General features: G+C 66.7%; 48 protein-coding genes and 1 pseudogene (1 of these 49 cut by a window edge). 33 read left to right on the top strand and 16 right to left on the bottom strand.

The window, feature by feature from the left end; all coding sequences use genetic code 11:
* From AC5JDC_RS03270 to AC5JDC_RS03255, 4 genes are all read right to left on the bottom strand, one after another.
* On the bottom strand, positions 1-2,042 hold the 5' portion of the coding sequence (locus AC5JDC_RS03270; RefSeq protein WP_495839074.1) for an indolepyruvate ferredoxin oxidoreductase family protein. The gene continues 1,429 nt to the left of window position 1, outside the view; the window shows 2,042 of its 3,471 coding nt (coding positions 1-2,042); the start codon lies at positions 2,040-2,042; the stop codon falls past the left edge of the window.
* A gap of 127 nt (positions 2,043-2,169) precedes the next feature.
* Positions 2,170-2,931 carry a class I SAM-dependent methyltransferase gene (locus tag AC5JDC_RS03265; protein ID WP_495839072.1) on the bottom strand — a complete coding sequence of 254 codons (762 nt, stop codon included), beginning with the start codon at positions 2,929-2,931 and terminating at the stop codon, positions 2,170-2,172.
* Positions 2,932-2,990: 59 nt separating this feature from the next.
* Positions 2,991-3,536, bottom strand: a complete 546-nt coding sequence (locus AC5JDC_RS03260) for a hypothetical protein (RefSeq protein ID WP_495839070.1) — start codon at positions 3,534-3,536, stop codon at positions 2,991-2,993.
* Positions 3,529-4,134, bottom strand: a complete 606-nt coding sequence (locus tag AC5JDC_RS03255) for a CGNR zinc finger domain-containing protein (RefSeq protein WP_495839068.1) — start codon at positions 4,132-4,134, stop codon at positions 3,529-3,531. Before AC5JDC_RS03255 ends, AC5JDC_RS03260 begins: the two co-directional genes overlap by 8 nt.
* 89 nt (positions 4,135-4,223) lie before the next feature.
* Here AC5JDC_RS03255 and AC5JDC_RS03250 point away from each other — a divergent pair, with 89 nt between their 5' ends.
* The 4 genes from AC5JDC_RS03250 (at position 4,224) to AC5JDC_RS03235 (ending at position 8,896) form a co-directional block, all read left to right on the top strand.
* A complete protein-coding gene (locus AC5JDC_RS03250) occupies positions 4,224-5,126 on the top strand; it encodes a branched-chain amino acid ABC transporter permease (RefSeq protein WP_495839066.1) in 903 nt (300 codons plus the stop codon).
* A gap of 218 nt (positions 5,127-5,344) precedes the next feature.
* Positions 5,345-5,929, top strand: coding sequence for a TRAP transporter small permease subunit (locus tag AC5JDC_RS03245; protein WP_495839064.1), 585 nt, complete (start codon positions 5,345-5,347; stop codon positions 5,927-5,929).
* Positions 5,926-7,734 carry a TRAP transporter large permease gene (locus tag AC5JDC_RS03240; RefSeq protein ID WP_495839062.1) on the top strand — a complete coding sequence of 603 codons (1,809 nt, stop codon included), beginning with the start codon at positions 5,926-5,928 and terminating at the stop codon, positions 7,732-7,734. The genes AC5JDC_RS03245 and AC5JDC_RS03240 overlap by 4 nt, the downstream gene beginning before the upstream one ends.
* A gap of 130 nt (positions 7,735-7,864) precedes the next feature.
* Positions 7,865-8,896 carry a zinc-dependent alcohol dehydrogenase family protein gene (locus AC5JDC_RS03235; RefSeq protein WP_495839060.1) on the top strand — a complete coding sequence of 344 codons (1,032 nt, stop codon included), beginning with the start codon at positions 7,865-7,867 and terminating at the stop codon, positions 8,894-8,896.
* An 88-nt stretch (positions 8,897-8,984) separates the two neighbouring features.
* Here the strand turns inward: AC5JDC_RS03235 and AC5JDC_RS03230 are convergent, their stop codons facing one another.
* Together AC5JDC_RS03230 and AC5JDC_RS03225 are read right to left on the bottom strand one after the other, a co-directional pair.
* Positions 8,985-10,094, bottom strand: a complete 1,110-nt coding sequence (locus AC5JDC_RS03230) for a TRAP transporter substrate-binding protein (protein WP_495839058.1) — start codon at positions 10,092-10,094, stop codon at positions 8,985-8,987.
* A 199-nt stretch (positions 10,095-10,293) separates the two neighbouring features.
* Positions 10,294-11,400, bottom strand: coding sequence for a TRAP transporter substrate-binding protein (locus AC5JDC_RS03225; RefSeq protein ID WP_495839056.1), 1,107 nt, complete (start codon positions 11,398-11,400; stop codon positions 10,294-10,296).
* 286 nt (positions 11,401-11,686) lie between these two features.
* Between AC5JDC_RS03225 and AC5JDC_RS03220 the strand changes: the two genes are divergently transcribed.
* The 5 genes from AC5JDC_RS03220 (at position 11,687) to AC5JDC_RS03200 (ending at position 16,372) form a co-directional block, all read left to right on the top strand.
* Positions 11,687-12,358, top strand: a complete 672-nt coding sequence (locus tag AC5JDC_RS03220; RefSeq protein ID WP_495839054.1) for a response regulator transcription factor — start codon at positions 11,687-11,689, stop codon at positions 12,356-12,358.
* Positions 12,355-13,686: a sensor histidine kinase gene (locus AC5JDC_RS03215; RefSeq protein WP_495839052.1), complete on the top strand. Its 1,332-nt coding sequence runs from the start codon at positions 12,355-12,357 to the stop codon at positions 13,684-13,686. The genes AC5JDC_RS03220 and AC5JDC_RS03215 overlap by 4 nt, the downstream gene beginning before the upstream one ends.
* 185 nt (positions 13,687-13,871) lie before the next feature.
* Entirely contained in the window at positions 13,872-14,717 is an 846-nt protein-coding gene (locus tag AC5JDC_RS03210; RefSeq protein WP_495839050.1) for a DUF3313 domain-containing protein, read from the top strand.
* A 102-nt stretch (positions 14,718-14,819) separates the two neighbouring features.
* Entirely contained in the window at positions 14,820-15,422 is a 603-nt protein-coding gene (locus tag AC5JDC_RS03205) for a methyltransferase family protein (protein WP_495839048.1), read from the top strand.
* A gap of 176 nt (positions 15,423-15,598) precedes the next feature.
* Positions 15,599-16,372, top strand: a complete 774-nt coding sequence (locus AC5JDC_RS03200; protein ID WP_106775114.1) for a gamma-glutamyl-gamma-aminobutyrate hydrolase family protein — start codon at positions 15,599-15,601, stop codon at positions 16,370-16,372.
* 182 nt (positions 16,373-16,554) lie between these two features.
* Here the strand turns inward: AC5JDC_RS03200 and AC5JDC_RS03195 are convergent, their stop codons facing one another.
* The 4 genes from AC5JDC_RS03195 to AC5JDC_RS03180 form a co-directional block, all read right to left on the bottom strand.
* Positions 16,555-17,529, bottom strand: coding sequence for a 2-hydroxyacid dehydrogenase (locus AC5JDC_RS03195; RefSeq protein WP_495839046.1), 975 nt, complete (start codon positions 17,527-17,529; stop codon positions 16,555-16,557).
* Between the two features lie 45 nt (positions 17,530-17,574).
* The gene (locus AC5JDC_RS03190) at positions 17,575-18,594 is read right to left on the bottom strand and encodes a LacI family DNA-binding transcriptional regulator (RefSeq protein ID WP_495839197.1); all 1,020 of its coding nucleotides are present in this window, start codon (positions 18,592-18,594) and stop codon (positions 17,575-17,577) included.
* Between the two features lie 86 nt (positions 18,595-18,680).
* Positions 18,681-19,622: a DMT family transporter gene (locus AC5JDC_RS03185; RefSeq protein WP_495839044.1), complete on the bottom strand. Its 942-nt coding sequence runs from the start codon at positions 19,620-19,622 to the stop codon at positions 18,681-18,683.
* A gap of 128 nt (positions 19,623-19,750) precedes the next feature.
* Complete coding sequence (locus AC5JDC_RS03180; RefSeq protein ID WP_495839042.1) at positions 19,751-20,221, bottom strand: MarR family winged helix-turn-helix transcriptional regulator; 471 nt, start codon at positions 20,219-20,221, stop codon at positions 19,751-19,753.
* Positions 20,222-20,477: 256 nt separating this feature from the next.
* Between AC5JDC_RS03180 and AC5JDC_RS03175 the strand changes: the two genes are divergently transcribed.
* The 3 genes and pseudogenes from AC5JDC_RS03175 (at position 20,478) to AC5JDC_RS03165 (ending at position 23,809) form a co-directional block, all read left to right on the top strand.
* Positions 20,478-21,539: a CobW family GTP-binding protein gene (locus AC5JDC_RS03175; protein ID WP_495839040.1), complete on the top strand. Its 1,062-nt coding sequence runs from the start codon at positions 20,478-20,480 to the stop codon at positions 21,537-21,539.
* Positions 21,540-21,856: 317 nt separating this feature from the next.
* Entirely contained in the window at positions 21,857-22,831 is a 975-nt protein-coding gene (locus tag AC5JDC_RS03170) for a WD40 repeat domain-containing protein (protein ID WP_495839038.1), read from the top strand.
* Between the two features lie 137 nt (positions 22,832-22,968).
* Positions 22,969-23,809: pseudogene (locus AC5JDC_RS03165) on the top strand (alkaline phosphatase family protein).
* On the opposite strand, the gene AC5JDC_RS03160 reads toward AC5JDC_RS03165, so the two are convergent.
* Both AC5JDC_RS03160 and AC5JDC_RS03155 read right to left on the bottom strand, forming a co-directional pair.
* Positions 23,810-24,754 carry a cation diffusion facilitator family transporter gene (locus AC5JDC_RS03160; RefSeq protein WP_495839036.1) on the bottom strand — a complete coding sequence of 315 codons (945 nt, stop codon included), beginning with the start codon at positions 24,752-24,754 and terminating at the stop codon, positions 23,810-23,812.
* An 87-nt stretch (positions 24,755-24,841) separates the two neighbouring features.
* A complete protein-coding gene (locus tag AC5JDC_RS03155; RefSeq protein WP_495839034.1) occupies positions 24,842-26,008 on the bottom strand; it encodes a diphosphate--fructose-6-phosphate 1-phosphotransferase in 1,167 nt (388 codons plus the stop codon).
* Between the two features lie 228 nt (positions 26,009-26,236).
* Here AC5JDC_RS03155 and gabT point away from each other — a divergent pair, with 228 nt between their 5' ends.
* Positions 26,237-27,523: a 4-aminobutyrate--2-oxoglutarate transaminase gene (gene gabT, locus AC5JDC_RS03150; protein WP_495839032.1), complete on the top strand. Its 1,287-nt coding sequence runs from the start codon at positions 26,237-26,239 to the stop codon at positions 27,521-27,523.
* A 543-nt stretch (positions 27,524-28,066) separates the two neighbouring features.
* Here gabT and AC5JDC_RS03145 read toward each other — a convergent pair.
* The gene (locus AC5JDC_RS03145; RefSeq protein ID WP_495839195.1) at positions 28,067-28,786 is read right to left on the bottom strand and encodes a L,D-transpeptidase; all 720 of its coding nucleotides are present in this window, start codon (positions 28,784-28,786) and stop codon (positions 28,067-28,069) included.
* 305 nt (positions 28,787-29,091) lie between these two features.
* Here AC5JDC_RS03145 and AC5JDC_RS03140 point away from each other — a divergent pair, with 305 nt between their 5' ends.
* A complete protein-coding gene (locus tag AC5JDC_RS03140; RefSeq protein ID WP_495839030.1) occupies positions 29,092-29,214 on the top strand; it encodes a hypothetical protein in 123 nt (40 codons plus the stop codon).
* A 459-nt stretch (positions 29,215-29,673) separates the two neighbouring features.
* On the opposite strand, the gene AC5JDC_RS03135 is transcribed toward AC5JDC_RS03140, so the two are convergent.
* Positions 29,674-30,030, bottom strand: coding sequence for a hypothetical protein (locus AC5JDC_RS03135; protein ID WP_106775124.1), 357 nt, complete (start codon positions 30,028-30,030; stop codon positions 29,674-29,676).
* Between the two features lie 79 nt (positions 30,031-30,109).
* Here AC5JDC_RS03135 and AC5JDC_RS03130 point away from each other — a divergent pair, with 79 nt between their 5' ends.
* Positions 30,110-31,432 carry a tetratricopeptide repeat protein gene (locus tag AC5JDC_RS03130; RefSeq protein WP_495839028.1) on the top strand — a complete coding sequence of 441 codons (1,323 nt, stop codon included), beginning with the start codon at positions 30,110-30,112 and terminating at the stop codon, positions 31,430-31,432.
* 177 nt (positions 31,433-31,609) lie between these two features.
* Here AC5JDC_RS03130 and AC5JDC_RS03125 read toward each other — a convergent pair whose 3' ends face one another.
* Entirely contained in the window at positions 31,610-31,786 is a 177-nt protein-coding gene (locus tag AC5JDC_RS03125; RefSeq protein WP_495839026.1) for a hypothetical protein, read from the bottom strand.
* 272 nt (positions 31,787-32,058) lie between these two features.
* Here AC5JDC_RS03125 and xylB point away from each other — a divergent pair, with 272 nt between their 5' ends.
* From xylB to AC5JDC_RS03105, 4 genes are all read left to right on the top strand, one after another.
* Positions 32,059-33,510: a xylulokinase gene (gene xylB / locus AC5JDC_RS03120; protein ID WP_495839024.1), complete on the top strand. Its 1,452-nt coding sequence runs from the start codon at positions 32,059-32,061 to the stop codon at positions 33,508-33,510.
* Positions 33,511-34,821: a xylose isomerase gene (xylA, locus tag AC5JDC_RS03115; protein ID WP_495839022.1), complete on the top strand. Its 1,311-nt coding sequence runs from the start codon at positions 33,511-33,513 to the stop codon at positions 34,819-34,821.
* Positions 34,822-35,034: 213 nt separating this feature from the next.
* Positions 35,035-35,514 carry a GNAT family N-acetyltransferase gene (locus AC5JDC_RS03110; RefSeq protein ID WP_495839020.1) on the top strand — a complete coding sequence of 160 codons (480 nt, stop codon included), beginning with the start codon at positions 35,035-35,037 and terminating at the stop codon, positions 35,512-35,514.
* 133 nt (positions 35,515-35,647) lie between these two features.
* Positions 35,648-35,875, top strand: coding sequence for a hypothetical protein (locus AC5JDC_RS03105; RefSeq protein ID WP_106775130.1), 228 nt, complete (start codon positions 35,648-35,650; stop codon positions 35,873-35,875).
* Positions 35,876-35,950: 75 nt separating this feature from the next.
* Here the strand turns inward: AC5JDC_RS03105 and AC5JDC_RS03100 are convergent, their stop codons facing one another.
* A complete protein-coding gene (locus AC5JDC_RS03100) occupies positions 35,951-36,931 on the bottom strand; it encodes a GlxA family transcriptional regulator (protein ID WP_495839017.1) in 981 nt (326 codons plus the stop codon).
* 78 nt (positions 36,932-37,009) lie between these two features.
* On the opposite strand from AC5JDC_RS03100, the gene bcoG reads away from it, so the two are divergent.
* The 14 genes from bcoG to AC5JDC_RS03030 all read left to right on the top strand — a co-directional run bounded on the left by bcoG (position 37,010) and on the right by AC5JDC_RS03030 (position 56,183).
* On the top strand, positions 37,010-37,927 hold the full coding sequence (gene bcoG / locus AC5JDC_RS03095; RefSeq protein ID WP_106775131.1) for a 3-dehydrocarnitine:acetyl-CoA trimethylamine transferase BcoG: 918 nt from the start codon (positions 37,010-37,012) through the stop codon (positions 37,925-37,927).
* 224 nt (positions 37,928-38,151) lie between these two features.
* Positions 38,152-39,228: a carnitine 3-dehydrogenase gene (locus tag AC5JDC_RS03090; protein ID WP_495839015.1), complete on the top strand. Its 1,077-nt coding sequence runs from the start codon at positions 38,152-38,154 to the stop codon at positions 39,226-39,228.
* 155 nt (positions 39,229-39,383) lie between these two features.
* Positions 39,384-40,547: an acyl-CoA dehydrogenase family protein gene (locus tag AC5JDC_RS03085; protein ID WP_495839013.1), complete on the top strand. Its 1,164-nt coding sequence runs from the start codon at positions 39,384-39,386 to the stop codon at positions 40,545-40,547.
* Between the two features lie 184 nt (positions 40,548-40,731).
* On the top strand, positions 40,732-43,038 hold the full coding sequence (locus AC5JDC_RS03080; RefSeq protein WP_495839193.1) for an acetate--CoA ligase family protein: 2,307 nt from the start codon (positions 40,732-40,734) through the stop codon (positions 43,036-43,038).
* Between the two features lie 85 nt (positions 43,039-43,123).
* Positions 43,124-43,906 (top strand): carnitinyl-CoA dehydratase, encoded by a 783-nt coding sequence (locus AC5JDC_RS03075; protein WP_495839011.1) that lies wholly within the window; start codon positions 43,124-43,126, stop codon positions 43,904-43,906.
* Positions 43,907-44,081: 175 nt separating this feature from the next.
* Complete coding sequence (locus AC5JDC_RS03070; RefSeq protein WP_495839009.1) at positions 44,082-45,035, top strand: alpha/beta hydrolase; 954 nt, start codon at positions 44,082-44,084, stop codon at positions 45,033-45,035.
* Positions 45,032-47,038, top strand: a complete 2,007-nt coding sequence (locus tag AC5JDC_RS03065; protein ID WP_495839007.1) for a CocE/NonD family hydrolase — start codon at positions 45,032-45,034, stop codon at positions 47,036-47,038. Before AC5JDC_RS03070 ends, AC5JDC_RS03065 begins: the two co-directional genes overlap by 4 nt.
* A 149-nt stretch (positions 47,039-47,187) precedes the next feature.
* On the top strand, positions 47,188-48,771 hold the full coding sequence (locus AC5JDC_RS03060; protein WP_106773062.1) for an ABC transporter substrate-binding protein: 1,584 nt from the start codon (positions 47,188-47,190) through the stop codon (positions 48,769-48,771).
* A 16-nt stretch (positions 48,772-48,787) separates the two neighbouring features.
* Positions 48,788-49,744 (top strand): ABC transporter permease, encoded by a 957-nt coding sequence (locus tag AC5JDC_RS03055; RefSeq protein WP_495839004.1) that lies wholly within the window; start codon positions 48,788-48,790, stop codon positions 49,742-49,744.
* A gap of 9 nt (positions 49,745-49,753) precedes the next feature.
* On the top strand, positions 49,754-50,578 hold the full coding sequence (locus tag AC5JDC_RS03050) for an ABC transporter permease (RefSeq protein WP_495839002.1): 825 nt from the start codon (positions 49,754-49,756) through the stop codon (positions 50,576-50,578).
* A complete protein-coding gene (locus tag AC5JDC_RS03045; RefSeq protein ID WP_495839000.1) occupies positions 50,578-52,248 on the top strand; it encodes an ABC transporter ATP-binding protein in 1,671 nt (556 codons plus the stop codon). The genes AC5JDC_RS03050 and AC5JDC_RS03045 overlap by 1 nt, the downstream gene beginning before the upstream one ends.
* 314 nt (positions 52,249-52,562) lie before the next feature.
* Positions 52,563-53,939, top strand: a complete 1,377-nt coding sequence (locus AC5JDC_RS03040; RefSeq protein ID WP_495838998.1) for an aspartate aminotransferase family protein — start codon at positions 52,563-52,565, stop codon at positions 53,937-53,939.
* A 32-nt stretch (positions 53,940-53,971) separates the two neighbouring features.
* Positions 53,972-55,360 (top strand): glutamine synthetase family protein, encoded by a 1,389-nt coding sequence (locus AC5JDC_RS03035; RefSeq protein WP_495838996.1) that lies wholly within the window; start codon positions 53,972-53,974, stop codon positions 55,358-55,360.
* Positions 55,361-55,493: 133 nt separating this feature from the next.
* Entirely contained in the window at positions 55,494-56,183 is a 690-nt protein-coding gene (locus AC5JDC_RS03030) for a UdgX family uracil-DNA binding protein (RefSeq protein ID WP_495838994.1), read from the top strand.
* Positions 56,184-56,794 lie beyond the last annotated feature (611 nt).

Below are 56,794 nucleotides of genomic sequence, written 5' to 3'. Positions count from 1 at the left end.
ACGGTCACGAAGGAGGGGCAAAAACCGTTGACGCAGGAAAAATCCTTGTTGCAGCTCGACTGGTCGATGCGCCGCTTGCGACCGAACTCGGTCTCCAGCGGTTGCACCGAGACGCAGTTCGACTTGACTCCGCAGTCGCCGCAGCCTTCGCAGACCAGCTCGTTGATGATCACCCGCCGATCGGGATCGGGAAAGGTGCCGCGCTTGCGCCGCCGCCGCTTCTCGGCCGCGCAGGTCTGGTCGTAGATCAGCACCGATACGCCTTTGACCTCGCGCAGCTCGCGTTGCACGAGGTCTAGGTCGTCGCGGTGGTGCACCGTGGTGCCGGAAGGGAAACGAGCGGTGTATTTGTCCGGCTCGTCGCTGACGACGGCGATCCGCTCGATGCCTTCCGCCCGCACCTGGTCGGCGATGGCATGGACGGTGATCCCGCCCTCGTGCGGCTGGCCGCCGGTCATGGCGACGGCGTCGTTGTAGAGAATCTTGTAGGTGATGTTGGCGCCGGCGGCCTTGGCGAAGCGCAGCGCCAGGCTACCGGAATGGTTGTAGGTGCCGTCGCCGAGATTCTGGAAGATGTGATCTCTGGTGGTGAACGGCGCCTGGCCGACCCACTGCGCGCCCTCGCCGCCCATCGCGGTGAAGCCGAAGGTCGAGCGGTCCATCCACAGCGCCATGAAATGGCAGCCGATGCCGGCCGAGGCGATCGAACCTTCCGGCACCTTGGTCGAGCTGTTGTGCGGGCAGCCGGAGCAGAAATAGGGCGTGCGCTGGCCGATGTCCTGCGTCTGCGCAAGCATGGCCTGGAACTGCCTGAGCCGCGTGACCCGCGCGGAAATCTCCTCCGACGGGCCGATGCCGCGCAGGATGCGCTCGCCGATGGCGATGGCGATGTCGTTGGGGTCGAGCGCGCCCGTGGCCGGAAACAGGCCGTCGCCGCGCTCGTCGCGCTTGCCGACGATATCGGGCTGGTGGGCGGTGCCGTAGAGTGCTTCCTTGAGCTGCACCTCGATCAGCGCCCGCTTCTCCTCGACCACCACGACGGTTTCCAACCCATCGACGAACTCTGCGACGTGCTGCAGGTCGAGCGGCCATGGGGCGCCGACCTTGAACAGGCGGATGCCGAGCCGGTCGGCCTCGGCTTCGCCGATGCCGAGATCGTCCAGCGCCTGGCGTACGTCGAGATAGCTCTTGCCGACCGTGATGATGCCGAGTTTTGCGCTGCGCCCGCCGGAATAGACGATGCGGTTGATGCCGTTGGCGCGGATGAAGGCGGCGGCGGCGGCGCGCTTGTATTCATGCAGCCGCACCTCCTGGCCGAGCTGGTCGAGCTCGTTGCGGATGTTGAGGCCGCCGAGGGGCATGTCGAACGGCGGCAGCGCGATTTGCAGCCGCTCCAGCGCCGAATCGACGGAGGCCGTCGATTCGATGTTGTCCTTCACGCATTTGATCGCCGTCCAGGTGCCGGCGAAGCGCGACAGCGCATAGCCGTAGAGGCCGTAGTCGATCAGCTCCTGCACGCCGGCCGGGTTTAGGATCGGCATCATCATGTCGACGAACAGGAATTCGGTGGCGTGCGCGTTGGTCGAGGATTCGGCCATGTGGTCGTCGCCCATCAGCGCCAGCACGCCGCCGTGCCGCGAGCTGCCGGCGAGATTGGCGTGGCGGAACACGTCGCCGGAGCGGTCGACGCCCGGTCCCTTGCCGTACCAGAGCCCGAAGACGCCGTCGTGCCGGCCTTCGCCGGTGAGCTCGGCCTGCTGCGAGCCCCAGACAGCGGTAGCGGCGAGCTCCTCGTTGAGGCCGGGCTCGAACACGACGCCGGAGCGGCCGAGCTGCTCGCGCGCCCTCCAGAGCTGCATGTCGAGCCCGCCGAGCGGCGAGCCGCGATAGCCGGAAACGAAGCCGGCGGTGTCCAGTCCGGCCCGCCGGTCGCGCTCGCGCTGCATCAGGAGCATGCGCACGATCGCCTGGGCGCCGGAGAGGAAGACGCGCTCCTTCGACAGATCGAACTTGTCGTCGAGCGCGACGTCGTGGAGGGTCATGCGCAAATGCCTGTTCGGGTCCTGGCCTCGAACAGGCCGGCCCCTTGGGTTCGTCGCGGCGGACTCTTTCGCTCCTTGAACGCCGCGTCAAACAAATTTGCATGTACGGCCGGTAACATAGGGATGACTAGCCCGTCGCAGACCCCGCCGGTGTCTCGGGAAGACGATAGACGGATATGTGGGAGCGCGATTCGGCGGTGAACTCGGATCTGGCCCAGTCCGCGTCCCTGCTTTCCAGCTCAAACCCGGCCAACTGCGCCATGAGGTCGAGCTCCGCCGGCCAGATGTAGCGGTGAGGCGAGCGGAACAACCGGGCCTGCTTGCCCGCGTCGAACCGGAAATGGTGCGACACCACCTGCTGGCGAAGAAGGTCGTAGGTGTCCAGGCCGATGTAGCCGTCTTCCGCCTGCCAGACGACCGCCTGCTGGCCCGGCGGCAGCTTTCGCAGTTCAGGTACCCATAGTTCGATCACGAAGCGGCCGCCGGGCGCGAGATGGCGGGCCGCGTTGCGGAAGCAGGCGACCTGCTCGGCCTGCGTCAGCAGGTTCGATAGGGTGTTGAAGACGAGGTAGACGAGGCTGAAGCTTCCCGGGACGATAGCGGTGGCCATGTCGCCCTGGACGACGGGGATGGTCGCCTCGTCGGCCTTCGCCCGCAGCCGGGCAATCATCGGTCCCGACAGCTCGATGCCGGCAACCGCAATTCCCCGTTCGCTCAGAGGCACGGCCACGCGGCCAGTGCCGATCGCGAATTCGAGCGCCCGACCACCGCCGGCGAGCCGCGCCAGGCGATCCACGGCCGGCTCCAGCACGGCGGGCGCGAACATGCCGGTGCCCGGCGTGTCGTAGTTGTCGGCCGCCTCTTCGTCCCAGATGTCCTGACGATGCATGCCGCGGACTATGTGGCCGGACGGGACCGGCTGTCCAGCGGACCGTCTCGGCGCCATGGTCAATCCGCCTTGCCGCCGGCATTTCCGGGGCATGAGGGCTTCTCGACATCGGGCAGCTTGCCGTCGGCATGGCCGGCGAGTTCGGGATTGGGCGTGTAGAGCGGCCCGACCACCAGCGGCCGGTCCGGCAGCTCCGTCTGGTCCTGCGACGAGGTGATCGACGTCTGGATCGCCTGCACCTGCCGGCCTTGCGCATCCTCGATGCGGATCGTGATCCCGTACGGCCTGCCCTTGACGATGCAGCGCAGGGGCGGCGTGGTGACGGTCGTCTTCACCATTGCCGGCCAGATCTTCTGGCGCACCTCGATCGGCGCGGCGCCGGCCGGATCCTCGAAGGAGGCGATCGCCACCTGACCATCCTCGACCGGCCCGACGGGCTTCAGGTTGACGAGGAAGGTGGCCGTGGCGACACGGTAGTTGAAGACGACGAGCTTGCCGTCGAGCGCGAAGCGGTCGCCATCGCTGCCGGAATCGCGGCAGGCTGCCGCAGCGAGGCTAGCCGCCACCAGCACGGCGATCCGCAGAAGGCTGCCCGGATCAGGCATGACCGTTGTCCTCGACCCTGCGACGGCGATAGTGGCGCTGCGCCTTGCGGCGGTTGCCGCACACCGCCATGTCGCACCACAAGCGGCTGCGGTTGCGGCTCCCGTCGACGAACAGCCAGCGGCAGTTGGCACAGATGCGGATGCGCGACAGCCGCGCAGGCTGCAGCAGCGACAGCGCCGACACCGCCAGCGCAGCCTCGAAGGCGAGCGGCGTCTGCACAGCGCGAAAGGGGCGGTCCGTCACGTCGAACCGTTCCCCTAGGCTGCCGAGGCCGGCGGCGCAGGCGAGCAGCAGAGCCGCAAGCTCGGCCGCAGCAATCGATCCTTCTTGCGCCGCGCTCCGGAACAGCCGGTCCGTCGCCTCGCGGATCGACAGCACTTTCGGCGCGATGTTCCTTGCGTCTTCCACGATCAGCCGACGGCCGTTGAACTCTTCCGACCGGTGGAGCGAAGCGGCCTCGGCGAAGCGTGCGATCTCCGCGACATCGGCGAAGCGGTCGAACGAGCGGACGGGATCGCCGCGCAGCACCACCGTGTTGGCCGCATCGAGGGCCAGCACGCCGCCGGAAAAACGATGCGGTGTCCAGGAAACGGTCATTCCTCGTACTCTAACTGGTAAAAGCCGTTTGACAAGTTAGATCGGTGGCCGCAGGTTTCCGCAATGGCAGGTCACGCCGGGACGGCTCCATGCTCTACTTCCTGCAACAATTGCTCAACGGCCTGCATATCGGCGCCATCTACGCCCTGCTCGCCTTCGGCTATGCGCTGATCAACGGCGTCCTGCACCGCACCAATCTCGCCCATGGCGCCATCTTCGGCTTTGCCGGCCAGGTGACGATCCTGGCGGCGGTGTTCGGCTGGCAGGTGCTGTGGCTGGCGCTGCCGGCGACGCTCGCCTTGGGCGTAGCGGTGGCGCTGGTCTACGGCGCCTTCGTCTCAGCCCTGCTCGGCCGCCATGTGCTGCTGCCGCTGGCACGCCTGGCGCCGAACGCCATCGTCGTCGCCACGCTCGGTGCCGCTCTGGCGCTCATGGAGGCCGGGCGGATCGCCGCGGAGACGCGGGACTTCTGGCTGCCGCCTCTGTTGACCGGAGCCGTCGTCTTCGCCGCCGCCGGCGATTTCCGCGTCACCCTGACAACCATGCAGATCGTCAACTGCGCGGTCGCGGCGGTCACTCTCGTCCTGGCTTCGCGCTGGCTGGCCGTCAGCCGGTACGGCCGGGAGTGGCGTGCCGTCGCCGACGATCCGGCCGCCGCGGCGCTCTGCGCCGTCGACACGGGGCAGGTCTTCATCCGCACGGTCCTCATCGGCGGGCTCGCGGCCAGCCTCGCCGGCATCCTCGCCGTGCTCTACTACGGCAATATCGGCTTCGGTGCCGGTCTCGTCTTCGGCCTCAAGGTGCTGTTCGTCACGGCGATCGGCGGCTTCCTCTCGCCGCTGCGCGCCGCAGCCGGCGCCGCCTGCTTCGGCATCGCCGAGTCGGTGTGGTCGGGCTATTTTCCGATCGAGTGGCGGGACGGCTGGATGCTGGCCCTGCTCTGCACGCTTCTGGTGCTGCGGCCGGAGCGCCCCCGCGACGCGCGCGTCTGATTCGACCGGCGGCACCCGGACAGGGTTTTGCCCGGCATTAGACATTCGTCGAATGCCGGCACACGACGGCGCGGTTCCGCAACGTCACCTGGTACAATCTCCGACCCGGTCTGCACCAGCCGAGTTGACGCACGCCGCGCTCGTGTCCTACCGATGCTGCATCGGTTCGCCGAAAGAAACCGGGTGAACACGGCGGGTCGCTGATCGGGAGGAACGTGATGGGAGGGCTGCTCGCTCTTGCGAGAGGCGTTGATCGCCTCAACGAATTCATCGGGAAATGGGTCGCCTGGCTGATCCTGGTGTCGATCCTGATCAGCGCCGGCAACGCGGTGATCCGCAAGGCGTTCAACATCTCGTCCAACGCCTGGCTCGAATTGCAGTGGTACCTGTTCGGCGCAGCCTTCCTGCTCGCCGCCGCCTATACGCTGAAACAGAACGAGCACATCCGCATCGACATCGTCTACGGCATGTTCTCGCGCCGCGTGCAGCACTGGATCGACCTGTTCGGCCACGTCTTTTTCCTGATGCCGTTCGTCATCCTGATGATCGTCTACTTCATTCCTTACGTTTCGCTGTCCTTCCGCAGCGGCGAGGTCTCGACCAATGCCGGCGGCCTGATCATCTGGCCGGCCAAGGCGATGCTGCTGATCGGTTTCTTCCTGCTCGGCCTTCAGGGCGTGTCGGAGATCATCAAAAAGATCGCGGTGATGCGCGGCGACATGGATGATCCCACTCCTTTCATCTCCGTGCATGAGCAGGCCGAGCTCGAGGCCAAGGCGCTGGCCGAGGAGGTGCGCTCGTGATCGAGTTCATCGCCCAGAACATGGCGCCGATCATGTTCTTCTCGCTGATCGTCTTCCTCCTGCTCGGCTATCCCGTCGCTTTTTCGCTGGCTGCCAACGGCCTGCTGTTCTTCTTCATCGGTGTCGAGCTGGCGCCATACTCGAACAACACCATCAATCTCTCCTGGCCTCTTCTTTATGCGCTGCCCGAGCGCTTCTGGGGGGTGATGTCGAACGAGACGCTCCTGGCCATCCCGTTCTTCACCTTCATGGGCATCGTGCTCGAACGATCGGGCATGGCCGAGGACCTGCTCGACACCATCGGCCAGCTGTTCGGGCCGATCCGCGGCGGCCTTGCCTATGCGGTCATCTTCGTCGGCGCGCTGCTTGCCGCCACCACCGGCGTGGTCGCCGCCTCGGTCATCGCCATGGGGCTGATCTCGCTGCCGATCATGCTGCGCTACGGCTACGACCGCCGGGTCGCCTCCGGCGTGATCGCGGCCTCCGGCACGCTGGCGCAGATCATCCCGCCGTCGCTGGTGCTGATCGTGCTCGCCGACCAGCTCGGCCGCTCGGTCGGCGACATGTATGCCGGCGCGATCATCCCCGGCCTGGTGCTGACCGGCCTCTACATGGGCTACATCTTCATCATGTCGCTGCTGCGGCCGAAGGCGATGCCGGCCCTGCCGCTCGAGGCGCGCACGCTCGGCCACGGCGTCACCTCGCTGGCAGTGGCGCTGGCCGTGGCGGCCGCGATCGCCTATGCCGCGCACGTCTATCTCACGCCGACCCAGGGCAGCAATGCCGACATTCTCGGCGCCACCGTCGGCATCATCGTCATCTACGTCGTGGCGATCGCCGACAGGAGCTTCAACATCAACATGATGTCGAAGCTGGCGCAGCAGGTCATCATCGTGCTGATCCCGCCGCTGGCGCTGATCTTCCTGGTGCTCGGCACCATCTTCCTCGGCATCGCTACCCCGACCGAGGGCGGCGCGATGGGCGCGGTCGGCGCGCTGGTCATGGCCGCCGTGAAAGGCCGGCTGTCGCTCGACGTGATCCGGCAGGCGCTCGCCTCGACGACGCGGCTTTCCAGCTTCGTGCTGTTCATCCTGATCGGTGCGCGGGTCTTCTCGCTCACCTTCTACGGCGTCAACGGCCATCTCTGGGTCGAACACCTGCTGGTGTCGCTGCCGGGCGGTGAAATCGGCTTCCTGATCGCCGTCAACGTGCTGGTCTTCCTGCTGGCGTTCTTCCTCGACTTCTTCGAGCTCGCCTTCATCATTGTGCCGCTGCTGGTGCCCGCAGCCAACGCGCTCGGCATCGACCTGATCTGGTTCGGCGTGCTGCTCGGCGTCAACATGCAGACGAGCTTCATGCATCCGCCCTTCGGCTTCGCGCTGTTCTACCTGCGCTCGGTGGCGGCGCGTGTGCCTTATCTCGACCGTATCACGGGGAAAAGCATCCAGCCGGTGACCACCGGCCAGATCTATTGGGGCGCGGTACCCTTCGTCTGCATCCAGATCATCATGGTGGCGCTGGTGATCGCATTCCCGCAGATGGTCATGCACTACAAGGGCACGGTGGTCGATCCGGCCGATGTCGAGATCGTGCTGCCGCCGATGGGCGGCGGCCAGCCCGGATTGCCGGGACTCGGCCAGCCGGGCCTGGATGGCTCGCCGTCCCTGGGAACGAATCCGGCCGCGCCGGCCCAGCCCGCGCCGCCGCCGACGGACCTGTCGCAGCCGCCGAGCTTCGGCAGCGAGCCGGCCGCCCAGCCGCCGGCGCCAGCCACCGACCTGTCGAAGCCGCCAAGCTTCAACTGATGCCTGATGGCCGCTATGATCGACCCTCCCGCTCGCTTCGGGCCCTCGGGTCTCCCTCCGGGAGGTACCAGGCGAAGCGAGGCGGGTAAGCGACCGAACGGCAAAGGAACGCCGATATGAGGCTGGGGCGATGAAGGCGGTCAGGCTGGAGGCCATCGGCGTGCTCGCCACGCGCGACATTGCCAAGCCGGTTCCCGGCCTGGACGACCTGCTGGTGCGGGTCGAAGCCTGCGGCATATGCGGCACGGACCGCCACCTCTTCCATGGCGAGTTCCCATCGAAGCCGCCGGTGACCCTGGGCCACGAATTCTCCGGCATCGTCGAGGCGGTGGGCAGCGGGGTGAGCGGCTTCGCCGTCGGCGACCGCATCACCGGCGACCCCAACATCGCCTGCGGTAGGTGCCCGCACTGCCAGAACGGACGCGTCAATCTCTGCCGAAGCCTGCAGGCGATCGGCATCCACCGCGACGGCGGCCTCGCAGATTACGTGATCGTGCCGCAGAAGCAGGCGTTCGCGTTGCCCGCCAGCCTCGCGCCGACGCACGGCGCCTTCTGCGAGCCGCTGGCCTGCTGCCTGCACGGCATCGACATCGCGGCCATCAAGGCGGGTTCCTCCGTCGTCGTGCTCGGCGGCGGCGTCATCGGCCTGCTCGTCGTCCAGCTCGCACGCCTGGCTGGCGCCTCGACGGTGATCCTGTCGACCCGCCAGGCGTCCAAGCGCGCGCTTGCCGAGGAGCTCGGCGCCACGGCGACGGTCGACCCGTCCGCCTCCGACGTGATCGGGCAAGTGGCAGGCCCGGACGGTCTGGTGCCGGGCGGGGTCGACGTGGTGATCGAATGCGCCGGCGTGCGCGACACGGTCGAACAGGCGCCGCGGCTTGTCCGCGCCGGCGGCACGGTGGTGATCCTCGGCGTCATGCCGCAGGGCGAAAAGGTCGAGATCGAGCCGTTCGATCTGCTGTTCCGCGAACTGCGGGTGCTCGGCTCCTTCATCAATCCGTTCGTGCACCGGCGCGCCGCCGAGTTGATCGCCTCCGGCACGATCAAGGTCGAGAAGCTTGTTTCGAGGCAGGTGAGCCTCGACGAGGCCCCGCAGGTCATCGCCAACCCGCCGGGGCCGGGCGAAGTCAAGGTGCTGGTGGTGCCATCGGGCACTCGCTGAAGCAGGGTGCTTGCCGGAACCGGCGGTCGATGATGCGTCCGGGACGACGGGGAAGGCGTGTGCACACCCTCCCCATTCGCAGCGATCGCTACAGCTTGCCGGCCCGCTGCTGCAGCATCATGAAGGTGTCGAAGGTGTATTCCGACACCTGCGCCCATACATAGGCGTCGCGGCGGAACGCTGTCTGGCTGTCGTATATCTTCTTGAAGGCGGCGTTGGCGGCCGAGAGTTCGGTATAGGTGGCGTTCGCCGCCTCGAAGCAGGCGGACAGCACCTCCGGGCTGAACGGGCGCAGTTGCGCACCGTTAGCGACCAAGCGCTTGAGCGCCGCCGGATTCTTCTGGTCGTAGCTCGCCATCATGTCGCAATTCGCCGCCTGGCAGGCCGATTTCAGCGCCGCCTGGTAGAACTTCGGCAGCTCGTTCCATTTGGCGAGATTGACCAGCGTGTGCAGCGTCGGACCGCCCTCCCACCAGCCGGGATAGTAGTAGAACGGCGCGACCTTCTGGAAGCCGAGCTTTTCGTCGTCATAGGGTCCGACCCATTCGGCCGCGTCGATCGTGCCCTTCTCCAGAGCCGGATAGATGTCGCCGCCGGCGATCTGCTGCGGCACTAGGCCGAGCCGTTCCAGCACCTTGCCGCCGAAGCCGCCGATCCGCATCTTCAAACCCTTGAGATCGGCGACCGTCTTGATCTCCTTGCGATACCAGCCGCCCATCTGCGCCCCGGTGTTGCCGCTGGCCAGTCCGTAGAGGCCCTGTGTCGCGTAGAACTCGTTGAGGAGATCGCTGCCGCCGCCATAGTAGAGCCAGGCGTTCATCTGCCGGTCGTTGAACATGAACGGCACTGCCGTGGCCAGCGCATAGGTCGGGTCCTTGCCCCAGTAGTAATAGGAAGCGGTGTGGCAGCACTCGACCGTGCCCGCCGCCGCGGCGTCGGCCGCCTGGAGGCCGGGCACCAGCTCGCCCGCCGCGAAGACCTGGATGTCGAAATTGCCATCCGTCGATTCCCGCACGTAGTCGGCCATGGTCTGCGCCGCGCCGAAGATCGTGTCGAGTGCCTTCGGGAACGAGGACGTGCACCGCCACGAAAGCTTCGGCATGGACTGCGCGACGGCCGGTGCGGCCAGCGTCACGGCCGCCGCGGCGGCACCGGCGCCGGACAGGCCGGCCTTGGCAATGAAAGAACGACGATCCATCGGCTTCCTCCCTGATCTGGATCAACGAAGCGCCGGATGGCTTGATTCTCATGTCGCTCAGACGGCGCTGGACCCATGATGCATGACCGCTGGCCCAAGTCCAGATGAAGAGGTCCCGCGGCAGATGAAGCCGAAAAATCGAAGGCCCCGAAGATGGTGTCTCCGGGGCCTCTTCTTCACGCGGAAGATTTTGGCAGCGCTACAACTTCGAATTGCGCTGCTGGATCATCATAAAGGTGTCGTAGTTGTATTCCGCCACCTGCGCCCAGAGGAAATGTTCCTTGCGGAAGCCCTTGATGGATTCCCAGATCTTCTTGAAGGTCGGGTTGGAGGCTTCCATCTCGGCATAGACCTCGTTGGCGGCGTCGAAGCAGGCGGCCAGGATCTCGGGGCTGAACGGCCGCAACTGCGCGCCGTTGGCGACCAGCTGCTTGACCGCCGTCGGGTTCAGGTAGTCGTATTTCTGCAGCATGTTGGCGTCGGTCGCCTGCGCCGCCGTGCGGACCAGCGACTTATAGGCGGCCGGCAGCTCCTCGTATTTTGCCTTGTTAAAGATCAGGTGCACGGTCGGGCCGCCTTCCCACCAGCCGGGATAGTAGTAGAACGGCGCAACCTTCTGGAAGCCGAGCTTCTCGTCGTCGTAGGGACCGACCCATTCGGCGGCGTCGATGGTGCCCTTCTCCAGCGCCGGGTAGATGTCGCCGCCGGCGATCTGCTGCGGCACCACGCCGAGCTTCTCGACCACCTTGCCGGCGAAGCCGCCGATGCGCATCTTCAGGCCCTTGAGATCGGCGACCGTGTTGATCTCCTTGCGGAACCAGCCGCCCATCTGCACCCCGGTGTTGCCGCCGGGCAGGCCGAACAACCCCTGGGTACTAAGGAATTCGTTGAACAGATCGATGCCGCCGCCGTGATACTGCCAGGCGTTCATGCCGCGCGCGTTGAGCGCGAAGGGAACGGCGGCGCCCAGCGCCCAGGTCGGGTCCTTGCCCCAGTAGTAGTAGGCGACGGTGTGGCTGGCCTCGACGGTTCCCGCGGCGGTCGCATCAGCGGCCTGCAGGCCGGGCACGATCTCGCCGGCGGCGAAGACCTGCACGGTGAAGTTGCCGTCGGTGGCCTCCGACAGCATCTTCGAAAAGACTTCGGCGCCGCCATAGATGGTGTCGAGCGACTTGGGGAAGGACGACGCGAGCCGCCAGGTTATTTTCGGATTGGACTGTGCGATTGCCGGTGCTGCGAGTGCCGTCGCGGCGGCTGCCCCGACACCGGCGACTCCGGCTTTCCTGATGAATGAACGGCGATCCATGAAAATCCTCCCGTCTGGACCGATTGCGGCATGCCCTTGGGGAAGCTGTTGATTTTCCTCAAGGGAAGACGCCGGCACAATACACGGCAGCTTGTTCGAGTCCAGCGCGCGGCAAGATCGAACCAGCCGGCGCAGCGACAAAAACAAAGGAGCCGTCGACGCATGCGACTATAGTCTTAGCGGCCGTGCGACGGTCGGAGAGGCGCGCGCGGGTTCTGCCGCGCTATCCGCAATGCTGCCGCAATGTTTGTGACCGACAGGAGAATGCGAAACAGGCCCCGGGCGCATGCGCATATTGCTGGTTGAGGACGAGAAGCAGATGGCCGAGGCGCTTTCGGCGGCGCTGGGCAGGCAAGGCATCGTCATCGATCACACCACGCTGCTCGGCGATGCCGTCGAGCTGACGCGGCAGAACGTCTACGACGCGATCCTGCTTGACCGGCGCCTGCCCGACGGCGAGGGGCTGGCCTTCATTCCGCAACTGCGACGAGCCGGCTTCGACACGCCGGTCGTCGTCCTGACCGCTCACAACGAGCCGATGGAACGCGTCGACGGCCTCGACACCGGTGCCGACGACTATCTCGGCAAGCCGTTCCTGGTCGAGGAGCTGATGGCACGCCTGCGCGCCGTGCTGCGGCGGCGGGCGAGCCTCGCCGAGCCGCGGATCACGGTCGGCAGGATCGAGATCGATTCGCTGCATCTGAGCGTGAGCGTCGGCGCGGTGCCTTTCGACCTGCCGCGGCGGGAGCTGCTGGTCCTCTTGGCGCTTGCCAAGCGGCACGGCAGGACCGTGCAACGGTCGGTGCTGGAGGCTGCGGTCTACAATTACGAGGAAGAGATCCAGTCCAATGCGCTCGACGCGCATATCTCGCGGCTGCGCAGGCGGTTGCTGGATGCCGGGGCCGGCGTGGCGATCCATAGCATCAGGGGCGTCGGCTATCTCCTGAAGGAAGAATGATGGGCGCCAGCAACACGTCGCTCCGGTGGAAACTGAGCTGGCAGCTCAGTCTCGTTTTCGCGGCCGTGGTCGCAGCCGTCGTCCTCGGGGTTTGCTACTACGCCACGATGGTCCACTCCCCCAACGTGGCGATAGAAGACAGGGCCGGACCGGCGATCGTCGAAGCCATCATGCGTGATGCCGAGGGCCGGCTCGAGATCCGTGATACGTCCTTGCTCGCGTCGATCAGGGAACAAAACCCGGATCTATGGTTCGTCGCGGCGACCAGCGACGGTGCGACCGCCTCCTACGGCGATGTCCCGGCAGCCTATGCCGAGCTCACCGGGCAGATACACAAGATCAGGGACGCCGACATCCGCGGTCCCGGCGGCAGCGGCGAAGTCGTATCCATCGGCGACGTCGAGACGGCGCTTGGCGAGGTGCGCTTCATGATTGGCGGCAGCTCCGGCCACGACTGGCCGTACCTGACGGTCCTGCGCCGCATGTATGTGGTGTACGTGCCGCTGATGGTCATGGCCCTTCCAGCCATCTTCATCGCCGTGCCCCATATCGTGCGAGGCGCCCTATCCGGGCTGAGCGACGTCGTGCGCAAGGCACCGGAGATCGATCCGCGCCGGCCCGGATCGCGCCTTCCGGTCGAGAACGTGCCGAAGGAGGTCGTGCCGCTGGTGGTCGCCTTCAATGCCGTGCTCGAGCGCCTCGAACACCAGTTCCAGGCGCGGCAACGCTTCCTGGCCGACGCTGCGCACGAACTGCGGACGCCGATCGCCATCATGCAGACGCGGATCGACGGCATGGCCGAAGGCGAGGCGCGCCGGCGCCTCCTCGACGACGTTGCGCGGCTGAGCGAGACCGCCGAGCAGCTGCTCGATTTCGAACGCAGCGGTCATGCGACCGACCTCCATGAGACGGTCGATCTCGTCGAGATGGCGCGGACTGTCGTCGCCGACATGGCGCCGCTGGCGATCGCCGCCGGCTACGAGATTTCCTTCGAGAGCGAGGTTGGTCGGCTCCTGCGCCTTGGCAGCTCCTCGGCCCTGCCGCGGGCGCTCGGTAATCTGGTAAGCAACGCCATCGATCATGGCGGCAATGCCGGCGTGATCTCGGTCTCGGTTTCGGCCGCCGGGGAGATCGCCGTGGCCGACCAGGGCAAGGGAATTGCCGCGGACCTCCAGCATCTGGTGTTCGAGCCGTTCTACCGGGTCACGCCCCGCAGCAAGGGAGCCGGCCTGGGGCTCGCCCTGGTGAAGCAGATCGTGTCGAACCATCGCGGCCGGGTCGCCCTCGACAGCAGCCCGGCCGGAACGACGTTCACGATCCGGCTCTGAACCGGAGCCGGCTCCGAGTCGACCGACGACCTTTCATCTCCGCTCATGATCGCGGCCCCCCGGGCGAGCCCGTAATGCTGCGGCAATGCTGATCGCGCACGGTCGCCGTCGTCACGATCCGCGACAACGATGCTCGCGAGCCGGATCGCTCTCCATGTGTTCCGTCGTTTGCTGGATGAACCGAAATGCCGCTGCTTAGAACCGCCTTGCTGGCGTTGCCGATGACGCTGGCCATCGCCGGGTGCACGTCGGTGCCCCTGAAGGAGGCCGGCACGCTGACGTCCTACGGCAATCTGGGCGTGTCCAAAGGGACCATGTCCAAGGCTCGCCGGTTCGTGGACGCGCAAGGTCTGGCTGCGGTCAAGACCGTCAGCATCGTTCCGACAAGTTTTGCGTTCGGCACCTCGCCGCGCGTCAGGAGCAAGGATGATCTGGCTCTGGTGGCCAACGCGCTCGACCGTGCGATCTGCATCGCGCTAAGCGACAGGTATCACATGGTTCCCGTCGGCCAGCCCGCCGATCTGACCGTTCGAGCCGTCGTCACCGACATCGTGCCGACCAACAAGGTCCTCGCCGGCGTTTCGACGGCGGTGACCCTGGCGAGCGGCGCCTTCATGCCGCCCGAGGTGCCGGTCAGCGTGCCGCGCCTTCCGATCGGTCTTGGCGGGCTGGCCGTCGAAGCGGAGGCGGTGGACAGCGCCGGCGTCCAGCGCGCTGCCATTATCTGGGCGCGCGGCGCGAACTCGATCCAGAACAAGCCCCGCGTCTCCGAGGTCGGCGACGCCTACGGTCTGGCCTCGACCTTCGGCAACGATTTCTCGCGCATGCTGGTCACCGGCAAGGAGCCCAAGGGGCTGCAGCTTACGCTGCCGTCCGGCCAGCGGATCAAATCCATGGTCGGAGGCAAGCACAAATACGCCGCCTGCGAGACTTTCGGCCGATCCCCCGGCATTCCGGGAATGGTGGCCGGCAAGTTCGGCGCGCCGCCGCAATGGACGGACAAGCGCCCGAAACCGGCGGCGCTGTACTGACGGGGATCGGACCCCGGGGCCGGCGTGCCTAATGGCCCTCTTCGTTCGGGGATCCTTGCAAGTCCAGTGGCCTTCGTATCGAACACAATCAGGAGCAGGCGCATGTCGCTTTCCGGGTTTCAACACGCTCGGCGCGTTGTCATAGCATTGTTGCTGGCTTTCAGCTTTTGCATGCTTCTGTTCGTCGGTGCGGTGGGCAGCCATGACCGTCGCGACGATATCGAGATGGTCGGCGTTGCATTGATCGTGATCGGGATTGTCGGCCGACTCTGGTGTACCCTCTACATAGGTGACAGAAAGGCGGCCGAGCTTGTCGTCCATGGGCCTTACTCCATCAGTCGCAACCCGCTCTATTTTTTCTCGAGCATCGCTGCTGCTGGCGTCGGCGCCCAAACCGGCAGCATCACACTGTCCTTCCTGTTTTTCGTAGCTTCGACGATGATCTTCCGCATCGTCATTCTGCGGGAGGAACGGTATCTGCAGGATGCTTTCGGTGCCGCCTATTCGGCCTACACCGCCGACGTTCCCCGCTTCTGGCCGTGGCCTGCGCGCTATCGCGATGTGCCTGCCTTGAGCGTGTCGACAGGCTGCATCTACGGCACGTTCAGGGATGGGCTCATCTTCTTCGTTGCCATGCCAGCATTCGGGCTTGCCGAATATCTTCAGGCGACGGGAGCGATCCCGGTGCTCGCAAGGCTATTTTAGACGGATCGCAAAAAGCAGGACATGCGGGTGGAAGCGGCGTGCGCGTTACGGTCGATCCGGTCACCATGACAAGGTCTTGTCGCGCACGCCGCCGTATCCAAGGCTGTTCCGCGCCTTGGCAAGCATACCGCCTTCGCCTATTTTACGGCCGCATCGCGTCATCACGAAAGCCGAAAATGCGCCAGCCGCTCGTTGCCGTCTCCACCGACGTCCGCCAGTTCGACAACTACTTCTGGCATGCCGCCCCGCAGCAATATCTCGAGGCGGCGATCGTCGGCGCCGGGGTGCTGCCGGTCCTGGTCCCCTCCTTCGGCGACAGGCTCGATCTCGATAGCCTGCTCGCCTCGGTCGACGGCGTGATGGTCACCGGCTCGAAGTCGAACGTGCATCCCTCTCTTTATGGCGGCGACGCCAGCGAGGCGAACGGCCCATACGACCCGGCGCGCGACGCCACCACCCTGCCGCTGATCCGCAAGGCGATCGAGCAGGGCGTGCCGCTGCTCGCCATCTGCCGCGGCATCCAGGAGCTGAACGTCGCGCTGGGCGGCACGCTCGCCACCGAATTGCAGGAGCGCGAAGGCTCGCTCGACCACCGCGCCCCGGTGAGCGACAACCAGGACGAACGCTTCGCCATCCGCCAGAACGTGTCGATCAAGCCGGGAAGCTGCCTTGCCGGCGTGTTCGGCGCCGGCGACATCATGGTGAATTCCGTGCACCGACAGGGCATCGAGCGCCTCGGTACGCGGCTGCAGGTCGAGGCAGTGGCGACCGATGGAACGGTCGAGGCTGTTTCCGTCAAGGACGCGCCGGCCTTCGCCGTCGGCGTGCAGTGGCACCCGGAATATTGGGTCCACAGCGACTCGGTTTCCGCGAAAATCTTCAAGGCTTTTGGCGATGCCGTGCGCGGCCACGCCGCGGCCCGGCTCGGGCTGCGCCCGGCGGCGGAATAGGTCGCCCGGAATTGGCTGCATGATCGACGGGCGTCCTTCGAGGCTCGCCCGTCGATGATCTGGCTTTTACGGCTGATGCCTTGCCGGCACGTCCTCCCTCATTCCTGAGGCGGGAGCCCGCAGAGCGATCGCAAGGTAGCCCGGACTTTCGCGGGCGAGCCTCGAAGGACGCACCGACAAGCTCAGCCTGCCTTCACATGCGCCGTCTCCGGCACGGCCGTGAGCGGGCGACCCTCGGCGAACCAGGAGACGAGATTGTCGACCACCAGGTCGGCCATCGCGTCGCGCGTATGCACCGACGCCGAGCCGACATGCGGCAGCAGCGTGGCGTTCGGCAGGTCGAGCAGCGCCTGCGGCACGTTCGGCTCGTCGGCGAACACGTCGAGGCCGGCCGCCGCGATGGTGCCGTCGGCGAGCGCCTTTGCCAGCGCCGCCTCGTCGACCGTGCTGCCGCGGCCGATGTTGACGAACACGCCGGTCGGCCCGAGCGCCTTCAGCACATCGGCGTTCACCGCCTTCGCCGTGGAAACCGTGCCGGGCACCACCGAGATCAGCGTGTCCACCGCTTCGGCAAGATCCTTCAGAGTCGGGTGATAGGCATAACCGAGGCCCTCGACAGGGTTGCGGTTGTGATAGGCGATGGACAGGCCGAGAGCTTCCAGCCGCCGGGCGATGGCCAGGCCGATGCGGCCCATGCCGAAGATGCCGGCCTTGCGGCCGCGCAAGGTGAGCGGCGTCAGCCGGTAGTGTCCGTCCCGGACCCATCGGCCCTGGCGCAGCCAGTCTTCGGCACGCGCCAGTTCGCGCACCGTGTTGATCAGAAGGCCGAGCGCCGTGTCGGCGACCTCCTCGGTGAGCACGTCCGGGGTGTTGGTCACCATGATGTTGCGCGTCGCCGCGTGGCGGGCGTCTACCCCGTCATAGCCGACGCCGAAGCTGGCGATGATCTCCAGCTTCGGCAGGCTGTCTATGAGAGCCGCGTTGATCGGGGCCATGGCCGCGATGCCGCGCACCTTCACGAGCAGCTCCTTGCTCAACAGGGCCGGATCGCCGCGGTCCACCTGCACGACGCGGAAACGTTCGGCCAACCGCACCGGGATGCGCCTGTTCAAGTCCCCGACGACGAGCACGGTCATCTCGGATAGCGGTTCGGACATGTCGATCTCCGGAAGCGTTTGCGGTTGAGGCGAAGGCGCGGGCGCTCAGCGCTCGCGCGGGCGGCCGGTGGACTGGCGTACATGCAGCTCCGGCTTGATCAGCTCCTGCGAGGGTCGCACCTGCGTCCCGCTCAGCTTGTCGAGCAGCGCCCGCGCCGCCCGCCGGCCGACCTCTCGCTGGCCGTTCCACACGGTCGTCAGCGCCGGCGTGGCGATCGCCGCCTCCTCGAGGTCGTCATAGCCGGTGACGGAAATGTCGACGCCCGGCGTCAGCCCGGCGCGGGCGATGCCGTTCATCAGGCCGATGGCGACGAGGTCGTTCCAGCAGCAGGCGGCGGTCGGATGGTCCTTCAGCGCCAGGAACTGGCCCGCCGCCTCGAAGCCGGCCTGCTTGGTGCGCGGCCCGGGAATGCGCCAGCCCGGCCGCACCTCCAGTCCCGCCGCCTCCATGGCGTTGAGATAGCCCTGATAGCGGTCGCGGCCGGTCGAGGTCTGGTCTGTGCCGCCGATCATCGAGATGCGGGTGTGGCCGAGCGAGATCAGGTGGTTGGTTGCAAGGGCTGTGCCGTATGCGTCGTCGCCGCGGAACACCGGTACCGCCGCGCCCTCGACGGTGCGGGCGATCAGCACCGCCGGCAGGCCGTTCTCCTCGGCCATGACGATGTCCTCCGGCGGCGTGCCGATCGCCGGCGACATGATCACGCCGTCGGCGCCGAGCTGCAGCAGCGTGTCGATGAAGGTCCGCTGCTTCTCGAGCTGGTCGTAGTGGTTGGAGAGGATGAAGGTCTGCCGGCTGCGGTCGAGCTCGCTCTCGATCGAACGCAGGATCTCGGCGAAGAACGGGTTCATGATGTCGTGCACGACGACACCGACGATGCCGGAGCGCGACGTCCTCAGGCTGGCGGCGCGACGGTTGTAGATGTAGCCGATCGCGCGCGCATGATCCTTGATGCGGTCACGGGTCGAGTCGGCGACCAGCGGGCTGTCGCGCAGCGCCAGCGACACGGTCGCCGTGGATACGCCGAGCGCGTCGGCGATTGTCGAAAGCTTGATCTTCTGGGCCAGCGCGCCCTCCCCGGCATGCCTGCAAGAACGATTTAAACTGTTTAAAAATGGTTATGCCACCCTTTGCCGGCGTGGCAAAGCCTAAATCACAGCTTCTCGGCGAGATCGGCCGAGTCCTCGTTGGGTGCGGCGCGGTTCTTCAGCCTTAGGCGATGCTCGCGATGGATGATGTAGAGCCCGCCGGCCACGATGATGGCCGTGCCGGCCAGTGTCCAGCGATCCGGTAACTGTCCGAAGACCAGGTAGCCGGACGCCACCATCCAGGCCATCTGCAGGTAGGGATAGGGCGCCAGCGCGCTGGTGGTGGCGAGCCGGTAGGCCTTGATCAGGAACCAGTGGCCGATGCCGCCGAAGACGCCGAGCAACAGCAGGATCAGGCCATGCCAGAGGCTCGGGGGCATCGAGGCGGAGAACGGGACGACCGGCGCCATCAGCACGGTCGGTGCCAGCGCCGAGTAGAAGATGAGGCTGGCCGGCGTCTCGCTTTCCGACATGCGTCGGGTCAGGATCACGTAGAAGCAGTAGCTGAGCGTCGAGCACAGCGCGAACACATGGCCGATGCCGAAGGCGCCGTAGCCGGGCCGGGTGATAACCAGCACGCCGACGAAGCCGGCGAGCACCGCCAGCCAGCGGCGCCAGCCTGCCCATTCGCCGAGCAGCGGCCCGGCAAGCGCGATGGTGATCATCGGCGCGGAGAAGTAGATCGCCGAGGTCTCGGCGAGTTGCAGCGTCAACAGCGCGGCGAAATTGAAGATCGTCGAACCGGCCAGGCAGAGCCCGCGCACCACCTGCAGCGGCAGGCTGGCGAACCGGAACACCGCCGGGTTGCTCCAGAACCGCAGCAGCAGAAGCGCCAGCACCGTATGCTCGGCGAAGCGCATCCAGGCGACGAACGGCGCCGACATTCCCGACAGCACGAGATATTTCGCGCTGGTATCCAGGCCCGTGAACAGCAGTCCCGCGGCGAATACGTAGAGAATAGCCGCGGCCGGTGTGGCCGCTTCATGCTTGGAAGGAGATCGGTCCAACAGACATGCCGGTCAGGAAGGAAAGGTCAGCCGGTTGTGCGCCATGCCCTGCCATGGTGCAAGCATGAATGTGCCGCTGGTCAAGGCGTCTTGCCGTGGCTGGCCCAGCCCGGAGACGGCAGGCGGTCTCAGTCCTCGACGACATCGTCCTCGTCGATCTCGGCGACGGCGAGGTCCGAGAGATTCGCCTCGATGCGAGACAGCAGCTTGGCCAGCGCCTTCTGGTCCTTCTTGTCGAGGCCCTTCAGCGCCAGCTTCTCGGTCTTGCGCACGGATTTCTCGATGTCGCGGATCGCCTCGCGGCCGGTGCCGGTCAGGAAGATGTGCGCCTGCCGCGCATCCTTGTCGGACGCCCGCTTTTCCAGGAAACCCTGGCTTTGCAGCCGGTTGATCGTCTTGGTGATGGTCGGCGGCCTGACCCCGATGCGCGTGGCGAGCTGGCCGGGCGTCTGGCCGTCCTCGCGGTCGAGCGCCAGCATGATCTGGTCCTGGCCGGCGTAGAAGCCATGCGACAGCAATCTGGCCGCCAGCGCCGTGCGCGAGAGCCGCGCCGCCGAATGCAGACGGCCCATGGTGACGCTTCTGGTGGTTCTGGCCATTTTTCGCTCCCTCGACGAAATTGGTGACCTATTTTGGCAGGTATCCTGAGAAGCTGCCACGGCGATCCGCATAAGCTTTGCCGGCAACCGAAATTCGGCAGCTCGGCTAATGGCAGACCTTCTTTACAATTGCATGACAGCGCGTCCGCTCGTGTCGAAAAAGGCAGCAGGCAAGCGGCGGCACCGAGCGGATTGAAGCGTGCAATCCGCCCGGCAGCGTCCTATATGGAGGCGACAAGAACCCCCGGGGCCTACCATGAGCGAAGCGCAAACCCAGATTCCCGTGACCGTGCTGACCGGCTATCTCGGCGCCGGCAAGACCACCCTGCTCAACCGCATCCTCTCCGAGAATCACGGCAAGCGCTATGCCGTGATCGTCAACGAATTCGGCGAAATCGGCATCGACAACGATCTCATCGTGGAATCCGACGAGGAAATCTACGAGATGAACAATGGCTGCGTCTGCTGCACGGTGCGCGGCGACCTGGTGCGCGTGGTCGAGGGCCTGATGCGCCGGCCGGGACGCTTCGACGCGATCGTGGTGGAGACCACCGGCCTCGCCGACCCGGTGCCTGTCGCCCAGACCTTCTTCATGGACGAGGACGTGCGCAGGAAAACCAGGCTCGATGCCGTCGTCGCGCTGGTCGACGCCAAGCACCTGCCGCTCAGACTGAAGGATTCGCGCGAGGCCGAGGACCAGATCGCCTTCGCCGACGTGGTCGTGCTCAACAAGACCGACCTGGTGGCGCCCGAGGAGCTGCGCGAGGTGGAGGCGGCGATCCGCGCCATCAATCCCGGTGCCCGCATCCACCGCACGACCCGCGCCGGCGTCGACCTCGGCGAGGTGCTCGACCGCGGCGCCTTCGACCTGAAGCGAGCGCTCGACAACGACCCGCATTTCCTCGAGGCACATGACCACGACCACGATCATGTCTGCGGGCCCGACTGCGACCACGATCATCACCACCACGATCACGACCACCATCATCATGAGCATGGCGCGATGTCGCCGATCCACGACGTGACGGTGCAGTCGGTGTCGCTGCGCGGCGGCGAGATGGATTCGAAGAAGTTCTTCCCGTGGATCGAGAAGGTGACGCAGCTCGAGGGGCCGAATATCCTTCGGCTCAAGGGCATCATCGCCTTCAAGGACGATCCAGACCGCTACGTGCTGCAGGGCGTCCACATGATCATGGAAGGCGACCACCAGCGCGCCTGGAAGGATGGCGAGAAGCACGAGAGCCGGCTCGTCTTCATCGGCCGCAAGCTCGACGAGGAGCGGCTGAGGAAGAGCTTCGAGGCGTGTCAGGTGGCTTGACCGGCTGAGGCATAGGAACGCGGGCTATAGCTCGTAGCTCATGCCAAGCATGAGCTATAGAGGATATTTCTATAACTCATGCCTTGGAATTGGCAGCGGCCCGATCGACGTTGTTTCGCTTATGAGCGACAGGCGCTGGAGCCTCTGCAGGACCTGACGGCCAAGGGAGCCCTGACGCGGCACACGCGCTACGAGCTGAATATCGAAAGGTGATGCATCAAAGGCGAATGCCGTGGCGTTGCAGCCGCAGGCAAAGCGATTGAGCATCGGCGGAGAACGCCGTAAGGGGTAGGCCCGCAACGCTTGCTGGATTTGCCATGCCCACAATCGCCCCGCTTGATCTCGACGGCCATTGCGTCGCCGCCGTCTTCCTCGCCGACATTCCGCATTTCGCGCTGGCCGACGGCACGGTCCATCGCCTCGACCACGGCCACAAGACGGTGCAGGCCAATGACGGGCTGCTCTGCGCGGTGCTCGACCTGACCGGCACAAAGCTGATCACCGGCGGCGAGGACGGAAAGGTGTTTGCCACCGGCGCCGACGGCACCGCCACGGTCGTCGCCGAGGCCGGCCGCAAATGGATCACCAGCGTCGCCGCCGGCCCGCAGGGGGCGCTCGCCTATGCCACCGGGCGCAGCGCCTGGGTGAAGCTGCCGGACGGCAAGCTGAAGGAGTTTTCGCACCCGCGCTCGGTCGAGGGCATCGCCTTCGCGCCGAGGGGCATGCGCATCGGCGTCGCCCGCTACAACGGTGCGACGCTGCATTTCCCGGCGACCAAGGGCAAGCCCACCGAGCTGGAATGGGCCGGCGCGCATACCGGCATCACCTTTTCGCCCGATGGCAATTTCCTCGTCACAACCATGCAGGAGAACGCCCTGCATGGCTGGAAGCTGGCCGACGGCAAGCACATGCGCATGTCCGGCTATCCGTCCAAGGTGAAATCGCTGTCCTGGGCTGCCAGGGGCAAATGGCTGGCGAGTTCCGGCGCACCGGCGGCGATCGTCTGGCCGTTCCAGGCCAAGGACGGGCCGATGGGCAAGGCGCCGCTGGAGCTCGGCACGCGCGGCAACACCATGGTCACCACGGTCGCCTGCCACCCCAGCGAAGACATCGCGGCGATCGGCTACGAGGACGGCATGGTGCTCGCCGTCCGCTTCGCCGACGCCAAGGAGGTGCTGCTGCGCCGCCCCGGCAAGGGCGCGATCACCGCGCTGATGTGGGACAAGGCCGAGCGCCGCCTCGTCTTCGGCTCGGAAGCCGGCGACTGCGGCGTCATCGACATTTCCGTCTGATCCTCCGGTTCGGTCCAGCAAACCCGATCGACTGAGGTCGCAAAGGCGGGCGATCGCCCGACCGAGGAAGGCGGGCCGTTGACGCGCAACATTCCGCCTTTAAAGTCAGCGACTTGAAGAAGGGGGAGTCCGCCATGATGCCGCTGCGCTCAAAACTTCTCCTGATCATCCTCGACGGGCTGCCGTGGCGGAACTGGAAGCCGTTCATGGGCAATCTGGAAGGCTGGGCCCAGTCGGGCGAAGCGCGCAAATGGCGCATGCGTTCGGTGCTGCCGTCGACCTCCGCCTGCTGCTACGCCTCCATCCATACCGGCGTGCCGCCGCAGGTGCACGGCATAAGCTCGAACGAGTTCCGCAAGCGCGTCGAGCAGCCCGACATCTTCTCGGAAGTCACCCGGGGCGGGCGGCAGGACGGCCGCCGTGACCCATTCCTACTGGTCGGAGTTCTTCAACCGCTTCCCGTTCGATCCGGCGCGCGACATCGAATATGACGACCAGGAAGGGCCGATCGGGCACGGCCGCTTCCACACCATGACCGGCTACAGCCACACAAACCAGATGACGCCGAGCGACGTCGACCTGTTCGCCACGCTCACCCGTCTCGCCGAGCGGTTTTCCATCGACTACGGCATCCTGCACACCTGCACGGTCGATTCGATGGGCCACCGCTACGGCCAGGACTGCGTCGAGATGGACAATGCGCTGTACGGGCTCGATGCGTCGCTGGCCGGCTTCCTGCCGCGCTGGCTTGCCTCGGGCTATGAGGTGATCGTCACCGCCGACCATGGGCAGACGCTGCGCGGGCATCACGGCGGCCACGACGACGAGATGCAGGACGTCGCGCTGTATTACTTCGGCGACGGGCAGGGATGGAGCACGGACACGCTGCTCGACCAGCTCCAGCTCGCCCCGACCATCCTCACGCGGCTCGGCGTAGGGGTGCCGGAGACGATGACGGCCGAGCCCTTCCTCGACTGATCAGCCGGCCAGACCGGCGCGCCGCGCCTGCCACGTGGCGGGCGTCTGTGGCTTGACGAACAGGCCGACTATCTGCGGCAGCTTCTCGCGCACAGCGCTTTCCACCCGCAGCACGCAGGCCTCGATTTCCGGCGCGGTCGCCTTGTCCTCGAATTCGAGGCTGAGCCCCGCCACGACCTGCTCCGGACCGAGATGGACGGTGATCACTCCGTTGGCGCCGTGCACCGCAGGGTCGGCACGCGCCGTCGCCAGGATCGTCTCCTGCAGGACGGGGTCGGCCGCCTCGCCCATCAGCAGGCCCTTGCTCTCGCGTGCCAGGAAGATCGCGGTGAGCGCCAGCACGAGGCCGATGCCGACCGAAGCAGCGCCGTCGAGTTCGGGAATGTCGAAGACCTGCGAGGCGGTGATGCCGACGAGGGCGATCATCAGGCCGAGCAGCGCGGCGCTATCCTCGAACAGCACGGTGAAGACGCTGGGATCCTTGCTGCGGCGGACAGCTTCCAGATAGCCCAGCCGGCCCTTGGTGACGCGGAACGCCTTCAGGGCGACCAGCCAGGAGAAGCCTTCGAACAGGATCGACAGGCCGAGCACGACATAGGTGACGGCGACGTTGCGGATCGGCTCCGGTTCGAGGATGTGCATGACGCCCTCGTAGAGGGACACCCCCGCGCCGAGCGCGAATACCAGCAGCGCCACGATGAAGCTCCAGAAATAGAGCTCGCGGCCGTGGCCGAAGGGATGCGTCCTGTCGGCCGGCCGCGCCGCGCGGTGCATGCCGAACAGCAGCAGGCCGCCATTGCCGGTGTCGACCAGCGAATGCACGCCTTCCGACAGCATGGCTGAACTGCCGGTGAAGAAGGCGGCGGCGAATTTTGTCGCCGCGATCATCAGATTGCCGGCGAGCGCCGCGTAGATGACGATTCTCGGACCCGAATGCGCGGCCATTCTCCACTCCGCCGTCTGTCTGCCTTCATGAACCGGGCAGACGGCGGATCGTTGCACGCAACGGGCGTCGCGATCGAGGCGATACCCTCAGACGAACGGCTTGCCGATGTCGTATTTCTTCGGCACCAGCCGTCCGAAATAGGCGCGGCCTGCGGCCGACAGGCCGGTGCCGCTCGCATCGAGGAAATCGTCCGGCATATGCCGCGTCTTGCCGGCGACGTTAGCCAGCGGCACCTTGCGCAGCACCGTCCTGCCGTTCTCCTCCTGGAGCGCCACCGAGCCGCCGCCTTCGGCGGCCACCTGCACGGCGAAGGCGCCGGCGTCGAAGGCCTCCTGCTGGTCGACCTTGCTGATGGCGCCGACGAAGCCGCGCGGCATGTAGCCGAGCGCGTCGACGCGCGCCCGCTTGCCCGGCAGCCCCTCGCGCAGCGCATGCTCGAAGGCCATGCCGAGATCGCCGCCGGAAAGCTTGAGATTGCCGTGCGCGTCACGCTCCAGCCGCTCCGGCGGGACCAGCGATTCGACCAGGGCGCGGCCGTCCTCGGTCGTCACGCCCTCAGACACGGCGACAATACAGCGCTTGTGGCGGTCGAGCGTGCGCTTGACGTCGTCGATGAAGCGTTTCGGCGAGAAGGCGCGCTCCGGCACGTAGACCAGGTGCGGCCCGGACTCCTCGTCGATGCGCCATGCGGTCGAGGCGGCGGTGAGAAAGCCGGCATGGCGGCCCATGACGATCGCCACATAGATGCCGGGCAGCGCACGGAAGTCGAGATCGGCGGTGAGGAAGGCCCCCGCCGTATATTCCGCAGCCGAAATGAAGCCCGGAGTGTGGTCGTTTTCCTCGAGATCGTTGTCGATGGTCTTGGGGGCATGCACGAAGGCTATTCTGCCGCCGGAGGCGTCTGTGAGGATCTGCTGTGTGCCCGAGGTGTCGTTGCCGCCGATATAGATGAAGGCATCCGCGCCGGCCTTCTGCAGGCCCTTCAGCACCAGCTCGCAATAGGCGGCGTCCGGCTTGTCGCGGGTGGAGCCGAGGGCGGCGCTCGGCGTGCCGGCGATGCGGCGCAACTCGGCCTCGGGGACCGCCGACAGGTCGACGTAGTCGCCGTCGCGAATACCGCGCACGCCGTGGCGCGCGCCGAGCACCTTTGCGCCCGGATGCTGCTTGCGCACCTCGAGCGCGGCGCCGACCATGGTTTGGTTGATCACCGCGGTCGGGCCGCCGCCCTGCGCGATCACGAATGTTCCGGCCATGTAGTCCTCCGATCGGTTTCCTCGACGGTTTAGCCTAGTTTTATGCCGGCGCAACCGGACTTCCGTTCCTTCTCCCTCACAGGTGGGAGAAGAAGACCGCATTGCTGGCCGCAGCGGATTTTTGCCGCTGCGCCATTCAAAGCGCAGCTTCGGCGCTATAGTGGCGGCGATCAAGGGCGAATGTGCCGACAACCAACCGCAGCCCGCCGGCCGATCTTCGAGGAAACCATGTCGAACAACGCATCGCTTCAGTCCCGCCGCACCGCCGCCATCCCGCGCGGTGTCGCCACCGCCTATCCGGTCTTCGCCGCGCGGGCGGAAAATTCCGAGCTGTGGGACGCCGACGGGCGGCGCTTCATCGACTTCGCCGGCGGCATCGCCGTGCTCAACACCGGCCATCGCCATCCGAAGGTGATCGCCGCCGTCAAGGCGCAGCTCGACGCCTTCACCCACACCGCCTTCCAGATCGTGCCCTACGAGCCCTATATCGAGCTCTGCGAGCGGCTGAATGCGCTGGCGCCCTTCTCCGGCGAGGCCAAGACCATCCTGTTCTCCACCGGTGCGGAAGCGGTGGAGAACGCGGTCAAGATCGCGCGTGCCCATACCGGGCGGACCAATGTCATCGCCTTCTCCGGCGCCTTCCACGGCCGCACGCTGATGACCAGCGCGCTGACCGGCAAGGTGGCGCCCTACAAGAAGAAGTTCGGGCCGATGCCGGCCGGCATCTGGCACGTTCCCTTCCCGGTGCCGCAGCACGACGTCTCGGTGGCCGATTCGCTCAAGGCGCTCGAATACCTGTTTCGCGCCGATGTCGATCCGGTCAACGTCGCGGCGCTCATCATCGAGCCGGTGCAGGGCGAGGGCGGCTTCCACCCGGCGCCGCCGGAGCTGCTGCAGGGGCTGCGGAAGATCTGCGACGAGCATGGCATCGTGCTGATCGCCGACGAGGTGCAGACCGGCTTCGCGCGCACCGGAAAGATGTTCGGCATCGAGAATTCCGGCGTCGAGCCGGACCTCGTCACCATCGCCAAGTCGCTGGCCGGCGGCTTCCCGCTGTCGGGCGTCATCGGCCGGGCGGCGATCATGGACGGGCCGGAGCCGGGCGGTCTCGGCGGCACCTATGCGGGCAGCCCGATCGCCTGCGCGGCGGCGCTCGCCGTGCTCGAGGTGATCGAGGAGGAGCGGCTGATCGCCCGCGCCGACACGCTCGGCGAGCGCATCAAGGGCGAACTGGCGCGCATCGCCCGGCGCAACGACACCGTGCCGATGGAGTTCGTGCGCGGCCCGGGCGCCATGATTGCCTTCGACGTCGTCAAGGAGCGCGGCGGCAGCGAGCCGGACGCCGATGCGACGAAGCGGGTGACGCAGGCCGCCCTCGCCGAAGGGCTGGTGCTGCTCTCCTGCGGCGTGCACGCCAACACCATCCGCATCCTGATGCCGCTCACCATCTCCGACGACATTTTGACGGAAGGGCTGGGCAAGCTGGAGAAGGCGCTGGTCGCCGCCCAGGGATGACGAGCGGGCGCAGGGGGACAGTTTACTTTCTTTCCGCAGAAAAGCGGCGGCGCTTCAAGGCTGGCGCGGGCGGAAAAAGTAAACTGTCCCCGGCACTTACCTCTCGCCCGCCGCGAAGTCGCGGCTGACGGAATCCGCTTTTCGCGGGCGTTTTATCCCCTCCCTTCTCGCTTGGCCTATACTTGTCCGTGAAAGCCGCTCCCTGCGGGAATCTGGTGCGCACCGGGTATCAGGAGGGAGCGTCGGCGCCGGGTCGGTCGCGCAATCGGTAGCACGGCTGGCGAGAGCTGGAGACCCGGGCCCCAGCCGCGACACCTGCGCGAATGCAGCGCTAGCGGACGGGCAAGAACGCCGGCGGGGCGCGGGTCACCGCGCCACGTACTTACTTAGAGAGGCTCGGCCCCGCGCCCCGCTTCCCGCACTTCTCTTCAATGGCCAGACTGCAAAAAAGCAGGGCGTGGCGAGGATGGAGCATGTCTGTGGCAGGGCAGTCATATACGACGGAACGATGCGCAATTCCGACGCACCGCTTTCCGGCTGCTCTCACGCCACAACGACGATCGGCGTCTTGCCCTTGTCCTTGACCCGGTCGTAGAGGTCGATGACGTCCTGGTTGATCATACGCACGCAGCCCGACGAGGCGGCCTTGCCGATCGAGCGCCATTCCGGCGTGCCGTGGATGCGGAACAGCGTGTCCCTGCCGTCCTTGTAGATGTACAGCGCCCGCGCGCCCAGCGGGTTGTCGAGGCCGCCGGGCTGGCCGCCGGCATATTTCTTCAGCGACGATTTTCGCCCGATCATCTCGGAGGGCGGCGTCCACGTCGGCCATTTGCGGGTATGGTCGACCACCGCGCGGCCCGACCAGACGAAACCGTCCTTACCGATGCCGACGCCGTAGCGGATGGCGTCGCCGTTCTCCTGGACCAGATAGAGATGGCGTTCCCTGAGATGCACGACGATGGTGCCGGGCTTCTCGCCGGTGGGATCGACCACCAGCCGGCGCAGATGCTTCGGCTTCAGCTCGCCCGCCGGGATCGCCGGCAGGGTGAAGCCGCTGTCGGTGAAGGAGGAATACATCAGCTCCGGCCGGCCGAGATAGCCGTAGCCGGCGGCCGGGCCAAGCGAGGCGGTTTCGACCTTGGCGGGGGCCGCGGGAGCGGCTGGCCGCGCCGGCACCGCCGCGCGGCTGACCGTGGGCAGGCCGATGTCGATGCTGCGGCTGCAGCCGCCGAGCGTCAGCGCGCCCAGACCGAGCAGCGCCATGCGCCGGCTGATGACGACGTTGGAGGGGGCGAGAGTAAGAGAATCGAGCTTCGACACGGGCGGCACGCTACACCAGAAACGCTTTACGGACAGGCGCCGCTCACCGGCTGTTTCGAATCTTCATCAATCGTGGTTGACGAATTGTAAACTCAATAACCTTTTGTATTTGCTTCGGTATTTGATCGCACTCTGTGGCTCCCCTGTGGATTTCCATGCTTCCGCCGCAGCCGACATGGGAACTCCTCCGTTCAGCCACAATGTCGGCCGGAGCCGTTCCTATCTGTCGCCGCGACAGCGAGGGAATCATGATCAGAACGTTGAAAACCGGGTTCGAACCGTTTGCAGCCGCATTGCTGGCGATGGCGCCGCTGCTGGCTGCAAGCATGGGCCTCATCCTGGTCCTGGCCGCATCGGCGGGGGTGTTCTGATGGACAGGCGGGAACGGCCCGGCGGCCTAGCCGCATCGCGCACGCAGAGCCCGGTCGCGGCCGAGCGCTGGCAGGGGTTCATCCTCTCCTTCGAAGAGAGGAGATATCCATGCCGCTTGAAGCCCGGGCGGCCTTCGCCGCGGCATCAGCGGTTCTTCTGATTGTGCCAGGCATGCCACCTGTCTGCGCACGACCTTGCGGCGGCGACGCGAGACCTCGTCTGCGTGAGAGCCCGAAAGCGGTTCGCGAGCGCACGGCAGGGATGGTGCAAAGGCCGGGGACAGTTTATTTTTTTCGGCCCGCGCGGACTTCTGAACTGCGGCAGCCTTCTGCCGAAAGAAAGTAAACTGTCCCCTGCGGTTCCTTCTGCCCGCGGCGACATCGCGCGCGAATTTCGGCTCAATTGGGTGGGGTAAAAACGTTGCCCGCTGGTGTCGGCACCTTCCCGGCGGCCGAGGCTCAGCCGACCATCTTCTTCATCTCGGCGATCTCGAAGAAGTCGAGCAGGATGGCGCCGGCGACGCCGAATGCGGTGAGGATCAGCCCGGTCAGGAAAATCCGGTTCGCGCGCTCGAAGTAGCGGCGGCGCAGGCATTTGTGGTCGAGCAGGTCGGCCAGCGCCTTGATCTGGAAGCAGATGCCGATGAGCATCGGGCCCAGCGCCAGGCCGTCCAGCGGCTCCCACGGGATCGGATTGGCCGCCCAGTGGGAGAGGAAGCCGAGGGAAAAGGCGAGAACGATGCCGACAACGGTCAGCGTGCCGTTGCGGAAGATGGTCTCGACCAGATCGTCGGGTCTGTAGTCGCGGTCCGTCATGCAGCAATCACCGGGCAGGCTGTGATTCCGTCAAACTCCGGATAGGATGCTAAGAAAGCCTGAACGGAGGCCATGTTCCATGAAGGATCGTCTCGGACTGGAGCTTTCCGGCGCCGGCCAGGCGAGCCTGCCGCACTACGAGACGGCGCTGCGCGACTTGCAGTGCTTCGCCGGGGATCTCGTCGGCGCGGTCGACCAGGCGCTCGCGGTAAGCCCGGGTTTCGCCATGGCGCATGTGCTGAAGGGCTATCTCTACGCGCTTTCGACCGAAAAGGCGGCGTTGCCGGTCGCCCGCGCCTGTCACCAGGCGGCATCCGCCGCGGCCGGGACCGCGCGCGAGCGCGGGCATGTCGCCGCGCTGGGCCACCTCGCGGAAGGGCGCTGGCACGACGCCGGTCAGGTTCTGGCCGCCGTCTCGGCCGAGCACCCGGCCGATGCGCTGGCTTTGCAGGCCGGACACCAGATCGACTTCTTCACCGGCAATGCGGCGATGCTGCGCGACCGCATCGCGCGCGCCCTGCCCGCTTGGTCGGCCGGCATGCCGGGCTACCATGCGATGCTCGGCATGCAGGCGTTCGGCATGGAGGAGATGGCCGCCTATGCCGAAGCCGAGGCGCTGGGGCGGCAGGCGATCGAGCTCGAGCCGCGCGACGGCTGGGCGCAGCACGCGGTCGCGCATGTGATGGAGATGCAGAGCCGCCAGCGCGACGGCATTTCGTGGATGCGCGGTAACGAGGCCGCCTGGACCGGCGACAGCTTTCTCCAGATCCACAACTGGTGGCATCTCGCGCTCTTCCATTATGAGCTCGGCGAGGCGGATCAGGTGCTGGCGCTGGTCGACGGGCCGATCCGCGGCGGCCGTTCGCCGCTGGTCCTCAACCTGCTCGACGCTTCCGCCATCCTGTGGCGGCTTTGGATGGGCGGGATCGACGTCGGCGACCGCTGGGCCTCGCTCGCCGAGGACTGGAAGCCGAAGGCCGGCGACGGCAACTACGCCTTCAACGACATGCACGCCATGATGGCCTTCGTCGGCGCCGGCCTGGAGCAGGAAGCGCGCGACCTGCTGGCCGCGCAGGAGGCGGCGATGCAGGGCGGCGGCGACAACGCCGCCTTCACCCGCGACGTCGGCCGGCCCGCCGTGCTTGCCATCCAGGCCTTCGGCGAAGGCCGCTACGCGGATGCGGCAAGGCTGCTGCTGCCGCTGCCGGCGATTGCCCACCGCTTCGGCGGCAGCCACGCGCAGCGCGACGTGATCGAGCTGACACTGATCGAGGCGGCGCTGCGCGCCGGCGATGGATTTCTCGCCCGCGAACTCACTGCCAAACGTCTGGCGGCACGGCCGGCCAGCCCGCTTTCGGCGCTGTTTGCGGGACAGGCGGAGGCGCTTCCGTCCTTGTCCTGACGAGTTGCCGCCGCCCTCAGCGCCCTTGCAGGATACGGATGAGGTTGGGCGTCGGACGCCCCGCCATATATGCTCGATAGTCGGCATAGGAAAGGCGGCCCGAACTGACGGCGGTGACTATCCGCCGGCACACAACTGTCTTTACCGAGGACACGGAGCTGTTCGTCAGCGCCGCCATCACTTCCATATCCCTTTTGGAGGGGTTGGCCTTTTGACGCAATCCGCCACGGCCATCGACCGCAGCTTGGGACTGCCGTCCAGCGCCACCTGCGCGGTCTCGTATTTTTCCTGACTCACCGCGCAGCCGGCCAGCACCAACAGCGCCACGCCGACAAGAACTGAAATCCGCCTCAAGATAACCCCCCACAAGTATCAGCTTGCCCCAAGCAATCTCATACTTGCAACCGCAGGGCGCGGCAAGCTTGCGCCGCAAGTACCGTGGTCACCGCGATCCCTCATTTTCCATCATTTTTCCGAGGCTCGAAAAAAATATTCCGGCAGGTCTTTTGCCGGCCGGCATGCTCCGCTATTTTGCATCGAAACGGCCCGCGGCGGAGGAGGCTGCAAGCCGCGCTTCGTGGCGGAATAATTTCGTCGCGAATCCGGCGGCGTTCGGGAGGACAGACATGTATCTGGGGATCGACCTCGGCACGTCCGGCGTCAAGGTGCTGCTGATCGACGCCGACCAGGAGGTGGTCGGCTCGGCCAGCGCCCATCTCGACGTCTCGCGCCCGGAACACGGCTGGTCGGAGCAGGAGCCGGCCGACTGGATCAGGGCCACGGACGAGGCGATCGCCGCGCTTTCGGCCAAGCACAGCAAGGCGGTTGCCGCGGTCAAGGGCATCGGGCTTTCCGGCCAGATGCACGGCGCGACACTGCTCGATGCGGGGGACGAGCCGCTGCGCCCCTGCATCCTGTGGAATGACACGCGCAGCCACCGCGAGGCGGCGAAACTCGACGCCGATCCGCGCTTCCGCAAGATCACCGGCAACATCGTCTTTCCCGGCTTCACCGCGCCGAAGCTCGCCTGGGTGAGGAACAACGAGCCGGAGGTCTTCGCCAAGGTTCGCAAGGTGCTGCTGCCGAAAGACTACCTGCGCCTCTGGCTGACCGGCGAGCATATTTCCGAGATGTCGGATTCCGCCGGCACCTCCTGGCTGGATACCGGTGCGCGGAAATGGTCGGCGGAGCTGCTCGCGGCGACGCATCTCGACGAGGGCCACATGCCGGCCCTGGTGGAGGGGACCGAGCAGGGCGGCAGGCTGCGCGACGAGCTGGCTTCGCGCTGGAAACTGCCGCAAGGCGTGATCGTGGCCGGCGGCGCCGGCGACAATGCCGCGTCGGCCTGCGGCATGGGCACCGTGAAGGCGGGCCACGCCTTCGTCTCGCTCGGTACGTCGGGCGTGCTGTTCGCCGCCAACGACGCCTATCTGCCGAAGCCCGAAAGCGCCGTCCATGCCTTCTGCCATGCGCTGCCGAGAACCTGGCACCAAATGGGCGTCATCCTGTCAGCGACGGATTCGCTCAACTGGCTGGCGGCGGTCAGCGGCAAGCAGCCGGCCGAGCTCACCAATGCTCTCGGCGAGGGACTGCGCAAGCCGACGGGCGTGACCTTCCTGCCCTATCTCTCCGGCGAACGCACCCCGCACAACGACGCGGTGATCCGCGGTTCCTTCACCGGGCTCGAGCACGAGACCGACGTGCCGGCGCTGACCCAGGCGGTGCTGGAGGGTGTCGCCTTCGCCTTCCGCGACAGCCTGCAGGCATTGCGGGAAGCGGGCACCACGATCGGCCGCGTCACCGCCGTCGGCGGCGGCTCGCGCTCGCATTACTGGCTGAAGGCGATCGCGACGGCGCTGGACGTCGCCGTCGACATCCCCGCCGACGGCGATTTCGGCGCGGCCTTCGGCGCGGCGCGGCTCGGGTTGATCGCGGCCGAGAAAGCAGACCCTCACCACGTGCTGACCGCGCCGGCGACTGCCGAAACGATCGAGCCGGTGGCCGGGCTGACGGCCGCCTATGACGATGCCTATGCCCGCTACCGGGCGCTCTATCCGGCTATCAGAGGAGTTTCCTGAATGACCACCGGCTTCTTCGGCGACATCAAGCCCATCAAGTATGAGGGGCCGGATTCGACCAATCCGCTCGCCTACCGCTTCTACAATCCCGACGAGGTGGTGTTCGGCAAGCGGCTGGAGGACCATCTGCGCTTCGCCGTCGCCTATTGGCACTCCTTCGCCTGGCCGGGCGGCGATCCGTTCGGCGGCCAGACCTTCGAGCGCCCGTGGTTCGGCGACACGATGGAGAAGGCGAGGCTCAAGGCCGAGGTCGCCTTCGAGATGTTCTCGCTGCTGGGGGCTCCCTATTACTGCTTCCACGACGCCGATGTGCGTCCGGAGGGCGCGACCTTTTCCGAAAGTGCGGCGCGTCTCGACGAAATTGCCGAGGTTTTCGCCGAAAAACAGCAGAAAACCGGCGTAAAACTGCTGTGGGGAACCGCAAATCTGTTCTCGCACCGCCGCTTCATGGCGGGCGCGGCGACCAATCCGGACCCCGACGTCTTCGCCTATTCGGCGGCGACGGTGAAGAAATGCATCGACGTCACCAAGCGGCTCGGCGGCGAGAACTATGTGCTGTGGGGCGGCCGCGAGGGCTATGAGACGCTGCTCAACACCGACATGAAGCGCGAGCGCGAGCAGGCCGGGCGTTTCCTGTCGATGGTCGTCGACTACAAGCACCGGATCGGCTTCGAGGGAACCATCCTGATCGAACCGAAACCGCAGGAGCCGACAAAACACCAGTATGACTACGACGTCGCCACCGTCTACGGCTTCCTGAAGGACTTCGGCCTGGAGAAGGAGGTCAAGCTCAACATCGAGCAGGGCCATGCGATCCTGGCCGGCCATTCCTTCGAGCACGAACTGTCGCTGGCCGGCGGGCTCGGCGTCCTCGGCTCGATCGACATGAACCGCAACGACTACCAGTCGGGCTGGGACACCGACCAGTTTCCCAACAACGTGCCGGAGATGGCGCTGGCCTACTACTACGTGCTGCAGGCGGGCGGCTTCACCACCGGCGGCACCAATTTCGACGCGAAGCTGCGCCGCCAGTCGCTCGACCCGCAGGATCTGCTGATCGGCCATATCGGCGGCATGGACTGCTGCGCCCGCGGGCTGAAGGCGGCGGCGCGGATGATCGAGGACAAGGCGCTGTCGGGGCCGCTGGAGGAGCGCTATGCCGGCTGGAAGTCGGCGGAGGCGCAGGCGATGCTGTCGGGCAAGCGCACGCTCGAGGAGATCGCCGAGCGCGTGGTCAAGGAGAAGATCGAGCCGCAGCCGCGCTCCGGCCGGCAGGAGTACCTGGAGAACGTCGTCAACCGCTACGTCTGAGACAGCGGCCTGCGCGATTTCCCCGATCCGAACCCGCTCGCCGGGCCTCGGATCGGTTCGTCGCTTCAATGAGCGGCCGCCGCTTGGATGCCTTGGCGGCGCCTGCCTGCCCGAGCTTGTCCCTGACGTTCTGGATCGACGGTTTTCCCTGTCTGCGCGGCGAGCGTGCCGGATCGACCTGATACAAGGCCTCTCCAGAGTGGAGAGGCCAGCATGGACGAGAGCCGGATCGTCATACGTCCCGCGACGGAAGCGGACAGGGCGTCGGTGCAGGCGATCCTGGCCGACACGTTCGAGACCACATGGCGCCCGCATCTGACGTTCGCCGCGATCGAGGACTACCTGTCGGCGGGGCGCGGCGATTGTTATGTCGCCGAACACTGGCCGGCATTCTGGGTCGCCGAAATGGACGGCAAGCCCGCCGGTTTCGTGCATTGGGACGGCGACTTCATCGAAGCCGTGCACGTCTCCTCAAATCATCTGCGCCGCGGCATCGGCAGCCGGCTGCTCGACCATGCCGAGCGCGCGATCGCCGCGGCCGGCTTTGCCGAGGCGCGGCTGGAAAGCGACGACTTCAACCGGCGCAGCCACGCCGTTTACCTGACGCGCGGCTACGTGGAAAAGGACCGCTATCCGGACGATGAATGGAACAGCGGCTTCACGACGCTGCTTTTCGCCAAGCCGCTCGGGTGACAGCAGCAGCGGATTTTCTCCGGGGACATTTTTCAAGTCAGGGCAAGGGGTTGGCGTGCGTGGATGGGCGGTGCCTCATTTCCGGCACGCAGATGCCTTCGGCCTGTCATGAAACCCCGGTAGGGTCCGTGGCATGGAACAGAATCGCATAGACCACGCGCTGCCGGGCCGGCTCGATCAGGCGATCTTCAACGGCTTCGGTGACGACGATTCGATTGTCGATCGGCTGCTGGCGTTGCCGGTTGCAACGCCGGCGCACGACGGCAAGCCCAATGTTTGGGAGGCCGGAGTGGCGCGGCGACTGGAAAAGCTGCTTGCCGACGAGATGCGCGAGCGGATCGAAGGCAAGCCGGAACGCTAGGCCGGAGCCTCGGCCAAGACTTAGTCAACCAGTAATCCACAGGTGCGGTGGCCAATCGGCCGCCGTCAACTCGATCTATTTCTGGCGCATCCGGCGCGGCGGCTGGCCGAAGGCGCGGGAGAAGGCCCGCGAGAAGGCGGCCGAGCTGGAAAAGCCGCAGCGCGCGGCGACGTCGGCCAAGGCGATGCGGGTGTCGAGCACCAGCCGGCGCGCCGCATGCAGCCGCAGCCGCAGGTAGTAGGCGCCCGGCGATTCGCCGATCGAGCGACGGAAGATCGTCTCCAGCGTGCGGGCGGTGACGCCGGCCCGCCGGGCAATTGCCGCGACGGTGAGCGGCTGGTCGATATGCGCCTCCATCAGCCGCACCGCCTGCGCGAGGCGCGGGTCGTAGCCGTCGAGCCGGCCGAGCGAGACCAGCGGCTGCGCGTCGGTGGCGGAGCGCGCCTGGTCGTAGATGAAGACCGAGGCGACATCGAGCGCCACCGCCATGCCGAGGCGCGAGCGGACCAGATGCAGCATCAGGTCGAAGGTCGGCGAGGCGCCGCCGGCGGTGAAGGCCGGGCCGTCGATCACATAGCGGTCGGGCCGCACGTCGGTGCCCGGAAAGGCGTCGACGAAATCCTCCATGTCCTCCCAATGCGTCGTCGCGGCCCGCCCTTCCAGCAGCCCGGCACGGGCGATCACCCATGAGCCGGCCTCGATGCCGCCATAGGCGCGCGCCGCCCGCGCCACCCGGCGGACGCCGGTCAGCAGGCCCGGAGCGGCCTCGTGGCGCGCGCCGAAGCCGCCGATGATTGCGAGCACGTCCGGGCGCTGCGCCGGATCGAATATGCCCGTGGCCGCGACGGGCAGGCCGGCGGTGGTGATAGGCGGGGAGCCGTCGAGCGATACGATCTTCCAGTCGAACATCGTCTCGCCGGTCACGCGATTGGCCGCCCGCAGCGGGTCGACGGCCGAGGCCACGCACATCAGCGACGAGCCGGAGAGCGCGAGGAAGGTCACGCCGAGCGGGGTCCGCTCGGGCAGAAAGATGGACGATCTTTCGCCTTTTGCCATTTCGATTTCGTAAAACGCAAAGCACTTTCCCGCAAGTGAGGCATGCTTGGTCCGTTGACGACAAGGGAGGAGGTCCTCATGCCGCTCGAGATGAATCGCGAGGTCTTCATCACCTGCGCCGTGACCGGTTCCGGCGGGACGCAGGATCGCAGCCCGCATGTGCCGCGCTCGCCAAAACAGATCGCCGATTCGGCGATCGCGGCGGCCAAGGCGGGCGCCGCCATCGTCCACTGCCACGTGCGCGACCCCGAGACCGGAAAACCGCGCCGCGACGTCTCCCTCTACCGCGAGGTGACGGAGCGCATCCGCGAGGCCGATGTCGACGTGGTGCTGAACCTCACCGCCGGCATGGGCGGCGACATGGTGTTCGGCCCGGTCGAAAGCCCGCTGCCGCTGAAGACGGCGGGCACCGACATGGGCGGCGCAACCGACCGCGTCGAACATGTGCGGCAATGCCTGCCGGAGATATGCACGCTCGACTGCGGCACCATGAACTTCGCCGAGGCCGACTATGTGATGACCAACACGCCGGGCATGCTGCGCGCCATGGGCGGCATGATGACCGAAATGGGCGTCAAGCCGGAGATCGAGGCCTTCGACACCGGCCATCTCTGGTTCGCCAAGCAGCTGGTGGCCGAAGGCGTGCTGGCGCCACAGGCGCTCGTGCAGCTCTGCATGGGCGTGCCTTGGGGCGCGCCGGACGACCTCAACACCTTCATGGCGATGGTCAACAACGTGCCGAAGGACTGGACGTTTTCCGCCTTCTCGCTCGGCCGCAACCAGATGGCCTATGTCGCGGCGGCGGTGCTCGCCGGCGGCAACGTTCGGGTCGGCCTGGAGGACAATCTGTGGCTCGACAAGGGCGTGCTCGCCACCAATGCGCAGCTGGTCGAGCGGGCGGTCACGGTCGTCGAAAACCTCGGCGCGCGGGTGATCGGGCCGGAAGAGGTGCGCAAGAAGCTCGGGCTGACGAAACGGGCGCCGTTGGCCGCATAGGAATCGGGAATGCTGGCATTCCTTCCTACCCCCCTCTGTCCTGCCGGACATCTCCCCCGCAAGGGGGGAGATTGGCCGGCCGCCTGGCTTTCGCCAATCGTCCGCGTTGCAGAGGGTCGTGAGGCGTCGAGACAGCTAATCTCCCCCCTTGCGGGGGAGATGTCCGGCAGGACAGAGGGGGGTGACATGGAGCGCAGCACCGCCGGAAATAGGGGGATTGCACAATGACCATCGAAAAAGCAGCCGCCATCGGCGGGGGCGTGATCGGCGCGGGCTGGGTGGCCCGGCTGCTGCTCAACGGCATCGACGTCGCGATCTACGACCCGGACCCGGAAGCCGAGCGCAAGGTCGGCGAGGTGATGAAGGGGGCGCGCCGCGCCTACCGCAAGATGGTGCCGGGCGGCCTGCCCAGGGAAGGCAAGCTGACTTTCGCCAAGACGATCGCCGAGGCGGTCGACGGCGCCGACCTCGTCCAGGAGAGCGTGCCGGAGCGGCTCGACCTCAAGCACAGGGTGCTGGCCGAGATCGACAGGCACGCGCCGGCCAACGCGCTGGTCGGCTCCTCGACCTCCGGCATCAAGCCGACCGACATGCAGAGCGCCATGCGGCGGCCGGAGCGGCTGGTGGTGGCGCATCCGTTCAACCCGGTCTACCTGCTGCCGCTGGTGGAGATCGTCGCCGGCAAGGACACGCTGCCGGAAGCCGTCGAGATGGCCAAGGAAGCCTATTCGTCGATCGGCATGAAGCCGGTGGTGGTGCGCAAGGAGATCGAGGCTTTCGTCGGCGACCGGCTGCTGGAGGCGGCGTGGCGCGAGGCGCTGTGGCTGATCAAGGACGGCATCTGCACCGTCGAGGAACTCGACGACATCATGCGCTATTCCTTCGGCCTGCGCTGGGCGCAGATGGGCATGTTCCAGGTCTACCGCATCGCCGGCGGCGAGGCCGGCATGCGCCACTTCATGGCGCAGTTCGGGCCGTGCCTCACCTGGCCGTGGACCAAGCTGATGGACGTGCCGGAATACAATGACGAGCTGGTCGAGCTGATCGCCACGCAGTCGGACGAGCAGGCCAACGGCCTGTCGATCCGCGAGCTGGAAAAGATTCGCGACGACAATCTGGTCGCCATCATGGAAGCGCTCGGCAAGCAGAACAAGGGCAAGGGCTGGGGCGCCGGCGCGCTCTACAACGCGTTCACGGGCGAGCTGGCCAAGCGGGCGACGAAGCCGAAGGCGTCCAAGGCGGCGGAGAAGGCCAAGGCCGAGAAGAAAGCGGAAAAGCCGAAGAAAAAGAAGAAGGATTGAGGCGTGAATTCGCGTGGTGCGTCCTTCGACAAGCTCAGGATGAGGATCGTTGGTGCAAGCCTTTGCATATCGAGGATTGGCGCAAACGGGCCTCATCCTGAGCTTGTCGAAGGACGCACCACGACACGGTCAACCTTGTAACAGGTGATGCGAACATGGATTTCGGTCTTTCCGAAGAACAAAAGCTGATCGTCGATACCACCCGCGCCTTCGTCGAGAACGAACTCTACCCGCACGAGCGCGAGGTCGAGCGCACCGGCCATCTCAGGATGGAGCTGATCAAGGAGCTGCAGAAGAAGGCGATCGACGCCGGGCTCTATGCCGCCAACATGCCGGCCGAGGTCGGCGGGGCCGGGCTCGATACGGTCACCTGGCTGCTCTACGAGAAGGAGCTCGGGCGCGCGAACTATGCGCTGCATTGGACCTGCGTGGCGCGGCCGTCCAACATCCTGCTCGCCGGCACGCCGGAACAGCGCGAAAAGTATCTTTTCCCGTGCATCCGTGGCGAGAAATGGGACTGTCTCGCCATGACCGAGCCGGGCGCCGGCTCCGACCTGCGCGGCATGAAGGCATCGGCCGTGCAGGACGGCGACGATTTTGTCCTCAACGGCACCAAGCATTTCATCTCCCATGCCGATCTTGCCGACTTCGCAATCGTCTTCATGGCCTCGGGCGAGGAAGAGTCTCCACGCGGCAAACGGAAGAAGATCACCGCCTTCTTCGTCGACAAGGGGACGAAAGGCTTCACCGTCCGCGACGGCTACCGTAACGTCTCGCACCGCGGCTACACCAATTCGGTGCTGGAGTTCGACGACTGCCGGCTGCCGAAGGAGCAGGTTCTCGGCGAGGTGCACAAGGGCTTCGAGGTGGCGAATTCCTGGCTGGGCGCGACGCGCCTGCAGGTTGGCGCCACCTGCCTCGGCCGGGCCGAGCGGGCGTTGCAGCACGCGATCGACTATGCCGCGCAGCGCGAGCAGTTCGGCCAGCAGATCGGAAAGTTCCAGGGCGTGTCGTTCAAGCTCGCCGACATGGCGACCGAGCTGAAGGCGGCCGACCTGATGGTGTTCGAGGCCGGCTGGAAATACGATTCCGGCACGGTCACCGACCAGGACATGGCGATGGCCAAGCTGAAGGCCACCGAAGTGCTCGCCTTCGTCGCCGACGAGGCCATCCAGATCCATGGCGGCATGGGGCTGATGGACGACCTGCCGCTGGAGCGCATCTGGCGCGACGCAAGGGTGGAACGGATCTGGGAGGGAACGAGCGAGATCCAGCGGCACATCATCTCGCGCGCATTGCTGCGGGCGGTGGGGGGATGATGGGCCTGCCCGCGCTCTGCAGCACCCCCCTCTGGCCTGCCGGCCATCTCCCCCGCAAGGGGGGAGATTGGCAGCGTCGGCGTCGCGCCTCTCACTGCGCTGGAGACTGGCGAAAGCAGCCCGGCCATCCAATCTCCCCCCTTGCGGGGGAGATGGCCGGCAGGCCAGAGGGGGGTGCTGCATGATGAATCGCCTCGAACGCCTCCTTCGCCCAAAATCCATCGCCGTCATCGGCGGCGGCGCGTTCGGCACCAGCGTCGTCAGGCAGTCGCTGAAGATGGGCTTTGCCGGCGCAATATGGCCGGTGCACCCGAGCAAGGCCGAGGTCGAGGGCGTGAGGGCCTACCCCACGGTGGCCGAACTGCCCGGCGCGCCGGACGCGGCCTTCATCGGCGTCAACCGCCACCTCACCATCGAGATGGTCAAGGCGCTGCGCGACAAGGGCGCCGGCGGGGCGGTGTGCTTCGCCTCCGGCTTCCGCGAGACCGGGCACTACGACCCGGAAGGCGACGGGCTGCAGGCGGCGCTGCTGGACGCCGCCGGCGACCTGCCGATCATAGGCCCGAACTGCTACGGCCTGATCAATTATGCCGACGGCGCGCTGCTGTGGCCCGACCAGCATGGCGGCATCCGCCTTGCCGAAGGCGAAACGGGCGCGGCGATCGTCACGCAATCCTCCAACATCGCCATCAACATGACCATGCAGGCGCGCGGCCTTCCGGTCGCCTACATCATGACGGCCGGCAACCAGGCGCAGACCGGTCTGTCGGAGATGGCGCTCGGCCTGATCGAGGATAGCCGCGTCTCGGTGCTGGGGCTGCATATCGAGGCGTTCGACAAGGTCGACGGTTTCGAAAAACTGGCGGCGCGGGCGCGGGAGTTGAAGAAGCCGATCGTCGCGATGAAGGTCGGCCGCTCCGAGCAGGCGCGGGCCGGCACGATCTCGCACACCGCCTCGCTGGCCGGCTCGGATGCGGCCTCGGATGCGTTCCTGAAGCGGCTGGGCATCGCCCGGGTCAACTCGATCCCGTCCTTCCTGGAAGCGCTGAAGCTGCTGCATGTGCACGGGCCGCTGGCGGGCTACCGGCTTTCTTCCATGAGCTGTTCGGGCGGCGAGGCGTCGGTGATGGCCGACAGCGCGGAAGGCCGGAAGGTATTCTTCCCGCCGCTGGCCGAGGAGCATCGGGCGCGCGTCAAGGCGACGCTGGGGCCGCTGGTGGCGGTCGCCAATCCGCTCGACTATCACACCTTCATCTGGAACGACGAGCCGGCGATGACGGCGACCTTCGGCGCCTTGGCGTCGGGCGGCTTCGACCTCAACCTGCTGGTCCTCGACTTCCCGCGCCGCGACCGCTGTTCGGACGTCGACTGGTGGACGACGCTGCGGGCGTTCGAAAGCGGGCTCAAGGCGCATGGCGCCAGGGGCGCGGTGGTGGCGTCGCTGCCGGAAAACCTGCCGGAGGATTATGCGCCCGGCCTGATGGCACGCGGCATGGTGCCGCTTTACGGTATCGCGGAAGCGTTCGACGCGGCCGAAGCGGCGGCGGTGATCGGAGAGGCTTGGTCGCAGGAGGAGTTGGAACTGGTCGGGGGTGTGGGCGCCAAGGCACCCCCCTCTGCCCTGCCGGGCATCTCCCCCGCAAGGGGGGAGATTGATCCGGCCGCCAGGAGTTCGCCAATCGCCAGCATTTCAGAAGGAGCAGAGGCGCCGAAGCTGCCGATCTCCCCCCTTGCGGGGGAGATGGCCGGCAGGCCAGAGGGGGGTGCCTTGCGCTACCTGGCCACCCTGGACGAAGCCGGTGCCAAGGCGCTGCTGGCAGAGGCCGGCGTGTCGGTGCCGGCCGGACAACGCGCCACGACGGTGGACGAGGCGGTTGCCGCCGCCGCCGCGCTCGGCTTCCCGGTTGCGCTCAAGGCGCTCGGCGTGGCGCACAAGTCGGAAGCGGGTGCGGTGAAGCTCAACCTGCGCGACGCGGCCGCGGTGCGCGCCGCAGCGGAACAACTCGTGTCGCTGGGCAGCGGGCTCTATGTCGAGCGCATGGTCGAGGGCGGCGTCGGCGAACTGATCGTCGGCTTCACGCGCGACCCGCTGTTCGGGCCGGTGATGACGCTGGGCTCGGGCGGCGTTCTGGTCGAGTTGCTGAAGGATTCCGCCACCTTGCTGCTGCCGGCGTCGCGAGCCGAGATCGAGGCGGCGCTGCGCGGGCTAAAACTGTTTCCGCTGCTCGACGGGTTTCGCGGCCGGCCGAAGGCCGATCTGCGGGCGGCGATCGGGGCGATCGAAAGGCTGGCCGGCTTCGTGCTCGCCTATGCCGACGAGATCGATGAAATCGACGTCAACCCGCTGATCGTCTGCGCCGAGGGCAAGGGCGCCTGGGTGGCGGACGCGTTGATGGTCGTTTCCTCCCCCCTCGCGGGGGAGGTGGCCGCGCAGCGGCCGGAGGGGGTAGCTTCAGAAGGCACCTCCTTGTCGCATGCCGTCGCAAGATGATGTGGAGCACTGCCGCCCCGACCCCCTCCGGCCGCTTTGCGGCCACCTCCCCCGCGAGGGGGGAGGAAACGCTGGAGCACCTGCAATGACCGACGTGATCACCACCCGCCGCGAAGGCGCCATTCTCGAAGTCACGCTCGACCGGCCGAAGGCCAACGCCATCGACCTGAAGACTTCGCGGCTGATGGGAGAAACGTTTCGCGCCTTCCGCGACGACCCGGAGCTGCGGGTCGCCATCGTCAGGACGGCCGGCGAAAAGTTCTTCTCGGCCGGCTGGGACTTGAAGGCGGCGGCGAGCGGCGACGCGGTCGACGGCGACTACGGTGTCGGCGGTTTTGGCGGGCTGCAGGAACTGCGCGACATGAACAAGCCGGTGATCGCCTGCGTCAACGGCATGGCGGTGGGCGGCGGCTTCGAGCTGGCGCTGTCCTGCGACTTGATCTACGCCTCCGAGCATTCGAGCTTCGCCCTGCCGGAGATCCGCGCCGGCACGCTTGCCGACGCGGCGACGGTGAAGCTGCCGAAGCGCATTCCCTATCACGTTGCCATGGACCTGCTGCTCACCGGCCGCTGGATGGACGTGGCCGAGGCGCATCGCTGGGGTCTGGTCAACGAGGTGCTGCCGGCCGACCGGCTGGAGGAGCGGGTGTGGGAGATCGCTCGGCTGCTCGCAGGCGGCCCGCCGCTCGTCTTCGCGGCAATCAAGGAAGTGGCGCGGCAGGCCGAGGCCATGACCTTCCAGGACGCGATGAACCGCATCACCAAGCGCAAATTCCGCACGGTGGACGAGCTCTATGCGTCGGAGGACGGGATGGAGGGATTCCGCGCGTTTGCGGAAAAGCGTGACCCGGTGTGGAAGGGGCGGTGAGAATGGACGCGGCGCAATCCCTCCCCCTCGAGGGGAGGGTGCCGAGCGCAGCGAGGCGGGTGGGGTCGCCCCGGCCGTGCGCGACGCCAATCGATGCCGCGCGCTGCCGCACCGACCCCACCCGTCCAATCGCCTTTGGCGATTGTCCACCCTCACCTCGAGGGGGAGGGATGCCATGACCGACTACGCCGCGCTGATCGATGCCGAGACCTGGGCGTTCATCGAGCGCACCAACAGCCACTATCCGCCGGACACCGTCGACTACACGGTGGCCGAGCAGCGGGCGATCTACGACCACATGTGCCGCGCGTTCTTCGTCGGCTATCCCGAAGGCGTGACGGCGGAAACGACCGCGATACAGCTCTCAGACCGTGCCGTCCCGATCCGCGTCTACCGGAAGGCCGGACCGAACACGGCGGCCATGGTGCTCTATTTCCACGGCGGCGGTTTCATGCTCGGCGGGCTGGACAGCCATGACGACGTCTGCGCGGAGCTTTGTGGCCGCACCGGCTTCGAGGTCGTGGCCGTCGACTACCGGCTCGCGCCGGAATTCAGGCACCCGGCGGCCTTCGACGACGCAGTTGCGGCCTTCCACTGGGCGGCGGCGGCCTATGCGCGTCCTGTCGTGCTCTGCGGCGATTCGGCTGGCGGCAACCTTGCCGCGGCGGTCAGCCATGCGACGCGCGGCCGGGTCCGCGCCCCGGCCGGCCAGGTGCTGATCTATCCCGGCCTCGGCGGCGACCGGAACCTGCGCTCTTACCGCGAGCATGCCGAGGCGCCGATGCTGACGGTGCGCGACCTCGACTTCTACGCCACCATCCGTGGCGGCTCGTCCGGCGACGCCACGCAGAGCCCGCTCGCCGACACGGATTTTTCCGCCCTGCCGCCGACGGTCGCGATCACGGCGCAATGCGATCCGCTGTCCTCGGACGGCGAAGCCTATCGCGACCGCATCCTTGCGGCGGGCGGCAAGGCGTGGTGGCATGAGGAGCAGGGGCTGGTGCATGGTTACCTGCGCGGCCGGCACGCGGTCGGCCGGGCGGGCGCCAGCTTCTCGCGGATCGTCGAGGCGGTGTCGGCGCTCGGCCGTGGTTCGTGGCCCTATGAAGAGGGCGGGAAGAAGTCATGAAAACCATCACCAGCTTCCCGAGAAAGATCGTCGAGAACCCCGACGTCGGCATCGCCATGCCCGACGGCTGCGTGCTGTCGGCGCGCATCTGGCTGCCGGCGGACGCCGAGCAGGACCCCGTGCCGGCGATTCTCGAGCACCTGCCCTACCGCAAGCGCGACGGCACGACGGCGCGCGACTGCCTGACCCATCCGTATTTCGCCGGCCATGGCTATGCCTCGATCCGCGTCGACATGCGCGGCAACGGCGATTCCGAAGGGCTGATGGAGGACGAGTATACCGAGCAGGAGCTGGCGGACGCCTGCGCCGTGATCGAGTGGGCGGCGCGTCAGCCCTGGTGCAACGGCAAGGTCGGCATGATGGGCATCTCCTGGGGCGGCTTCAACGCGCTGCAGGTCGCGGCCAGGCAGCCGGAGGCGCTGAAGGCGATCATAACGCTGTGCTCCACCGACGACCGCTATGCCGACGACATCCACTACAAGGGCGGGCTGCTGCTCAACGAGAATCTCGGCTGGGGCTCGACCATGCTCAGCTATTCCTCGCGCTCGCCCGACCCGGCCGTCGTCGGTGACAACTGGAAGGCGATGTGGCTGGAGCGGCTGGAGAACGAACCGTTCCTGCCGGCCGTGTGGCTGCGGCACCAGCGGCGTGATGCCTACTGGAAGCGCGGCTCGGTCTGCGAGGACTTTTCGAAGATCAAGGCGGCGACGCTCGCCATCGGCGGCTGGGGCGACGCCTACAAGAACGCCGTGGCGCGCCTCGTCGAAGGGATCGGCGGGCCGACAAAAGGCATCGTCGGTCCCTGGATCCACAAATACCCGCACTTCGCGGTTCCCAAGCCGGCTATCGGCTTTCTGCAGGAGGCCCTGCGCTGGTGGGATCGTTGGCTCAAGGACAAGGAGACCGGCGTCGAGGACGACCCGGCGATGCGGCTCTACCTGATGGACTCCGCGCCGCCGCGCGACTGGTACGAGGAGCGGGCCGGCCGCTGGATCGCGGAAGCGCAATGGCCGTCACCCGCGATCAAGCCGCGGCGTTTCTTATTGGCTGACGGCGGCGTGCTCGCGCAAGGCGAGGGCGCGCTCAAGCCAACGCCGGTCGCCTCGCCGCAGGATTGCGGCATGGACGGCGGCGAATATTGCGCGATCTGGCTCGGGCCGGAAATGCCGGGCGACCAGCGGGCGGACGATGCGAAGTCGGTCTGCTTCGACACCCGGCCGCTCGGAACGTCGATCGATATCGTCGGCGCACCGGTGGTGCGGCTGACGCTGTCAGCCGACAAGCCTGTCGCCTTGGTGGCGGTGCGGCTCTGCGACGTGCATCCCGACGGCGCCTCGACGCGCATCACCTATGGCGTCTTCAATCTCTGCCATCGCGAAAGCCATGAGTTCCCGAAAGCCATCGTGCCTGGGGAGGCGATGGAGGTGGAATTCAAGCTGGACGACATCGCCTACCGGATGCCGGCCGGACACAGGCTGCGGGTGGCGGTGTCCGCGGCCTACTGGCCGATGGTGTGGCCGTCGCCGCAGCCGGTCATGCTGACGCTGCTTGCCGGCCATGTCGACGTCCCCGAGCGCCCGGCGGGCAGCGGCGCCGAGGCGACGTTCGAGGAGCCGGAGGCGGCGCGTCCGTGGAACACGCAGACCGTCCGGCCGTCGAGCAACAGCCGCAAGGTCGAGCGGGACGCCGCGACCGGTGCGGTGATGCTCGCCATCGTCGACGATTTCGGCGAAATCCGCGATGCCGACCACGGGCTGGTCAATGGCGGCATCGCGCGCGAGCGCTGGACCATCCATCCCGACGATCCGCTGTCGGCGCGCGGCGTCACGCACTGGACGTCGACGCTATCGCGCGACGGCTGGTCGCTGCGCACCGAAACCTTCTCCGCCATGCGCTCCGATGCTGACACTTTCCACCTGACCGGCCGCATCGAAGCCTATGAGGGCGAGACGCTGATCTTCGAACGCGACTTCAAGGAGGAGGTGCCGCGCGACCATATTTAAACCGATTGAGGTTTGGGCCAGCGGAGCGTTGTCATTTACGCCACGTCATGTCGTAATCCGTACCGCACGCACTTGCCCGATGCCGTCAATATCCTGACAATCACAACCATAAATCCAAGGGTCAAACCCAACCGAGTGAGGAACATAGAATGTCGAAAGAACTGGAATTCCTGAGTCGTGGGGTGGTTGCCGGCAAGCTCAGCCGGCGCGACTTTCTGGGGCGTGCCGCGGCGCTGGGCGCGACCGCCGTCTTCGCCAACTCGCTGCTCTCTTCCGCCGCCAAGGCGCAGTCGCCGGTAAAGGGCGGCATCCTGCGCGCCGGCATGCAGGGAGGTGCCGCCACCGACAGCCTCGATCCCGCCTCCTGGTCGAGCCAGGTGCCGTATTTCTTCGGCCGCCAGTGGGGCGAGCAGCTCGTGCAGATCGATGCCACCGGCGTGCTTCAGCCGGCCCTGGCCGAGGAATGGGGCGCCTCCGACGACGCCAAGGTGTGGACCTTCAAGATCCGCCAGGGCGTGCAGTTCCACAACGGCAAGGAGATGACGCCCGCCGACGTGCTCGCCACCATGGAGCGCCACTCCGACGAGGCGTCGAAGTCCGGCGCGCTCGGCATCATGGGCGGCATCGAGAACGTCAAGGTCGACGGCCAGAACGTGGTCTTCACACTCAAGGAGGCGAACGCCGACCTGCCCTTCCTGCTCGACGATTATCACCTGATGATCCAGCCGAACGGCGGCAAGGACAACCCGACCGAGGGCATCGGCACCGGGCCGTACAAGGTGACGGTCAACGAGCCGGGCGTCCGGCTCGGCGGCGAGAAGTTCGCCGGCTACTGGCGTGACGACCGCGGCTTCGCCGACCAGATCGAGATCATCGTCATCAACGACGCCACCGCCCGCACCTCCGCCTTGCAGGGCGGCCAGGTCAACATGATCAACCGCGTCGAGCCGAAGATCGTCGAGCTGATCAAGCGCGTGCCGGGCGTCACCATCCAGAACGTCGCCGGCAAGGGCCACTATGTCTTCATCGCCCACTGCAACACGGCGCCGTTCGACAACAACGACCTCCGGCTGGCGCTGAAATACGCGCTCGACCGCGAGGAACTCGTGCAGAAGATCCTGTTCGGCTACGGCTCGGTCGGCAACGACACGCCGATCAACAAGGCCTATCCGCTGTACACCGAGATGGAGCAGCGCACGTTCGACCCCGAGAAGGCGGCCGAGCACTACAAGAAGTCCGGGCATAGCGGCCCGGTGCTGCTGCGCACCTCCGACGTCGCCTTCCCCGGCGCGGTCGACGCCGCCCAGCTCTACCAGCAGAGCGCCGCCAAATGCGGCATCACGCTGGAGATCAAGCGCGAGCCGGGCGACGGCTACTGGTCGGAAGTCTGGAACAAGCAGCCCTTCTCCGCTTCCTACTGGGGCGGTCGGCCGACGCAGGACCAGATGTATTCCACCGCCTACTATTCCAAGGCGGACTGGAACGACACCCGCTTCCAGCGCGAGGACTTCGACAAGATGCTGTTTGCGGCACGCGCCGAGCTCGACGTCGAGAAGCGCAAGAAGATCTACGCCGACATGGGGCAGATGGTGCGCGACGAGGGCGGTGTCATCACGCCGATGTTCAACGACTTCATCGACGCCACCGGGCCGAACGTCGGCGGCTGGGCACCGGACGGCAACCAGGAGATGATGGGCGGCTACGCGCTGTCCAAGTGCTGGCTCAACGCCTGAGACCGGCCTTGCGGAGATGTCCCCCATCGTGAAGCTCATCGCCCAGCGCATCGCGCTGGGCGTGCTCCTGCTTTTGGCCGTCTCGGTCCTGATCTTCGCCGGCACCCAGATCCTGCCCGGCGACGTCGCCCAATCGATCCTCGGCCAGTCGGCGACGCCGCAGGCGCTGGCCAATCTGCGCGAGGAGCTCGGACTCAACGATCCCGCCTATATCCGCTACCTGAGATGGCTGGGCGGCGTGCTGACGGGCGACCTCGGCACGGCGCTGTCGAGCCGGCAGGACATCGCGGCCTCGATCTGGCCACGGCTGAAGAACACGCTTTTCCTGGCGTTCTGGGCCGCGCTGGTGTCGGTGCCGCTGGCGATCGTGCTCGGCCTGCTCGCCGTGCGCTACCGCAACGGCTTCGTCGACAAGCTGATCTCCGGCCTGGCGCTGGCCTCCACCTCGCTGCCGGAATTCTTCGTCGGCTACCTGCTGGTGTTCTTCTTCGCGGTGAAGCTGCAATGGTTTCCCGGCATCTCCACCGTCTATGACGGCATGCCGTTCGGCCAGCGCATGATGGCGATCGCGCTGCCGGCAACCGCGCTGACGCTGGTCGTGCTCGCGCACATGATGCGCATGACGCGGGCGGCGATCCTCAACGTCATGCAATCGGCCTATATCGAGACGGCCGAGCTGAAGGGGCTCAGGGCCTTCGACATCATCCGCAAGCACGCCTTCCCCAACGCCATCGCGCCGATCGTCAACGTCATCATGCTCAACCTCGCCTTCCTCATCGTCGGCGTGGTCGTGATCGAGGTGATCTTCGTCTATCCGGGCATGGGGCAATATCTCGTCGACCATGTCGCCAAGCGCGACGTGCCGGTGGTCCAGGCGGTCGGGCTGATCTTCGCCGCCGTCTATATCGGCCTCAACATGGTGGCAGACATCGCGGCGATCCTCGCCAATCCCCGGCTCAGGCATCCGAAGTGAGGCGCGACGATGTCTGAGCTCAGAAAAATCCCGATCGGCGCCTTGATCGGCCTCGTATTCACGGCGCTGTTCCTGCTTGCCGCCATCCTCGCGCCGTGGATCGCTCCCTACGGGCTGGGCGAGACCGTCGGCCAGGTGTGGGAGCCGTCCTCGGCCAGCTTCCTGCTCGGCACCGACAATCTCGGCCGCGACCTGCTGTCGCGCATGATCTACGGCGCCCGCACCACCATCTTCATCGCCGTGCTCGCCACGGCGCTGTCCTTCATCCTCGGCTCCGTGCTGGGCTTCACCGCGGCCGTGGTCGGCGGCTGGTTCGACACCAGCATGTCGCGCTTCGTCGACCTGCTGATGGCGATCCCGACGCTGATCTTCGCGCTGGTCGTGCTGTCGGTGCTGCCCACGACTCTTGTCACGCTGATCCTGGTCATGGGAATCCTCGATTCCACGCGGGTCTACCGCCTGGCGCGCGCCGTCGCCGCGGACATCAACATCATGGATTACGTCGAAGCAGCAAAGCTGCGAGGCGAGGGCACTCGCTGGATCATCTTCCGCGAGATCCTGCCCAACGCTCTGTCGCCGTTGGTGTCGGAACTCGGCCTGCGCTTCATCTATGCGGTGCTGTTCCTGTCGGCGCTGTCCTTCCTCGGTCTCGGCGTGCAGCCGCCGTCGGCCGACTGGGGCGGCATGGTGAAGGAAAACAAGGACGGCATCGTCTTCGGCATTCCGGCCGCCCTGATCCCGGCCGGCGCCATAGCGGCGCTGGCGATCTCGGTCAACCTCGTCGCCGACTGGATCCTCAACCGGACGACGAGCCTGAAGGGAGGACGCGGCTGATGGTTGCAAAAGCAACTGCCCCGAAGGCGGCAAAAACCGGTCCGCTGCTCGACATCCGCAACCTGCGCATCGAGGCCACCGTCTATCCGCCGGGCGAGCCGCCGAAGACGATCACGCTGGTGCACGACGTGTCGTTGACACTCGAACGCGGCAAGGTGCTGGGGCTGATCGGCGAGTCCGGCGCGGGAAAGTCGACGATCGGCCTGTCCTCCATGGGCTATGGCCGCGGCGGCGTGAAGATCACCGGCGGCGAGGTGGTGCTGAACGGCCGCGACATCCTGAAGGGCGGCGTCGGCGGACTGCGCAGGCTGCGCGGCCGCGAGGTCTGCTATGTCGCGCAGTCGGCGGCGGCCGCCTTCAACCCGGCGCACCGGCTGATGGACCAGGTGGTGGAGGCCTCGCTGCTGCACGGCGTCGCCAGCCGCGCCGAGGCCGAGCGGCGGGCGATGGCGCTGTTCAGGAAGCTCAGCCTGCCCAGCCCGGAGACGATCGGCCAGCGCTATCCGCACCAGGTCTCGGGCGGGCAGTTGCAGCGCGTGATGACGGCGATGGCGCTGTGCCCGGAGCCGGACCTGATCGTCTTCGACGAGCCGACGACGGCGCTCGACGTCACCACCCAGATCGACGTGCTCGCCGCCATCAAGGAGGCGATCCGCGATACCGGCGTGGCGGCGCTCTACATCACCCACGACCTCGCCGTGGTGGCGCAGGTCGCCGACGAGATCATGGTGCTGCGCCACGGCCGGCTGGTGGAATGGGGCGGCACGCGCCAGATCATCAAGGAGCCGCGGCAGGAATACACCAACGCGCTGGTGTCGGTGCACGAGATCGCGCATCAGGAGCAGCAGCCGGGGAAAACGCCGGCGCTCTCGGTCAAGAACGTCACTGCCGCCTATGGCGGGGGCCACGTCAAGGTGCTGAAGAACGTCTCGGTCGACATCTTTCCCGGCCAGACGCTGGCCGTCGTCGGCGAATCCGGCTCCGGAAAATCGACGCTGGCGCGCGCCATCACCGGGCTGCTGCCGCCCGAGCAGGGCTCCGTCACCTTTGCCGGCAGGACGCTCGGCAACAGGCTCGCGGACCGGCCGAAGGAGGATCTGCGCCAGCTGCAGATGATCTACCAGATGGCCGACGTGGCGATGAACCCGCGCCAGACGGTGGGGACGATCATCGGCCGGCCGCTGGAGTTCTATTTCGGCCTGCGCGGCCGGGAGCGCGACGCCAAGGTCTCGGAACTGCTCGACAAGATCGAGATGGGCAAGGGTTTCGTCGACCGCTATCCGGCCGAGCTGTCGGGCGGGCAGAAGCAGCGCGTCTGCATCGCCCGGGCGCTTGCAGCCAAGCCCAAGCTGATCATCTGCGACGAGGTGACCTCGGCGCTCGACCCGCTGGTGGCGAACGGAATCCTCAAGCTTTTGCTGGACTTACAGAAAGAGGAGGAGGTTGCCTACCTCTTCATCACCCACGACCTCGCGACGGTGAGGTCGATCGCCGATTCGATCGCGGTGATGTATCGCGGCGAGGTGGTGCGCTACGGACCGAAAAGCCAGGTGCTGGCGCCACCCTTCGACGCCTATACCGACCTGCTGCTTTCCTCCGTCCCCGAGATGGAGATCGGCTGGCTGGAGAAGGCGATCAAGGGCCGGCGCATGGAGAGCGCCGGCAACTGATTGATACGTTGCGATTTCGGGCCAACCATTGTCATTGTCAGGTTCACTCGGCCTCCAGGAGGAGGAGGAGGGCGGAGAGATTTGACGAGGGGATAAACTTCCACCCTGGCCTCTTTTCGGCACGAAAAAACGAAGGGATTTCAGCGGCCTGCTGATCCAAACCCCTTTATGCCGGCCGGAATTTGTTCACACCCTTCGGTGCATGGCCAGGAAAGCGCAAATTCCGTTCAAGCTGGTGCTTCCGGCGGCCATTTCGTCGCCATTGCCGCGCCGCCGCCGCCTCGACTAGAGTGCCGGCGCAAGCAGGGGGCCACATGGACACCATGTCATCCAAAAATTCCGGCGGCATCGCGCCGGCGCGGATCGCGGAGCTGCGCAAGAGGGCGGCGGCGGTCTTCCGCGCGGCGCGGCCCAAATCGGCAAAGGCCTTCGGCGAAGGACTGCAAGACTACCTCGGCGGCGTGCCGATGCTGTGGATGCAGGACTGGCCCACGCCGTTCCCGATCATGGTCGAGAAGGCGAAGGGCGCGACCATCGTCGACGTCGACGGCAACCGCCTCGCCGATTTCTGCCTGGGCGACACCGGCTCGATGTTCGGCCACTCGCCGGCGCCGGTGGCGCGCGCCATCCGCCGCCAGAGTGGGCGTGGGCTGACCTACATGCTGCCCTCCGACGATGCCGCCGCGGTGGGAAAGTTGCTGACGCAACAATTCGGGCTGCCGCGCTGGCAGATCGCCACCACCGCCAGCGACGCCAACCGCTTCGCGCTGCGGGTCGCCCGGGCCGTCACAGGGCGCGACAAGATCCTCGTCTTCAACGGCTGCTATCACGGCGCCGTCGACGAGACTTTCGTTCGACTCGATCATGGTAAGCCGGCAAACAAGCGCGGCCTGTCCGGCGAATATCGCGATCTCACCGTGCATACCAAGGTTGTCGAGTTCAACGACGCTCCTGCGCTGGAAGCCGCGCTGGCGGCACGGGACGTCGCCTGCGTGATCACCGAGCCGGTGCTGACCAATTGCTGCATGGTGCCGCCGCAGCCCGGTTTTCACGACGCGCTTCGGCGGTTGACGCGGGAAGCCGGCACGCTGCTGCTGATCGACGAGACGCATACGATCTCGACCGCGCCGGGCGGGTTCACGCGCAGGCACGGGCTGGAGCCGGACATCTTCGTGCTGGGGAAGCCGGTGGCGGGCGGCGTGCCGGCAAGCGTGTGGGGCCTCTCGGCAGAGCTGGCCGAGCGCTACGACCGCTATCTCGCGACCAAGGAGCCCGGCTATTCCGGCATCGGCACGACGCTGTCGGCCAACCCGCTGCAGTTCGCCGCCATGCGCGCCACGCTGGAAGAGGTGATGACGGAGGAGAACTATGCCGGCATGGAGCGGCTCGCCAGGCGACTGCAGGCGGGCCTGCAAGCGGCGATCGAGCGTCACCGGCTGCCGTGGCACGTCGCCCGCGTCGGCGCCCGGGTCGAGTTCATCTGCGCCCCCGGGCCGCTCAGGAACGGCGGCGAGGCCGAGGCCGCGCATGCGCCGGAGCTGGAGGCGGCGATCCATGTCGCGCTGGTCAATCGCGGCGTGCTGATCGCGCCCTTCCACAACATGATGCTGGTGTCGCCGGCGACTTCGCAGCGCCAGGTCGACCGGCTGGTGGCCGCCTTCGCGGATATTGCCGCGGCGCTCGCGGCGTGAGACAAGCGCCGGGACAAGCAATCAGGCGGAAAATGACCTCACCTTCCGGCTCCAGCCTCGACGAGGCGAAGCGTTTCCTCGACGCCAATCCCGATATCGAAGCCTTCGACATCGTGCTCACCGACGTGAACGGCATCGGCCGCGGCAAGATCGTCCGCCGCCACGAGCTCGCCGGCGTCTACGAGAGCGGACGTCACCTGCCGATCTCCATCCTCGGCCTCGACATCACCGGCGAGGACGTGCACGAGACCGGGCTGATCTGGGATTCCGGCGACGGCGACCTGCGCGCCTGGCCGATCCCCGACACGCTGGTGCGGCTGCACGGCACCAGCCCGGCACGCGGCCAGGTGCTGATGGCGATGTACCACCTCGACGGAACGCCGATGACTTCGGACCCGCGCCACGCGCTCGCCCGGCAGGTGGGAAAGCTTGCCGAGAAGGGGCTTCACCCGGCCGGCGCCTTCGAGCTGGAATTCTTCCTGCTCGCCAACGAACGCGACGCGGAAGGCCGGGTGCAGCCCGCCCGCGCCGTGCTCGACGGCCGCCGCAGCGGCAAGACCGAAGTCTACTCGGTCGATCACCTCCACGGCATGGAGCCGCTGTTTTCCGACATCTATGCCGCCTGCGCGGCGCAGGACATCCCGGCCGAGACCGTCATCTCCGAATATGCGCCGGGCCAGTACGAGCTGACGCTGCGCTACCGCAAGGACGTGATGCGTGCCGCCGACGATTTGGTGATGCTGAAGCGCATCGTGCGGGCGCAGGCGCGCCGCCACGGTGTCACCGCCTGCTTCATGGCCAAGCCGATCGAGAAATATGCCGGCTCGGGCATGCATTTCCATGTCTCGATGCTGGACGGCGCCGGCGGCAACGTGTTTTCCGAGGCCACGGAAGGCAAATGGGCGCCGACCCTGCTGAACGCGCTGGGCGGGCTTGCCGGCACCATGGCCGAATCCATGCTGGTGTTCGCCCCGCACGCCAATTCCTGGCGGCGCTTCGTGGCCCAGTCCTATGCGCCGGTGGCGCCGACCTGGGGCGTCAACAATCGCTCGGTGGCGCTGCGCGTTCCGGCCGGCGACGTGAAGAACCGGCGCATCGAGCACCGGCCGTCCGGTGTCGATGCCAATCCCTACCTGGTGGCCGCAACCGTGCTCGCAGGCATCGCCAAGGGCCTCGACGAAAAGCTCGATCCCGGCCCGGAGACCACCGGCAACGGCTACGCCGCCGAAGCGCCGGCCGGCGGCACCATGCCGTCCGACTGGCGCGGCGCCATCGAGGCGGCCAAGGGGTCGGCGTTCCTCAGGCAGGCGCTGGGCGAGGACCTGCACCGCACCTTCACCGAGATAAAATTCGCGGAATATCTGCGCGTCGCCCGTACGGTCAGCGAGCTCGACTACCACCTGTATCTGCACGAGGTGTGAGCGGACCGAGTCGCGATCGCGGCTCGCCGGAACCTCTCCGCCGCAGGGCGGTTGAGGGAGAGCCGATGCGCAGGCCGCGCGGCCGACCAGACGGGTCCGAGCATCGCAGTCCTGCCAGGCCGGGAGATGCAGAATGCCGACCGCACCCGCACCGCATCAGCAAAGGACCGAGGCGAGGTGGCCGCTGTCCCGCGATCTGCCGGCCGACCCGACTGGCGAAAGCGCCGCCGCCGCGCGCACCATCGCGGCGGTCAGGGAGGTGGCCGAAGGCTGCCGCCGCTGCCCATTGTGGCGCAACGCCACGCAGACCGTCTTCGGCGAGGGGCCGCAAAGCGCCAGCGTCGTCTTCGTCGGCGAGCAGCCTGGCGACCAGGAGGATCTTGCGGGCAAACCGTTCGTCGGGCCGGCCGGAAAAGTGTTCGACGCGATTCTCGAGGAGGCCGACGTCGACCGGCAAAAGACCTATGTCACCAATGCGGTGAAACACTTCAAGTTCGAGCCGCGCGGCAAGCGGCGCATCCATTCCAAGCCGAATGCCGGCGAGATCCGGGCCTGCCGCTGGTGGCTGGACAAGGAGCTGGCGCTGATCAAGCCGGATCTGGTCGTGGCGCTCGGCGCCACGGCGGCGCAATCCCTGCTGGGCAAGGCGGTTCCGGTGATGAAGATGCGCGGGCAGGTGGTGGAGCGCGACGACGGGCTGAAGGTCTTTCTGACCATCCACCCGTCGTTCATCCTGCGTATCCGCGAGCCGGTGGACAAGGACGCCGAGCGGGAGCGGTTCCGGCAGGACATGCGGGCGGTGAAGAAGCTGATGGCGGCGTGATTCTACCAGCAATACAGCGGTTGTTTGCCCTGTCCGTCGGCGCCGCCCCTTACCTGCCTGCCGGCATCCGCTCCCCGCAAAGAATCTATCGGCTTCACACATCTTCCATCGTCGGCAGATCGTGTTGACAAGCCGCTGCTTTTCCGAGTGCTTCTTGCGTCCTTCGTTCTGCTCCGCCGGGCTGTCGCTGCCGCCACGGCATGGATCCTATGGTCTCCGCGACGGCCTTCGGCCTGCTCCGCCATAGGATGACGAAAGACGGGATGGTTCGGCTACTCGCCAGCGGCCCGTGAGCCTTTGACGGTGGTGATCAGCCTGCAGCATCAAGGCTTTCGTCATCCTAGCGCGGAGCCGGAGCGCAGCGGAGGCGAAGACCCTAGGATCATGCCGTACCGATTGTGAAGTGCTCCGGCGCGGCGACGGCATCCTACCAGATGTGCGAATTCGATAGCCGTAAGAACGGGGAGAGTGCCGCCTGCCGCAGTCGCTTCGCAAATCTCCAGCGGTGATGGCTGACGAAATCGACGGCCAGTGCGTCCTTCTCCCCGTCCTGACGGCAGGGCTATCGCATATGAGTATCGGAGGGGCAGACAGCTCTGCGTCGTCATTCC

The organism is Kumtagia sp., assembly GCF_059502445.1.
This window is presented reverse-complemented; position numbering and strand designations above follow the sequence as displayed.

Excerpts from the sequence above, each read along its gene's own strand:
- AC5JDC_RS03070 (WP_495839009.1), top strand. The coding sequence starts at position 44,082 with ATGACCGACTACGCCGCGCTGATCGATGCCGAGACCTGGGCGTTCATC.
- AC5JDC_RS03100 (WP_495839017.1), bottom strand. The coding sequence starts at position 36,931 with ATGGCAAAAGGCGAAAGATCGTCCATCTTTCTGCCCGAGCGGACCCCG.
- AC5JDC_RS03250 (WP_495839066.1), top strand. The coding sequence starts at position 4,224 with ATGCTCTACTTCCTGCAACAATTGCTCAACGGCCTGCATATCGGCGCC.
- AC5JDC_RS03145 (WP_495839195.1), bottom strand. The coding sequence starts at position 28,786 with ATGGCGCTGCTCGGTCTGGGCGCGCTGACGCTCGGCGGCTGCAGCCGC.
- AC5JDC_RS03130 (WP_495839028.1), top strand. The coding sequence starts at position 30,110 with ATGAAGGATCGTCTCGGACTGGAGCTTTCCGGCGCCGGCCAGGCGAGC.
- AC5JDC_RS03085 (WP_495839013.1), top strand. The coding sequence starts at position 39,384 with ATGGATTTCGGTCTTTCCGAAGAACAAAAGCTGATCGTCGATACCACC.
- AC5JDC_RS03260 (WP_495839070.1), bottom strand. The coding sequence starts at position 3,536 with ATGCCTGATCCGGGCAGCCTTCTGCGGATCGCCGTGCTGGTGGCGGCT.
- AC5JDC_RS03210 (WP_495839050.1), top strand. The coding sequence starts at position 13,872 with ATGCCGCTGCTTAGAACCGCCTTGCTGGCGTTGCCGATGACGCTGGCC.
- AC5JDC_RS03080 (WP_495839193.1), top strand. The coding sequence starts at position 40,732 with ATGAATCGCCTCGAACGCCTCCTTCGCCCAAAATCCATCGCCGTCATC.
- AC5JDC_RS03205 (WP_495839048.1), top strand. The coding sequence starts at position 14,820 with ATGTCGCTTTCCGGGTTTCAACACGCTCGGCGCGTTGTCATAGCATTG.
- AC5JDC_RS03065 (WP_495839007.1), top strand. The coding sequence starts at position 45,032 with ATGAAAACCATCACCAGCTTCCCGAGAAAGATCGTCGAGAACCCCGAC.
- AC5JDC_RS03215 (WP_495839052.1), top strand. The coding sequence starts at position 12,355 with ATGATGGGCGCCAGCAACACGTCGCTCCGGTGGAAACTGAGCTGGCAG.
- bcoG (WP_106775131.1), top strand. The coding sequence starts at position 37,010 with ATGCCGCTCGAGATGAATCGCGAGGTCTTCATCACCTGCGCCGTGACC.
- AC5JDC_RS03060 (WP_106773062.1), top strand. The coding sequence starts at position 47,188 with ATGTCGAAAGAACTGGAATTCCTGAGTCGTGGGGTGGTTGCCGGCAAG.
- AC5JDC_RS03040 (WP_495838998.1), top strand. The coding sequence starts at position 52,563 with ATGGACACCATGTCATCCAAAAATTCCGGCGGCATCGCGCCGGCGCGG.
- AC5JDC_RS03110 (WP_495839020.1), top strand. The coding sequence starts at position 35,035 with ATGGACGAGAGCCGGATCGTCATACGTCCCGCGACGGAAGCGGACAGG.
- AC5JDC_RS03225 (WP_495839056.1), bottom strand. The coding sequence starts at position 11,400 with ATGGATCGCCGTTCATTCATCAGGAAAGCCGGAGTCGCCGGTGTCGGG.
- AC5JDC_RS03140 (WP_495839030.1), top strand. The coding sequence starts at position 29,092 with ATGATCAGAACGTTGAAAACCGGGTTCGAACCGTTTGCAGCCGCATTG.
- xylA (WP_495839022.1), top strand. The coding sequence starts at position 33,511 with ATGACCACCGGCTTCTTCGGCGACATCAAGCCCATCAAGTATGAGGGG.
- AC5JDC_RS03090 (WP_495839015.1), top strand. The coding sequence starts at position 38,152 with ATGACCATCGAAAAAGCAGCCGCCATCGGCGGGGGCGTGATCGGCGCG.
- AC5JDC_RS03035 (WP_495838996.1), top strand. The coding sequence starts at position 53,972 with ATGACCTCACCTTCCGGCTCCAGCCTCGACGAGGCGAAGCGTTTCCTC.
- AC5JDC_RS03045 (WP_495839000.1), top strand. The coding sequence starts at position 50,578 with ATGGTTGCAAAAGCAACTGCCCCGAAGGCGGCAAAAACCGGTCCGCTG.
- AC5JDC_RS03230 (WP_495839058.1), bottom strand. The coding sequence starts at position 10,094 with ATGGATCGTCGTTCTTTCATTGCCAAGGCCGGCCTGTCCGGCGCCGGT.
- AC5JDC_RS03195 (WP_495839046.1), bottom strand. The coding sequence starts at position 17,529 with ATGTCCGAACCGCTATCCGAGATGACCGTGCTCGTCGTCGGGGACTTG.
- AC5JDC_RS03265 (WP_495839072.1), bottom strand. The coding sequence starts at position 2,931 with ATGCATCGTCAGGACATCTGGGACGAAGAGGCGGCCGACAACTACGAC.
- AC5JDC_RS03075 (WP_495839011.1), top strand. The coding sequence starts at position 43,124 with ATGACCGACGTGATCACCACCCGCCGCGAAGGCGCCATTCTCGAAGTC.
- AC5JDC_RS03135 (WP_106775124.1), bottom strand. The coding sequence starts at position 30,030 with ATGACGGACCGCGACTACAGACCCGACGATCTGGTCGAGACCATCTTC.
- AC5JDC_RS03050 (WP_495839002.1), top strand. The coding sequence starts at position 49,754 with ATGTCTGAGCTCAGAAAAATCCCGATCGGCGCCTTGATCGGCCTCGTA.
- gabT (WP_495839032.1), top strand. The coding sequence starts at position 26,237 with ATGTCGAACAACGCATCGCTTCAGTCCCGCCGCACCGCCGCCATCCCG.
- AC5JDC_RS03155 (WP_495839034.1), bottom strand. The coding sequence starts at position 26,008 with ATGGCCGGAACATTCGTGATCGCGCAGGGCGGCGGCCCGACCGCGGTG.
- AC5JDC_RS03175 (WP_495839040.1), top strand. The coding sequence starts at position 20,478 with ATGAGCGAAGCGCAAACCCAGATTCCCGTGACCGTGCTGACCGGCTAT.
- AC5JDC_RS03200 (WP_106775114.1), top strand. The coding sequence starts at position 15,599 with ATGCGCCAGCCGCTCGTTGCCGTCTCCACCGACGTCCGCCAGTTCGAC.
- AC5JDC_RS03245 (WP_495839064.1), top strand. The coding sequence starts at position 5,345 with ATGGGAGGGCTGCTCGCTCTTGCGAGAGGCGTTGATCGCCTCAACGAA.
- AC5JDC_RS03030 (WP_495838994.1), top strand. The coding sequence starts at position 55,494 with ATGCCGACCGCACCCGCACCGCATCAGCAAAGGACCGAGGCGAGGTGG.
- AC5JDC_RS03255 (WP_495839068.1), bottom strand. The coding sequence starts at position 4,134 with ATGACCGTTTCCTGGACACCGCATCGTTTTTCCGGCGGCGTGCTGGCC.
- AC5JDC_RS03180 (WP_495839042.1), bottom strand. The coding sequence starts at position 20,221 with ATGGCCAGAACCACCAGAAGCGTCACCATGGGCCGTCTGCATTCGGCG.
- AC5JDC_RS03055 (WP_495839004.1), top strand. The coding sequence starts at position 48,788 with ATGTCCCCCATCGTGAAGCTCATCGCCCAGCGCATCGCGCTGGGCGTG.
- AC5JDC_RS03235 (WP_495839060.1), top strand. The coding sequence starts at position 7,865 with ATGAAGGCGGTCAGGCTGGAGGCCATCGGCGTGCTCGCCACGCGCGAC.
- AC5JDC_RS03170 (WP_495839038.1), top strand. The coding sequence starts at position 21,857 with ATGCCCACAATCGCCCCGCTTGATCTCGACGGCCATTGCGTCGCCGCC.
- AC5JDC_RS03220 (WP_495839054.1), top strand. The coding sequence starts at position 11,687 with ATGCGCATATTGCTGGTTGAGGACGAGAAGCAGATGGCCGAGGCGCTT.
- AC5JDC_RS03160 (WP_495839036.1), bottom strand. The coding sequence starts at position 24,754 with ATGGCCGCGCATTCGGGTCCGAGAATCGTCATCTACGCGGCGCTCGCC.
- xylB (WP_495839024.1), top strand. The coding sequence starts at position 32,059 with ATGTATCTGGGGATCGACCTCGGCACGTCCGGCGTCAAGGTGCTGCTG.
- AC5JDC_RS03105 (WP_106775130.1), top strand. The coding sequence starts at position 35,648 with ATGGAACAGAATCGCATAGACCACGCGCTGCCGGGCCGGCTCGATCAG.